This window comes from Cellulosimicrobium sp. Marseille-Q4280 (assembly GCF_943181405.1).
In the GTDB taxonomy this organism is placed as follows: Bacteria; Actinomycetota; Actinomycetes; order Actinomycetales; family Cellulomonadaceae; genus Cellulosimicrobium.
The window spans coordinates 1-56,676 of sequence record NZ_CALPBY010000010.1 but is presented as its reverse complement, the minus strand read 5'-3'; the positions used below and the strand labels follow the sequence as shown (position 1 = coordinate 56,676).

The 56,676-nt window shown below is 74.7% G+C and carries 43 protein-coding genes, 5 tRNA genes and 1 pseudogene; 28 read left to right on the top strand and 21 right to left on the bottom strand.

The annotated features are described in order from the left end of the window. Both NFS20_RS21950 and NFS20_RS21945 read left to right on the top strand, forming a co-directional pair. A partial coding sequence (locus tag NFS20_RS21950; protein WP_251153899.1) for a DUF2867 domain-containing protein occupies positions 1–574 on the top strand: 574 nt, incomplete at its 5' end. A gap of 103 nt (positions 575–677) precedes the next feature. Beyond that, complete coding sequence (locus tag NFS20_RS21945) at positions 678–3,266, top strand: glycoside hydrolase family 9 protein (protein ID WP_251153898.1); 2,589 nt, start codon at positions 678–680, stop codon at positions 3,264–3,266. Positions 3,267–3,313: 47 nt separating this feature from the next. On the opposite strand, the gene NFS20_RS21940 is transcribed toward NFS20_RS21945, so the two are convergent. The 7 genes from NFS20_RS21940 to NFS20_RS21910 all read right to left on the bottom strand — a co-directional run bounded on the left by NFS20_RS21940 (position 3,314) and on the right by NFS20_RS21910 (position 13,847). After that, positions 3,314–3,814 (bottom strand): acyl-CoA thioesterase, encoded by a 501-nt coding sequence (locus tag NFS20_RS21940; protein ID WP_251153897.1) that lies wholly within the window; start codon positions 3,812–3,814, stop codon positions 3,314–3,316. A 180-nt stretch (positions 3,815–3,994) separates the two neighbouring features. Next, positions 3,995–5,752, bottom strand: coding sequence for a GTPase (locus NFS20_RS21935; RefSeq protein WP_251153896.1), 1,758 nt, complete (start codon positions 5,750–5,752; stop codon positions 3,995–3,997). Further along, positions 5,749–7,902 carry a dynamin family protein gene (locus NFS20_RS21930; protein ID WP_251153895.1) on the bottom strand — a complete coding sequence of 718 codons (2,154 nt, stop codon included), beginning with the start codon at positions 7,900–7,902 and terminating at the stop codon, positions 5,749–5,751. The genes NFS20_RS21935 and NFS20_RS21930 overlap by 4 nt, the downstream gene beginning before the upstream one ends. 375 nt (positions 7,903–8,277) lie before the next feature. After that, a complete protein-coding gene (ettA, locus tag NFS20_RS21925; RefSeq protein ID WP_251153894.1) occupies positions 8,278–9,960 on the bottom strand; it encodes an energy-dependent translational throttle protein EttA in 1,683 nt (560 codons plus the stop codon). Between the two features lie 119 nt (positions 9,961–10,079). Next, positions 10,080–10,538: a single-stranded DNA-binding protein gene (locus NFS20_RS21920; RefSeq protein ID WP_251153893.1), complete on the bottom strand. Its 459-nt coding sequence runs from the start codon at positions 10,536–10,538 to the stop codon at positions 10,080–10,082. A gap of 46 nt (positions 10,539–10,584) precedes the next feature. Further along, positions 10,585–12,171 (bottom strand): P-loop NTPase family protein, encoded by a 1,587-nt coding sequence (locus tag NFS20_RS21915; RefSeq protein ID WP_251153892.1) that lies wholly within the window; start codon positions 12,169–12,171, stop codon positions 10,585–10,587. Further along, positions 12,168–13,847 (bottom strand): GTPase, encoded by a 1,680-nt coding sequence (locus NFS20_RS21910; RefSeq protein ID WP_251153891.1) that lies wholly within the window; start codon positions 13,845–13,847, stop codon positions 12,168–12,170. Before NFS20_RS21910 ends, NFS20_RS21915 begins: the two co-directional genes overlap by 4 nt. Positions 13,848–14,006: 159 nt before the next feature. Here NFS20_RS21910 and NFS20_RS21905 point away from each other — a divergent pair. Next, positions 14,007–14,082 (top strand) — tRNA-Arg (locus tag NFS20_RS21905). A gap of 56 nt (positions 14,083–14,138) precedes the next feature. Here NFS20_RS21905 and NFS20_RS21900 read toward each other — a convergent pair. Both NFS20_RS21900 and NFS20_RS21895 read right to left on the bottom strand, forming a co-directional pair. After that, the gene (locus tag NFS20_RS21900; protein ID WP_251153890.1) at positions 14,139–14,573 is read right to left on the bottom strand and encodes a PPOX class F420-dependent oxidoreductase; all 435 of its coding nucleotides are present in this window, start codon (positions 14,571–14,573) and stop codon (positions 14,139–14,141) included. Between the two features lie 71 nt (positions 14,574–14,644). Continuing rightward, positions 14,645–15,364 (bottom strand): annotated as a pseudogene (locus NFS20_RS21895) (SDR family NAD(P)-dependent oxidoreductase). A 339-nt stretch (positions 15,365–15,703) separates the two neighbouring features. On the opposite strand from NFS20_RS21895, the gene NFS20_RS21890 reads away from it, so the two are divergent. The 15 genes from NFS20_RS21890 to NFS20_RS21820 all read left to right on the top strand — a co-directional run bounded on the left by NFS20_RS21890 (position 15,704) and on the right by NFS20_RS21820 (position 33,967). Next, positions 15,704–16,921, top strand: a complete 1,218-nt coding sequence (locus tag NFS20_RS21890) for a toxic anion resistance protein (RefSeq protein WP_251153889.1) — start codon at positions 15,704–15,706, stop codon at positions 16,919–16,921. A gap of 103 nt (positions 16,922–17,024) precedes the next feature. Further along, a complete protein-coding gene (locus tag NFS20_RS21885) occupies positions 17,025–17,582 on the top strand; it encodes a hypothetical protein (RefSeq protein WP_251153888.1) in 558 nt (185 codons plus the stop codon). Then, positions 17,579–19,261: an AAA family ATPase gene (locus tag NFS20_RS21880; RefSeq protein WP_251153887.1), complete on the top strand. Its 1,683-nt coding sequence runs from the start codon at positions 17,579–17,581 to the stop codon at positions 19,259–19,261. The genes NFS20_RS21885 and NFS20_RS21880 overlap by 4 nt, the downstream gene beginning before the upstream one ends. Beyond that, on the top strand, positions 19,258–20,598 hold the full coding sequence (locus tag NFS20_RS21875; RefSeq protein WP_251153886.1) for a GlnX family signal transduction membrane protein: 1,341 nt from the start codon (positions 19,258–19,260) through the stop codon (positions 20,596–20,598). The genes NFS20_RS21880 and NFS20_RS21875 overlap by 4 nt, the downstream gene beginning before the upstream one ends. 68 nt (positions 20,599–20,666) lie before the next feature. Beyond that, positions 20,667–21,629, top strand: a complete 963-nt coding sequence (locus tag NFS20_RS21870) for a glutamate ABC transporter substrate-binding protein (RefSeq protein ID WP_502800847.1) — start codon at positions 20,667–20,669, stop codon at positions 21,627–21,629. Then, entirely contained in the window at positions 21,626–22,732 is a 1,107-nt protein-coding gene (locus NFS20_RS21865; protein WP_251153884.1) for a hypothetical protein, read from the top strand. The genes NFS20_RS21870 and NFS20_RS21865 overlap by 4 nt, the downstream gene beginning before the upstream one ends. Next, positions 22,729–25,101 (top strand): serine/threonine-protein kinase, encoded by a 2,373-nt coding sequence (locus NFS20_RS21860; protein WP_251153883.1) that lies wholly within the window; start codon positions 22,729–22,731, stop codon positions 25,099–25,101. Before NFS20_RS21865 ends, NFS20_RS21860 begins: the two co-directional genes overlap by 4 nt. Beyond that, entirely contained in the window at positions 25,098–26,495 is a 1,398-nt protein-coding gene (locus NFS20_RS21855) for a protein phosphatase 2C domain-containing protein (RefSeq protein WP_251153882.1), read from the top strand. The genes NFS20_RS21860 and NFS20_RS21855 overlap by 4 nt, the downstream gene beginning before the upstream one ends. A gap of 162 nt (positions 26,496–26,657) precedes the next feature. Next, positions 26,658–27,938: a vWA domain-containing protein gene (locus tag NFS20_RS21850; protein ID WP_251153881.1), complete on the top strand. Its 1,281-nt coding sequence runs from the start codon at positions 26,658–26,660 to the stop codon at positions 27,936–27,938. Next, on the top strand, positions 27,935–28,843 hold the full coding sequence (locus NFS20_RS21845; RefSeq protein ID WP_251153880.1) for a double zinc ribbon and FHA domain-containing protein: 909 nt from the start codon (positions 27,935–27,937) through the stop codon (positions 28,841–28,843). Before NFS20_RS21850 ends, NFS20_RS21845 begins: the two co-directional genes overlap by 4 nt. 232 nt (positions 28,844–29,075) lie before the next feature. Then, positions 29,076–29,762, top strand: coding sequence for a biotin transporter BioY (locus NFS20_RS21840; protein ID WP_353050498.1), 687 nt, complete (start codon positions 29,076–29,078; stop codon positions 29,760–29,762). 20 nt (positions 29,763–29,782) lie between these two features. Beyond that, positions 29,783–31,234 (top strand): class I adenylate-forming enzyme family protein, encoded by a 1,452-nt coding sequence (locus NFS20_RS21835; protein WP_251153879.1) that lies wholly within the window; start codon positions 29,783–29,785, stop codon positions 31,232–31,234. After that, complete coding sequence (locus NFS20_RS21830) at positions 31,231–32,463, top strand: thiolase family protein (protein ID WP_251153878.1); 1,233 nt, start codon at positions 31,231–31,233, stop codon at positions 32,461–32,463. Before NFS20_RS21835 ends, NFS20_RS21830 begins: the two co-directional genes overlap by 4 nt. 110 nt (positions 32,464–32,573) lie before the next feature. Then, positions 32,574–33,362, top strand: coding sequence for an energy-coupling factor ABC transporter ATP-binding protein (locus NFS20_RS21825; RefSeq protein ID WP_251153901.1), 789 nt, complete (start codon positions 32,574–32,576; stop codon positions 33,360–33,362). Next, complete coding sequence (locus NFS20_RS21820; protein WP_251153877.1) at positions 33,359–33,967, top strand: CbiQ family ECF transporter T component; 609 nt, start codon at positions 33,359–33,361, stop codon at positions 33,965–33,967. Before NFS20_RS21825 ends, NFS20_RS21820 begins: the two co-directional genes overlap by 4 nt. A 163-nt stretch (positions 33,968–34,130) precedes the next feature. On the opposite strand, the gene NFS20_RS21815 is transcribed toward NFS20_RS21820, so the two are convergent. The 3 genes from NFS20_RS21815 to NFS20_RS21805 are packed head-to-tail and all read right to left on the bottom strand — an operon-like array spanning position 34,131 to position 36,894. Beyond that, positions 34,131–35,435: an MFS transporter gene (locus tag NFS20_RS21815; protein WP_251153876.1), complete on the bottom strand. Its 1,305-nt coding sequence runs from the start codon at positions 35,433–35,435 to the stop codon at positions 34,131–34,133. Then, entirely contained in the window at positions 35,432–36,058 is a 627-nt protein-coding gene (locus NFS20_RS21810) for an ArsR/SmtB family transcription factor (RefSeq protein ID WP_251153875.1), read from the bottom strand. The genes NFS20_RS21815 and NFS20_RS21810 overlap by 4 nt, the downstream gene beginning before the upstream one ends. A 44-nt stretch (positions 36,059–36,102) precedes the next feature. Next, a complete protein-coding gene (locus tag NFS20_RS21805; protein WP_251153874.1) occupies positions 36,103–36,894 on the bottom strand; it encodes a phosphatase PAP2 family protein in 792 nt (263 codons plus the stop codon). 224 nt (positions 36,895–37,118) lie between these two features. On the opposite strand from NFS20_RS21805, the gene NFS20_RS21800 reads away from it, so the two are divergent. The 7 genes from NFS20_RS21800 to NFS20_RS21770 all read left to right on the top strand — a co-directional run bounded on the left by NFS20_RS21800 (position 37,119) and on the right by NFS20_RS21770 (position 41,805). Further along, entirely contained in the window at positions 37,119–37,268 is a 150-nt protein-coding gene (locus tag NFS20_RS21800) for a hypothetical protein (protein WP_251153873.1), read from the top strand. A 177-nt stretch (positions 37,269–37,445) separates the two neighbouring features. Continuing rightward, entirely contained in the window at positions 37,446–38,147 is a 702-nt protein-coding gene (gene orn / locus NFS20_RS21795; protein ID WP_251153872.1) for an oligoribonuclease, read from the top strand. An 85-nt stretch (positions 38,148–38,232) separates the two neighbouring features. Continuing rightward, a tRNA-His gene (locus tag NFS20_RS21790) sits at positions 38,233–38,308 on the top strand. A gap of 313 nt (positions 38,309–38,621) precedes the next feature. Next, positions 38,622–39,443: an ABC transporter ATP-binding protein gene (locus NFS20_RS21785; RefSeq protein WP_251153871.1), complete on the top strand. Its 822-nt coding sequence runs from the start codon at positions 38,622–38,624 to the stop codon at positions 39,441–39,443. After that, entirely contained in the window at positions 39,440–40,081 is a 642-nt protein-coding gene (locus NFS20_RS21780; protein WP_251153870.1) for an ABC transporter permease, read from the top strand. The genes NFS20_RS21785 and NFS20_RS21780 overlap by 4 nt, the downstream gene beginning before the upstream one ends. Then, positions 40,078–40,809 (top strand): ABC transporter permease, encoded by a 732-nt coding sequence (locus NFS20_RS21775; RefSeq protein ID WP_251153869.1) that lies wholly within the window; start codon positions 40,078–40,080, stop codon positions 40,807–40,809. Before NFS20_RS21780 ends, NFS20_RS21775 begins: the two co-directional genes overlap by 4 nt. 81 nt (positions 40,810–40,890) lie before the next feature. Then, positions 40,891–41,805 (top strand): ABC transporter substrate-binding protein, encoded by a 915-nt coding sequence (locus tag NFS20_RS21770; protein WP_251153868.1) that lies wholly within the window; start codon positions 40,891–40,893, stop codon positions 41,803–41,805. A gap of 329 nt (positions 41,806–42,134) precedes the next feature. Here the strand turns inward: NFS20_RS21770 and NFS20_RS21765 are convergent, their stop codons facing one another. The 9 genes from NFS20_RS21765 to NFS20_RS21725 form a co-directional block, all read right to left on the bottom strand. After that, positions 42,135–43,058 carry an ATP-grasp domain-containing protein gene (locus NFS20_RS21765; protein ID WP_251153867.1) on the bottom strand — a complete coding sequence of 308 codons (924 nt, stop codon included), beginning with the start codon at positions 43,056–43,058 and terminating at the stop codon, positions 42,135–42,137. 56 nt (positions 43,059–43,114) lie between these two features. Further along, positions 43,115–44,677 carry a dihydrolipoyl dehydrogenase family protein gene (locus NFS20_RS21760; RefSeq protein ID WP_251153866.1) on the bottom strand — a complete coding sequence of 521 codons (1,563 nt, stop codon included), beginning with the start codon at positions 44,675–44,677 and terminating at the stop codon, positions 43,115–43,117. A 132-nt stretch (positions 44,678–44,809) separates the two neighbouring features. Beyond that, positions 44,810–46,456: a monocarboxylic acid transporter gene (locus NFS20_RS21755; protein WP_251153865.1), complete on the bottom strand. Its 1,647-nt coding sequence runs from the start codon at positions 46,454–46,456 to the stop codon at positions 44,810–44,812. Beyond that, positions 46,453–46,803: a DUF485 domain-containing protein gene (locus NFS20_RS21750; RefSeq protein WP_251153864.1), complete on the bottom strand. Its 351-nt coding sequence runs from the start codon at positions 46,801–46,803 to the stop codon at positions 46,453–46,455. The genes NFS20_RS21755 and NFS20_RS21750 overlap by 4 nt, the downstream gene beginning before the upstream one ends. A 177-nt stretch (positions 46,804–46,980) precedes the next feature. Continuing rightward, positions 46,981–47,748 carry a tRNA (guanosine(46)-N7)-methyltransferase TrmB gene (gene trmB, locus NFS20_RS21745; RefSeq protein ID WP_251153863.1) on the bottom strand — a complete coding sequence of 256 codons (768 nt, stop codon included), beginning with the start codon at positions 47,746–47,748 and terminating at the stop codon, positions 46,981–46,983. An 85-nt stretch (positions 47,749–47,833) separates the two neighbouring features. Further along, the gene (locus NFS20_RS21740; RefSeq protein ID WP_251153862.1) at positions 47,834–51,646 is read right to left on the bottom strand and encodes a metallophosphoesterase family protein; all 3,813 of its coding nucleotides are present in this window, start codon (positions 51,644–51,646) and stop codon (positions 47,834–47,836) included. A gap of 319 nt (positions 51,647–51,965) precedes the next feature. Further along, positions 51,966–52,041, bottom strand: a tRNA-Lys gene (locus NFS20_RS21735). 58 nt (positions 52,042–52,099) lie between these two features. Beyond that, a tRNA-Lys gene (locus NFS20_RS21730) sits at positions 52,100–52,175 on the bottom strand. Positions 52,176–52,290: 115 nt separating this feature from the next. Further along, a complete protein-coding gene (locus NFS20_RS21725; protein ID WP_251153900.1) occupies positions 52,291–52,587 on the bottom strand; it encodes a GroES family chaperonin in 297 nt (98 codons plus the stop codon). 120 nt (positions 52,588–52,707) lie between these two features. On the opposite strand from NFS20_RS21725, the gene bcp reads away from it, so the two are divergent. The 3 genes from bcp (at position 52,708) to NFS20_RS21710 (ending at position 56,615) form a co-directional block, all read left to right on the top strand. Further along, positions 52,708–53,202: a thioredoxin-dependent thiol peroxidase gene (gene bcp, locus NFS20_RS21720; RefSeq protein WP_251153861.1), complete on the top strand. Its 495-nt coding sequence runs from the start codon at positions 52,708–52,710 to the stop codon at positions 53,200–53,202. 99 nt (positions 53,203–53,301) lie between these two features. Continuing rightward, a tRNA-Leu gene (locus NFS20_RS21715) sits at positions 53,302–53,383 on the top strand. Positions 53,384–53,555: 172 nt separating this feature from the next. Next, positions 53,556–56,615 carry a glycosyl hydrolase gene (locus tag NFS20_RS21710; protein WP_251153860.1) on the top strand — a complete coding sequence of 1,020 codons (3,060 nt, stop codon included), beginning with the start codon at positions 53,556–53,558 and terminating at the stop codon, positions 56,613–56,615. Positions 56,616–56,676: the final 61 nt, after the last annotated feature.

Genomic DNA, 56,676 nt, shown 5'->3' with positions numbered 1-56,676 from the left:
GTACGTGGACGAGCGGCGCACCGTGGTCGACGCGCCGCACGACGTGCTGTGGCGCGTCGTCGAGGAGATCGGCGGGCAGGGCGGCTGGGACTCGTGGTCCCTCGCGTGGCGCGTGCGCGGGCTGATGGACCGCGTCGTCGGCGGCCCGGGGCTGCGGCGCGGTCGACGCGACGAGCACCGCCTGCGCGTGGACGACGAGCTCGACTGGTGGCGCGTCGAGGCGATCGAGCCGGGGCGCCGGCTCCTGCTGCGCGCCGAGATGCGGCTGCCGGGTCTCGCGTGGCTCGAGCTGCGCGTCGACGACGCGGCGGCGGAGCTCGAGGACGCGACCGATCCCGACGCCCCCGGCCCGTCGCCGGAGGAGGCGAGCGGGCCGGGCCGCACCTACTTCGCCCAGCGCGCGCTGTTCCACCCGCACGGTCTCGCCGGCCAGCTCTACTGGTGGTCCGTCAAGCCGTTCCACGGCGTCGTGTTCGGCGGCATGCAGCGCAACATCGCGGAGGCGGCCGAGCGCGCGGCGCGCTCCGGGCACGACGACGCGGCGCCTGCCGCGGGCACGGGTCCGCGGGTCTAAACGTTTCGCGGTCGGACGTCTCCTTGACGTCCCGGCCGCGCGGTCCGGACAGTGGCGACGGCCCGCGCGTCGACGAGGACGCGCGGCGGACCGAGAGGCAGCCATGGACCGACGACCCTCCGCGCGCACCCGCGCCGCGGCCAGCGCCCGGACGACCCGGCCCACCGCCGTCGCGACGACGTGCGCCCTGCTCGCCGCCGGTCTCACGACCGTCGCCGCTCCGGCGTCGGCAGCCGTGGAGCCGAACTACGCCGAGGCGCTCCAGAAGTCGCTGTTCTTCTACGACGCGCAGCGCTCGGGCGACCTGCCCGACGACTTCCGCGTGAGCTGGCGCGGCGACTCCGCGCTCGACGACGGCGCCGACGTCGGGCTCGACCTCACCGGCGGCTGGTACGACGCGGGCGACCACGTGAAGTTCGGGCTGCCGATGGCGTTCACCACGACGATGCTCGCGTGGGGCGCGCTCGCGAGCCCGGACGGGTACGCGGCGTCGGGCCAGGAGGACGAGCTGCTCGACTCGCTGCGCTGGGTGAACGACTACTTCGTCAAGGCGCACCCGGAGCCGGACGTGCTCTACGCCCAGGTCGGCGACGGCGACGCCGACCACAAGTGGTGGGGCCCGGCCGAGGCGATGCAGATGGCACGCCCCGCCTACAAGGTCGACCCCTCGTGCCCCGGCAGCGACGTCGCAGGCGAGACCGCGGCGGCCATGGCGGCGTCGTCCATCGTCTTCGCCGAATCCGACCCGGCGTACGCGGCCGAGCTGCGCCGCCACGCCGTCGAGCTCTACGACTTCGCCGACACGTACCGCGGGAAGTACTCCGACTGCGTGCCCGTCGGGAGCTTCTACAACTCGTGGTCCGGCTACCAGGACGAGCTCGTGTGGGGCGCGTACTGGCTGTACGAGGCGACCGGCGACGCCGCCTACCTGGCGAAGGCCGAGCAGGAGTACGCCGGGCTGTCGACCGAACCGCAGACGAGCACGCGCTCGTACCGGTGGACGATCGCGTGGGACGACAAGACGTACGGCGCGTACGCGCTGCTCGCGCAGGCGACCGGCAAGCAGCAGTACGTCGACGACGCGAACCGCTGGCTCGACTTCTGGACCACCGGGTACCAGGGCCAGCGGGTGCGCTACTCCCCCGGTGGTCAGGCGTTCCTCGACTCCTGGGGCTCGCTGCGCTACGCCGCGAACACCGCGTTCGTCGCGCTCACGTACGGCGACTGGCTGCGCGAGCGCGGCGACACCGCACGCGCCGACAGGTACCAGGACTTCGGGGAGCGGCAGGTCGACTACGCGCTCGGGGACAACCCGCGCGGCTCGTCGTACGTCGTCGGGTACGGCGAGAACCCCCCGCAGAACCCCCATCACCGCACCGCGCACGGCTCGTGGCTCGACTCCCTCGCCCAGCCCGTCGAGACGCGGCACGTGCTGTACGGGGCGCTCGTCGGCGGCCCGGGGTCGCCGGACGACGCGTACGTGGACAGCCGCACGGACTACGTCGCCAACGAGGTCGCGACGGACTACAACGCGGGCTTCACGTCCGCGCTCGCGCACCTCGTCGGTGAGCACGGCGGCACGCCGCTCGCGGGCTTCCCGCAGCCGGAGACGCCCGACCAGGACGAGTTCGTCGTCGAGTCGCGGCTCAACCAGCCGGGGACGGCGTTCACCGAGATCAAGGCGATCCTGCGCAACCGGTCCGCGTTCCCTGCGCGTGTCCTCGACGACGTCCGCCTGCGCTACTGGTTCACGCTCGACGAGGGCGCGAACCCCTCGTCGGTCCGCGCCACGACGAACTACTCCGAGTGCCCCGGCGCCACGGCGAGCGTCGGGCACGCCGGTGGCGACCAGTACTACGTCGAGATCGACTGCTCCGGGTCGCTCGTCCACCCCGGTGGCCAGTCGCAGCACCGCCGCGAGATCCAGTTCCGCGTCACCGCGGACGTGTGGGACGCGGCGGACGACTGGTCCTACGGCGACGTCGCGACGGGCGAGACGCTCACGGACAACCGGCGGATCACCTTGTACGAGGGCGACGAGCTCCTGTGGGGCGACGAGCCGGGCTCGACGGAGCCGGACCCCGACGACGAGACCGCGCCGACGACGCCCGGATCGCCCGCCGTGCGCGACGTCACCGCGACCGGCGCGACCGTCTCCTGGGCCGCGTCCACCGACGCGGGCAGCGGGGTCGCCGGCTACGACGTGCTGCTCGACGGCGAGCCCGTCGCCACGGTCACCGGGACGAGCCACGCCCTCACCGGGCTGACGCCCGAGACCGCCTACCGCGTGAGCGTCGTCGCCACCGACCGCGCCGGCAACGCCTCCCCGGCGAGCGCTGCGACGTCGTTCACGACGAGCACGACGCCCGACGCCGCGGCGTGCGCCGTGCGGTGGACGTCGAGCGACTGGGCAAGCGGCGGGACCGTGACCCTGCGCCTGACGAACACGGGGCTCACGGCCCTCTCAGGCTGGACGCTCGGGTTCTCCTTCCCCGCCGGCCAGACGCTCACGAACGGGTGGAGCGCGGCGTGGTCGCAGACCGGCGCCGCCGTCACCGCCCGCTCTGCGAGCTGGAACGGGACGGTTCAGCCCGGCGGCTCCGTCGAGGTCGGGTTCAACGTGACGCACGGCGGCGCGAACACGCCGCCGGCGCAGATCACGCTCGACGGCGCGGCGTGCACCGTGTCGTGACGCCGAGCGGGCGGGCCGGAGCGGGCGGCCCGCCCGCGGACCGATGCTCAGCCCCGACGGCGGAACACCAGCGGCTCCTCGACGTAGGGCTCCCACGCCGCGCGCTCGGTGTCGGTGAGGCGGCGCGGCCTGCCGGTCGCGGCGTCGACCACGACGATCGTCGTCGTGGCCTTCGCGTAGGCCTCGCCGCCGGAGGTGGGGCCGGTCCGTCCGAAGCCGCCGGGGACGCCGTCGTGCACCTCGTAGCAGACCTCGAGGCTCGCACCGCCGAGGTGACCGACCCACAGCTCGACCCGGACCGGCGTCCGCGTGAACCCCAGCGGCCGCAGGTACTGGATCTCCTGGCGCGCGACGAGCGTGTGGCTCGTGGCGTGCGGGCCCGTCTCGAGCACCGCGGTGGGCCACGCGTCCTCTCCCGCCTCGGGATGCGTCCAGAACGCGGTGATGCGCGCGTCCTCGAGCAGGCGGAACATCTCGACGTTGTTCACGTGGGCGTAGGCGTCGAGGTCCGACCACCGCAACGGGACGGGGACGTGCAGGCGGGTCATGGAGGTCCTCTCGGTGCTGCGGGCGGTGCTCTGCGCCGACGGCGCGCTGGTGCGACGACCATTCTGCAGCCCTGCCGCTGGTGCCGAGCACGACCCTGCCCGCCGTCGAGCACGACCTGAAGGTCGTTCTGGACGTCTTGACGACCGTCAGGTCGTGTTCGGCACCCTGAGGGGCCCGCCTCAGGAGGCGGCGACGAGAGCTCCGGCGCGGCACCGGGCGAGCGCGGCGAGCTCCTCGCCCACGGGGAGGCGCACGACGGCGTCGGCGACCTGGGTGATCGCGGCGCGCAGGCGCCGTCGGGCACGGGCCGCACGGCGCCTGCCGCCGACCGCGGCCGCGACCCGCGCGGCGAGCGCGAGCACGACCCCGACGACGACGCCGCCGAGGACGAGCAGCGTCGGCCACGGGAGCTCGGGCGCGCCGGCACCGCCGAGCGTGAGCACGGGAGTCGGCGGTTCGGGCAGCCGCAGGTAGGCGAACAGCCAGAGCACGGCGAGCCACACCAGCCCCGCGACGAGCGCTGCGAGCACGAGCCACTGCAGAACACCGACGACGCGCCACCACGCGGGTCGGCGCGACGCCTCGAGCTCGGTCCCCGCGACCGCGCGGTCGAGCGCGTCCGGGAGGTCGGACGTGCCGTCCGCCGCCCGACGGCGCGCCACGAGCGCCCAGGCGTCCGGCACCCCGCGCGTCGCGGCGTCCACGTAGTCGCGCACCGCCGTCTGCGCCCCCGCACGCAGCGCCGCGGGGACGGCCGGCAGCGAGGTCCGCCCGAGGTCCTCGCGCGGCGGACCGGCGGTGCCGGGGCCGCCCAGCGCCTTCGCCGTGCGCGCCGCGCGCGAGCCCGGCGCCGGCCCGGAGCGCAGGCCGATGCGGCGCAGCGGGTCGGGTCGGAACCGCCCGAGCCAGCGCGTGACGGGCCACCCCGTCGCCGCGCGCGCGTCGCGCACCGCGGAGCCGCGGACCGCCGCGACGACCGTCGGCACGCCCGCCGCGGCCTCCAGGGCGTCGACCAGCCCGTCGCGCGCCCGCTGTGCCGCGCGTTCGGGCGGGGGGTCGCCGCACGCGTCGGCGATGCGCCGGGCGACGGCGCGCTCGTCGGCGGCGAGCCGGTCGTTCGCGGCCCGACGGCGTGCGGCCGCGTCGGCGAGCAGTCCACGCAGCGCGTCCATCCCCTGACCCGTGCGCGCCGAGACGCCGAGGACGCGCGCGTCGGCGAGCCCGTCATGCGAGGCGAGGCGGCGGAGGTCGGCGAGGCACGCGTCGGCGTCCGCGGGCGACAGACGGTCGACCTGGTTGAGCACGAGGACGACGACCGACGCGTGCCCGGCGAGCGGCCGCAGGTAGCGCTCGTGGAGCGCGGCGTCCGCGTACTTCTGCGGGTCGACGACCCACACGAGGAGGTCGGCCCGCTCGACGAGGCGCTCTGCGCGGACCCGGTGCTCGGTGACGACCGAGTCGTGGTCGGGCAGGTCCAGCAGCACGAGCCCGCTCGTCAGCTCGGCCGGTCGGCGGCCCGTGCCGCGCAGGATCCCGCGCAGGCCGCCCGGCCTCATGTCCTGCTCCGCGGTGTCGCCCGATGCGAGGGGCGTGCCCATCTCGTGCCGCCGGGACACCTCGAGCCAGTCGAGCAGCGCGCCGGCCGGACCCGCTCCGCCCTGTCCCCACACCGCCGCGAGCGCGTGCGACGTCGTCGGTCTCTGGACCCCGACCGTCGCGAGCTCGCCGCCGGCCAGCGCGTTGAAGACCGACGACTTCCCCGAGCCCGTCGCCCCGGCGAGCGCGACGACCGTGTGGTCGGCGGACAGCCCGGCGCGCTCGCGCGCACGTCCGGCGACGTCGCGCGCGTCGGCCACGAGGGTCGCGTCGAGCCGCCCGTCGCCCGCGAGGAGGGCCGACTCGAGCGCGGCGGTCCGGTCCGCGAGGTCGATGCTCACTGCTGACCCTCTCCCTCGGCCGGCGCCTCGTCCTGCGGCGAGTCCTGCGGCGAGTCCTGGCCGCCGGCCCCCGCGGTCGCGTCCCGTGCGGGCCGGCCGAAGAGCCGGCGCCAGAAGCCTGCCCGCGTGCCGTCGTCGACGACCTCGCCCGTCGTCGTCTCGTCGGCGGTCCCGCGTCCGGCACCGCGCAGGGGTCGCGCCGCGTGGCGGCCCGTCACCGGGCCGGCCGGTGCGGGTCGACCGGCTCGCTCGGCGCGTGCGGCGGTCTCGACCGCGTGCGCCGCGTCGCGCACCCCCTGGGCGGCGGTCACCGCGTCGGCGCTCCCCAGGGCGTCGAGCTGGGCGGTGAACCGCCGGGCCTCGGCGTCGAGCACCTCGTCCACGCGCTCGGCGAGCCGCTCGCGGGCCGTCTGCGTGAGGCGGCGCACGGCGTCGTCGCCGAACACCGCCTCGAGCAGCTTCTGGGCGACGATCGCCGTGCCGCCGGCGATCCCGACCTCCGCGCCGGTGATCCCCCCGGTCGACGCGAAGACCAGGACCATGAGGCTGACGCCGAGCCCGTTGATCCCGAACGACAGCGCGCGCGCCGCGCCCCGCTTCCCGGCACCCTGCTCGCGTACGAGGTCGAGCACGTCGCCCTGCCATGCCCGGATCTGCGCCGCGACCTCGGTGCGGGCGCCGGCCGAGGACCGCGAGAGGTCGAGCCCGTCGAGCAGCGCGAGGCCGGACGGGTCGGAGCGCCACGTGCCGTGGGCGCGATCCGCGGCGGTGTCGGCGGCGTCGAGGACGACCGCTTCCAGGCCGTGCGCGATGGCCTGCTCGACCTGCGGCGCCTGCGCGGGACGTCCGCGGAAGAACGACGCGATCGCGTCGCGGACCCGTCCCACCCCCTGCTCCACGGCGCGGAAGATCTCGCTCGTGCCGACGAAGTCCTGCCACCGCGCGAGCACCTCGCCGCGCAGGAGCGCGCCGTCGCTCGTCGCGGCGTCGACCTGGGCCGCCGCGTCCGCGTACGCGCGCTCGACCACGTCCCGCAGCCGCGCGTCCGACGTCCCCTGGGCGTCCGCGGCCCCGGCGACGAGCACGGCGCGGCGCACGAGGTCGTCGACGACGCCGTCACGCGTCGCGAGCGCGATCCGGTCCCTCGCGTCGGCGTCGACGCCCAGCTCCGTGAGCCAGGCCGACACCTCGGCGACGGACCGCTCGGGCAGGAACCCGTCCACGAGGTCGGACTCGCCGACGACGAAGAGCGGCGACGCGCCCAGCCCGTTCTCGGCCATCATGCGCCGCAGGTCGTCGGCCACGGCCTCGGCGCCGGGGTCCACGCGGTCGAGCACGATCGCGACCTGGGCCCGCCGCTCGGCGGCCCGGTGCAGCAGGTCCCACGGGACGGCGTCCGCGTACCGCGCGGCGGTGGTGACGAAGAGCCACAGGTCGGCCGCACCGAGCAGCTGGGCGGCGAGCTCCCGGTTCGCCGTCTCGACCGAGTCGACGTCGGGCGCGTCGACGAGCGCCAGCCCCTGCGGCAGCGCGTCGCTCGCCACCAACCGCAGCGAGCGGGACAGGTCCGTGCCGCCACCTGCCGCGCCCGCCCCGGTGCCGGTGCCGGTGCCGGTGCCGGTGCCGGTGCCGGTGCCGGTGCCGGTGCCGGTGCCGGTGCCGGTGCCGGTGCCGGTGCCACGGTCGGCAGCGCGGTGCGTGCTGACCCGCGCGAGCCCGGGCAGCACGCGGTCGGTCGAGAACCACCGCTCGTCCAGCGGATGGTGGACGAGCACCGGCGCGCGCGTCGTGGGCCGCAGCACGCCGGGCGCGGACACGTGCTCGCCCAGCAGGGAGTTGACGAGCGTCGACTTGCCCGCTCCCGTCGACCCCCCGACGACGACGAGCAGCGGCGCGGCGTGCGACCTCAGCCGCGGCAGCAGGTAGTCGTCGAGCTGGTCCACGGCGAGCGCGAGGTCGTGCCGCGCCGTCGCGACGCCCGGCACCTCGAGCGGCAGACGCAGCGCCGCGAGCCGCCCCCGCAGGATCTCCAGCGCCTCGACCAGCCCCGCGGTCCCCGCCCCCGCGCTCGTCAGCGCCGCCACGTCGCCGCCGTGCTCCTCGACATCGCCGGCAGCGGCGTCGGCACGAGGCGCTCCGGGGTCGGTCATCCCGCCAGTCTGCCGCAACGCCCCAGGCCAGGCGCGCGCACGGCCCACCGCCGCGAGGACGGATTATCCCATCCGCGACAGGGACGGGCCGTGGACGAGAGGAGGGACGAACCCCGTGACGTCGACGACATGGGGAGCAAGAGGCAGGACGAAACCCATGTGGACGACGAGAAGGCGAGACGGCACGCGAGCCCGGCGGGAACGACGGCGCGCGCGGGTCGTGGCGGGTCTGGCGGGAGGCCGCGAGGCACGAGCGGCCGGATGGTAGACCCGCGCGCGCCGTCGTGGACGCCGGGCGGAGGTAGCCGCACCGAACGCCGCACGCAGCACGACGACGCCGGGCGGGAAGCACCCGCCCGGCGTCGTCGGGACCGATCAGTCGCGCGTGAGCTTGCGGTACGTCACACGGTGCGGACGCGCCGCGTCGGCGCCGAGGCGCTCGACCTTGTTCTCCTCGTACGACGCGAAGTTCCCCTCGAACCAGTACCAGCTCGCCGGGTTCTCCTCGGTGCCCTCGTACGCGAGGATGTGCGTCGCGACGCGGTCGAGGAACCACCGGTCGTGGGACACGACGACGGCGCAGCCGGGGAACTCGAGCAGCGCGTTCTCGAGCGAGCCGAGGGTCTCGACGTCGAGGTCGTTGGTGGGCTCGTCGAGCAGCAGGAGGTTGCCGCCCTGCTTGAGCGTGAGCGCCAGGTTGAGGCGGTTGCGCTCACCGCCGGACAGCACGCCCGCGGGCTTCTGCTGGTCCGGGCCCTTGAACCCGAACGACGCGACGTACGCGCGCGACGGGATCTCGACGTTGCCGACCTTGATGAAGTCGAGGCCGTCGGACACGACCTCCCAGAGCGTCTTCTTGGGGTCGATGCCGCCGCGCGACTGGTCGACGTACGAGATCGAGACGGTCTCGCCGACCTTGAGGTCGCCACCGTCGAGGGGCTCGAGACCGACGATCGACTTGAACAGCGTCGTCTTGCCGACGCCGTTGGGGCCGATGACGCCGACGATGCCGTTGCGCGGCAGCGTGAAGCTCAGGCCGTCGATGAGCTGGCGACCGTCGAAGCCCTTCTGGAGGTTCGTCGCCTCGAGGACCAGGTTGCCCAGGCGCGGGCCCGGCGGGATCTGGATCTCCTCGAAGTCGAGCTTCCTGGTGCGCTCGGCCTCGGCAGCCATCTCCTCGTAGCGCGCGAGTCGCGCCTTCGACTTGGTCTGGCGGCCCTTGGCGTTGGACCGGACCCACTCGAGCTCCTCCCTGAGGCGCTTGGCAAGCTTGGCGTCCTTCTTGCCCTGGACCTGCAGGCGCTCGCCCTTCTTCTCGAGGTAGGTCGAGTAGTTGCCCTCGTAGGGGTAGAGGCGTCCGCGGTCGACCTCGCAGATCCACTCGGCGACGTGGTCGAGGAAGTACCGGTCGTGGGTGACCGCGAGGATCGCGCCGGGGTACGACGCGAGGTGCTGCTCGAGCCACAGCACGGACTCGGCGTCGAGGTGGTTGGTGGGCTCGTCGAGGAGCAGCAGGTCGGGCTTCTCGAGGAGGAGCTTGCACAGCGCGACGCGGCGGCGCTCACCACCGGAGAGCACAGACACGTCCGCGTCCGGCGGGGGGCAGCGCAGCGCGTCCATCGCCTGCTCGAGCTGCGAGTCGAGGTCCCACGCGTCGGCGGCGTCGATCGCCTCCTGGAGCGTGCCCATCTCGGCGAGCAGCGCGTCGAAGTCCGCGTCGGGCTCGGCCATGAGGGCGGAGATCTCGTCGAAGCGGTGCTTCTTGGCGAGGATGTCCGCGACGGCCTCCTGGACGTTGCCGAGGACCGTCTTCTCCTCGTTGAGCGGCGGCTCCTGCAGGAGGATCCCGACGCTGTAGCCCGGGGAGAGGCGCGCCTCGCCGTTCGAGGGCGTGTCGAGGCCCGCCATGATCTTGAGGATCGTGGACTTCCCGGCACCGTTCGGGCCCACGACGCCGATCTTCGCGCCGGGCAGGAAGTTCAGGGAGACGTCGTCGAGGATGACCTTGTCGCCGTGCGCCTTGCGCGCCTTGTACATGGAGTAGATGAACTCAGCCACAGCCTGTGTTTCCACCGTTCGGTCGGTCTGGAGTGGAGTCGGGATTCTCGACCACTCAGCGTACGCGGTCGGGCCGCCGCACGGGTCCTGACGGACGGTGCACCGTGCGGCGGGACCGCTCAGACCGTCGCGAGGTGCTCCTCGTCCGCCGGCGCCTCCTCCTCCACGACGCCCTCGGTCGCGTCGAGGGCGGCCGTCGCGCTGTCCTCGCGCCGGTGCACCGTGCGCGCGAACCGGGACTCGCCGAGCGTCAGGTCGTGGCCGAGCGAGGTCGCCTCGACGACGAGGCTCGTCCGCGGCCCGTCGGGACCGACCCACTCGTCGACCGACAGCCGACCCGTCACGACGACGGGGTCGCCCTTGTGCAGCGACGTCGCGACGTTCCGCGCGACGTGCTTGAACGCCTTGACCGTGAACCAGAGCGTGCGCCCGTCGACCCACTCGCCGCGCTCGCGGTCGAGGTAGCGGCGCGTCTGCGCGATGCGGAAGCTCGTGAAGTCCGTGCCGGACTCGGACGTGAAGAGCGTGGGCGTCGTCGCGACGAAGCCCGAGAACGTGACGGTGACGTCACCGTGCATGGGTGCCTCCTGAGGCCGGTGCGCCGGGCCCGTCCCGGCGACCGCCTCAGGGTGCGCTGCGCGCGGTGCCGCCGTCCGACGTCGTGCGCTCGCCTGTGGACGACGCCTCCAGATCCGGGCCTGTGGGTAGCCGTAGCGGCCCGGTCAGCGGCGCGGCGGGCGCCCGGTCCCGCGCGGACTGCGCGAGCTCGCGGACCTGCCGGTGCGTGTCGAGCAGGTCCTGGGTGGGCCGGCCCATCGCCTCCTGCACCACCCGCTCGATCGCGCCGCGGCCCGACGCGAGGACCTGCTGCTCGCGCCGTCGGGCGAGCGTGCGGCGCACCTGGACCACCGCGAGGAAGCACACGACCGCACCGAGCACCGCGACGGCCGCCACGACCGCGCACACCGTGACGAGCGCGCGCGACAGGTCGAGCACACCGAGGGAGCCCAGGACGGCGAGCACACCCGCGACCACCCCGACCGCGAGCGCCACCCACGCGGCGCGGCGCGTGGGCCGCGCGGACGCCGGGCCGCGCGTGTCCAGCGGGATCTTCGACAGCGCCGCGACGGTCGCCTCCGTGATGCCCCTCGCCTGCGCGACGGTGCCGTCGAGCGCCTGCCGCCAGCCCGGGCGCAGCGCACGGCCCGCCCGTTCGATCCAGCGCGACCGCGACAGGGCGACCGCGTCGGGCTGCGGCGGGGAGAACTCGGGACGCCCGTAGCCGTTGCGGACCGCGGCGCCGACCTGACCGGCGACGGCCGCGAGCCCGGTGGCCTCGGCGAGCCTGTCGACCTCCTCCTCGACCGCCGTGCTCATCGTCCACGGCACGTCCCCCGGGATCTCCGCGAGCAGCAGCGCGCCCGCGCGGTCGAGCTCGCCCGCGACCCGGCTCGCCGCGACGCTGCGTCGTGCGACGGCCTGCTCGAGCAGGTCGCGCAGCTCGTCCAGACCCTCGCCCGTGCGGGCGGACACCGTCGTGACGTAGACGCCGGTGAGCCCGTCCTCGGCCAGGAGCCGGTCCATGTCGTCGACCAGGGACGCGCGCCGGCTCTCCGGCACGGTGTCGATCTGGTTGAGCACCACGACCATCGACCCCTCGAGCCCCGCGGACTTCTGGAGGTATCCGGAGTGAAGAGCGTCGTCGGCGTACTTCTGCGGGTCGACGACCCACACGAGCAGGTCGACCAGCGGCAGCACGCGGTCCACGACGGCCCGGTGCGCGGGCTCGATCGAGTCGTGGTCGGGCAGGTCGAGCAGCACGAGGCCGCCGAGCGCCGATTCGTCGTCGGCGTCGAGCATGCCGTCGCGCGTGATGCGGCGCTCCGCGTCGACCTCGAGCCAGTCGAGCAGCGCCGTCGCCGCGTCGCTCCACGCGCACGCGGTGATGCGCGCCGTGGTCGGGCGCTTGACGCCGACGTCCGCGAAGTCGAGCCGCGAGACGCGGTTGAACAGGCTGGACTTGCCCGACCCGGTGCCGCCCGCGAGCGCGACGACCGTGTGGTCGACGCCGAGCGCGAGCCGCTCGCGCACACCGCCGATCGCGTCGCGCACCTGCGCCGCGACGGCCGGGTCGAGCCGGTCGCCCGCGAGGTCCACCGCGCGCTCGAGGTCCTCGGTGCGGGCGCGCAGCTGGGCGTCGTGGGACGTCACATGAGCCTCCTCAGCTCGGCGAGTCGTAGGCGCAGGCCGACGGCGGCGTCCGGGGCGAGCGCGGGCACGTCGAGCGCCGCGAGGACCGGCTCGGCCTCCCGGTCGACCATCGCCTCGGCGCGGTCCGCCAGGTCCGACGTCAGGGCGGAGAGGGCGTCGTCCGCGGTGTCGGCGAGCGTCGTGCGGACGAGGGCCGCGGCGTCGTCGCTCCCGGCGGCCGCGGCGAGCAGGAGGGCGGCGAGACCGCGCTCCCCGAACGCCTTGACCGCCGCGCGCGCCGCGTCCGTCGCGTTCGGTGCACCGAGCTGCTCGACCACCTGGTCGGCCCGCGCGGTCCACTCGTCCACGTGACGAGCGGCGGCGGCCTCGCGCGGAGCGGTCGCCGCCTCGCCGTCGGGTGCGACGGCGGCCCCGCCCGGGAGCGGTCGTGAGCCGACGAGCGCCGCGCGCAGCGCGTCGTGCGCCTGCGCCCCGTGCGCGGCGAGGGTGCGGCCGACCACGGCACGGACCTCGGCGTGGAGCGGCCCGAGCGCGACGTCGCGTGCCCTGCCCCGACGACGCGTCGAGCGCACGACGCCGCCCCGCACCTTCACCCGGTCGACCTTGTCCGCGCCGGCGATCTGGGACCAGCGCGCCGCGAGGGACCCGCGCGACGAGTCTCCGCGCAGGACCGACTCCCGGGCCTGCGCGCGCACCGGTGGCAGCGCGGCGGTCACCGCGTCACGGAGCACCTGCGCCGCCTCGATCTGCTGCTCGACCGCGTCGGAGACGCCCGTCACCCACGACGGCAGCGCGGCGAGCGAGCCCTTGAGCGTGCGCACGATCACCGCGCGCGAGCGGTCCGGCCCGGCGAGCATCGTCAGCCAGCGCGCGACGGGCGCCACGACCGATCGGTCCAGCAGACCCTCGTGCGGGCCGACGTCGGGCACGACGAACAGCGGCACGCCGTCCATGCCGTGCTCGCGCAGACGTTGCAGCAGGTCGCCGCGGATCGTCGTGAGCGTCTCGCGCGGCACGCGGTTGAGGACCATCGCGACGCTCGCGCCACGCTCCATCGCGCGGCTCAGGGCCTTCCAGGGGAGCGCGTCGCCGTAGCGCGACGCCGTCGTGACGAACAGCCACAGGTCCGCCGCCTCGAGCAGCAGGCCCGCCGTCTCGCGGTTCTCCGACAGGAGCGAGTCGAGGTCGGGGGCGTCGAGCAGCGCGGTGCCGCGCGGCACGCCGTCGTGGTCGATGACGCGCGACACGCGCGTCGCCGGGCCCTCGACGATCACGTCGGCGTCCAGGGGGTTGAACGCGAGGACGGGCTCGCGCGTCGTCGGGCGCAGCACGCCGGCCTGCGACACCTCCTCGCCGAGCAGCGAGTTGTACAGCGTCGACTTGCCCGCGCCGGTGGACCCGGCCACCACGACCACGGCCGGCGACGACAGCTCCTTGAGGCGCGGCAGCAGGTGCTCGTCGAGCTGGGTCAGCAGGCGGTCCCGTGACGCGGCCGCCTCGTCGGCGCCCTCGATCGCGAGCGGGAGCTCGACGGCGGCCACGTCCCGCCGCAGGTCACGGGCCACGTCGAAGACGGTGACGCCCAGCTCCTCGCCCTGCTCGGCACGGCCGCGGCCCGCCACGCCGCCCGGGCCTGCGGCACTCTGGGCGCCGGTCGCGACGTCTCGGGTTCTCACGGGTTCATCCTGACGCCTGGACCCGACCCCGCAAAACGTACGCGCCGTCCGTCCAGGTCGGCTGCGGGTCGGCTGCAGGTCGGCCTGCAGGTCGGCCTGCAGGCCGGGTGGCGGTCGTGACCTGCCGGGCACGCGACCCGCACACTACGATGGCTGCGCGCCTCGATAGCTCAATGGATAGAGCAACGGCCTTCTAATCCGTAGGTTGCAGGTTCGAGTCCTGCTCGGGGCACCACACCTGGGGCCCGGCAGCCGCGCTGCGGGCAGGATCAAGCGCCCCGCGGCGGTCGGTCAGCCGAACGACTGCGCGTCGGCGTGCTCGATCTCCACGAGGAACGCGTGCCGCTCCTCGCCCCGCGGGTAGGGCCCGCCCGTGTAGAGGACCGAGATGCGGTCGACGACCGCCCAGCCGGGCTCGCCGTCGAGCACCTCGACGACGCGGCCCCGCAGTGTCGCCATGACGAACGGGTTCGCGGTCTCGGTCACCGAGACCGCGACGCGCGGGTCGCGCGCGAGGTTGCGGGCCTTGCGCGAGCCCGGACCGGTGAGGAACGCCAGCCGGTCGCCCTCCCAGGCGACCCAGAGGGGCACGACGTGCGGGGCGCCGTCGGGCAGGACCGTCGCGAGGTGCGCGACGTGCGGTCCCGCGACGAGCGCACGAGCGCCCTCGGGGACGTGGGCGGGGCCGGGTGAGGCCTGGGCGATGGACGAGCCGTGGTCGGTCATGGTGTCCCGACCGTGTCCGAGAGGCCGACTCATCGGTGCGCCGGTCCAGCGGACCAGCCGGATCGTCCGGATCAGCCGACGATCGCGCCGCACGACAGGTCGAGGACGACGCCCGTCGTCGCGCCCGCGGCGTCGGACGCGAGGTAGACCGCGCTGCCCGCGACCTCGGCGAGCCGCGGCAGCCGGCCGAGCAGCGTGTCGTCCACGAGGTCGGGCAGGTCCTCGTCCTTCGCCCCGGCGGTCTCCGGCGTGAAGTTGGGCCGCAGCCCGACGACGCGCACCCCGTCGCGCCCGACCTCGCCCGCGAGCCCGCGCACGAGCGCCTCGAGTGCGGCGCACGCGACGTTGAACCCGCCCATCTCGTGCCGCGACTCCTGCGCCGCCGTCGACGAGAGCACCACGACGACGCCCGAGCCCTAGGCGACCATGTGCCGCGCCGCGGTGCCCGCGGTGTGCGTGTGGCGCCGCACGGCCTGCGTCACGGGGACCAGGACGTCGTCGGGATCCATGTCGACGAACGGCACGTTCTGCACCGCGTCCATCCCCACCGCGTTGAACGACACGTCGAGGCTCCCCGCGGTCGCCACGACGTGTGCCGCGTGGTCGTGCACCGCGCCGAGGTCGTCGACGTCGAGCACCGCGGCCTCGGCCGCTCCCCCGGCGGCCCGGATCTCGTCCACGAGCGCGTCGAGCGTCGCGGCCGTCCGCCCCGCGAGGAACACGCGGGCGCCCGCGCCGGCGAAGGCCCGGCTCACCGCCGACCCCATCGACCCGGCGGCCCCGTAGACCACGGCGTTCTTCCCGGCGAGCTGCACGGTCGTCCCCGTTCCTCGATGTCCGCGGCACGTCCGCGGCCGTGCCCGTGCACGTGCCCGCGCCGCGCGGTCGACAGGGACGACGGCGCCCGTGCGTGGAACTCATCGGCCGCGCGCACGTTGTGCTCGGCATGGGCAGTTCTCACCCTCCTGGGGTGGGAAAGGGTAAAGATCGGGCCAGCCGTCGTAGATATACTCGCCGGACCGGCCCTGGGCCGGTTCCGCCCGGTTCGCCCGGGTACCCGGGGGCGTGCGACAGCCCTCCCCCAGCCGCCACCGACGGCGACCGACGGCACGCACGAGCGAAGGATCGAGATGACCGAGGCAGCACCGCTCCAGCCCCCCGCCCCGACGGAGACGCTCACGCTCACCGCGCCGGAACCCGTCAAGCCCGTCGCCGCCACGCAGGCCCCCTCGTTGGCGCCGCGCGTCGACGAGGCCGCGATCCCGGGTCTCGAGGCCAAGGTCGGCTCGTACCTCGACCAGCTCCTGTCCGCGGACACCCGCTCCCCCGAGTTCGCCGCCAAGGCCGACGACGTCCGCAAGATGGGCGACGCCGACATCCGCGCCGCGGCCGACGTGTCGAACCGCATGCTCGACATGCCCGTCAAGGAGTTCCGCGAGGGCGGGGTCTCCGACAGCTCCAAGATCAGCAAGTCCCTCCTCGAGCTGCGCCGCACCGTCGAGGACCTCGACCCGAGCGAGGCACCGATCGGCAAGAAGCTGCTCGGCATCATCCCGTTCGGCGGCAAGATCCAGGACTACTTCCGTCGCTACGAGAGCTCGCAGTCCCAGCTCAACGCGATCGTCCAGTCGCTCTACAACGGGCAGGACGAGCTCCGCAAGGACAACGCCGCGCTCAACCTGGAGAAGCAGAACCTCTGGGACACGATGGGGCGCCTCAACCAGTACATCTTCATCGCCGAGCGCCTCGACACCGAGCTCTCCACGAAGATCTCCCAGCTCGAGACGACCGACCCCGAGCGGGCCCAGGCCCTGCGCGAGGACGTGCAGTTCTACGTGCGTCAGAAGCACCAGGACCTGCTGACGCAGCTCGCGGTGTCCATCCAGGGCTACCTCGCGATGGACATCATCATGAAGAACAACCTCGAGCTCATCAAGGGCGTCGACCGCGCGACGACGACCACCATCTCGGCGCTGCGCACGGCCGTCATCGTCGCGCAGGCGCTCGCCCACCAGAAGCTCGTGCTGGACCAGATCACGGCGCTCAACACGACGACGTCGAACATGATCGCGTCGACGTCGAAGATGCTCGCGGACCAGTCGGCGACCATCCAGTCGCAGGCGGCGAGCGCGACCGTGGGGCTCCCGCAGCTCCAGCAGGCGTTCGCGAACATCTACGCGACGCTCGACTCGATCTCGACGTTCAAGACGCAGGCGCTCGACTCGATGGCGCAGACGATCGGCGTCCTCGAGACCGAGACCACGAAGGCCAACGAGTACCTCGACCGGGCGCGCCGCTCCGACGTGTCGCAGGCCGGCAACGGCTCGCTCGACATCGGCCGGCTCTGAGCCGCCCCGCATGACGACGCCGACACCTGCAGCAGCACCCGCACCATCCGCAGAGTTTCCCCTGTCATCTCCCGCACGCACCCCGAGCTGGACGGTCGCCTAGATGGGCTGGATCTCCGACGTGGTCGCCCGCCTGGGCGGTCGCTCCCGCACGACCGAACCCGCCCTCGAGCTGCCCCCGCCTCCGACGAGCGCGGACATCCTCGAGTCCGTCGAGCGCATCGAGCAGCAGATCGAGGGCCGCGTACCCCCGGCGGTGACGGCGCGCGTGCACCGCATCACCGGCACGGTCGAGGAGATGGTGCCGCGCCTCGACCGCCTCGGCGGTGGCTCGCAGCAGGCGCACACGGTCGTCGCGACCGCGACGAGCTACCTGCCCGAGGCCGTGGGCGCGTACCTGCGCCTGCCGCGCGACTTCGCCGACCGCCGAGTCGTCGCGCACGGCAAGACGTCCCTCATGCTCCTGTGCGACCAGCTCGACCTGCTCGGCGTGACGCTCGACAAGATCTCCGACGCGGTCTCGCGGGCCGACGCCGCGGCGCTCGTCGCGCACGGGCAGTTCCTCGCGGACAAGTTCCGCGACTCCTCGATCTCGCTGTCACCGGGTGCCGGTGCCGGGACGCCGCCGCCCGACCTGACCGGACGCCTGGAGGCCCCGTGACGACGCCCGACCTCGCCACCGCGCTCGACGCGCTGGCCGCCGCCGCGCGCGACGCGGGGGTCGACGAGGACGCCGCCCGCGACGAGGGCGCACGCCTCGCAGCAGCGGTCGCCGAGTCCTCGACCGGAGCTCCCGCGGCCTGGCTCGCCGCGCTCGGCCACGACCCCGCTGCGACGGGCGCGTTCTTCACCGCCGCCTCGAGCGCGCGCCGCTGGCGGTCGTCGCCCACCGACGTGCTCGCCGGCCTCGTCGCCGCGCGCTCGACGCGCGCCGCCGCCTACGGCGCCGCCCTGGCCGACGTCGCATCGGCCGCTGCCGCCCTCGGCACGCCCGGTCCGCACGTCGCCGGGAGCGCCGCCGGGACCGCGGCGGTGCAGCGGGCGGCGTCGGCCAGGACACGCCCGCCCGTCGCGACCTCGCCCGGTCCCGCGGCACCTGGTCTCGCGACGCCGGGCCCGACGGCGCCGGCTGCCGGCGGGCCGCTCGGCGACCGTCCGGCGTCGGCGAACCCGTTCGACCTCGGCGAGCTCGCGCACCTCGGCACCCGCCTCCAGGGCGCGCGCCCGACCCCGCCCGACGTCCCGTCCGTGGAGTCGATCCTCGACGCGCTCGGGGCGCGCGGGCACGGGACGCCGACGCCCCCGGGGGGCCCCGCGTCGTCGGGCACCGCTCGGAACGGGACCGACGCGGGCGGGACGGTGGGAGCAGCGCCGGCGGCGGCCGCGCAGACGACCTCCGCGCAGGCCGCCGAGACCGAGGAGGAGCCCGCCCGCCCGCTCGAGGAGCTGCTCGCCGAGCTCGACGCGCTCACGGGGCTCGGTCGCGTGAAGGACGAGATCCACCGCCAGACCGAGCTGCTGCGCGTCGAGAAGCTGCGGACCGACGCCGGGCTCACGCGACCGACGCTCACGCGCCACCTCGTGTTCCTCGGGAACCCGGGCACGGGCAAGACGACCGTCGCGCGGCTCGTCGCGGGCATCTACCGCGCTCTCGGGCTGCTCGCGAAGGGCCACCTGGTCGAGGTCGACCGCTCCGAGCTCGTCGCGGGCTACCTCGGCCAGACCGCCGTGAAGACGTCGGAGGTCGTGGCCACGGCGCTCGGCGGCGTGCTGTTCGTCGACGAGGCGTACGGGCTCGCGGAGGACCAGTACGGCGCCGAGGCGATCACCACGCTCGTCAAGGACATGGAGGACCACCGCGACGAGCTCGTCGTCGTCGTCGCCGGGTACCCCGGCCCGATGGCGGACTTCCTCGCGACGAACCCCGGTCTCGAGTCGCGCTTCTCGACGACCATCACGTTCGAGGACTACACGGACGACGAGCTGCGCGACATCTTCGCGGGCATGGCCGACCGGTCCGACTTCGAGCCGACGCCCGAGGCGCTCGAGACGTTCGGCCGCCTGGCCGCCGCCCAGGCGCGCACCGAGGGCTTCGGCAACGCGCGCTGGGCGCGCAACGTGCTCGACGCCGCGATCGCCCGCCACGCATGGCGGCTGCGCGACGTGCCCGCCCCGACGGTCGACGAGCTGCGCCTCCTGCTTCCCGCCGACCTCGTCGACGGCGAGGGCGCGCCCGCTCTGCTCGCGTCGCTCGACCCGCCCGAGACACCCGAGGTGCCCGACGCGTCCGGCACCACGACCTCACCTCCCGTCCACCCCACCGTCGAGGAGAACGCATGACGACCACCCCGGTCCGCCAGGCCGCGCCCCCGCCGTCGGGCACCGTCCTCGTGGCGCCCTCGGCCCCGGCCGGCCAGGCGGTGCAGCCCGTCGGCAGCGCGACCGTCGCCCGGGCGCGCGGCGCGCTGCGGCGCACGCCCGGCCGCCTGCGCCTCGTCCTCGCGCTGTCCGTCCTCGCCTCCGTGGCGCTGGGCCTGCTCGGCTTCCAGGCGGGCAGCGTCCAGTCCCGCGCGCTCGACGCCGCGGCCGAGGACTCGGCGCAGCTCGTCGGCGTGCAGGACGTGCGCAACGCGCTCGTGGCGGCCGACGCGACGGCGACCGGCGCGTTCCTCGTCGGCGGCCTCGAGCCGGCCGAGCAGCGCGCGCGCTACGACGAGCTCGTCGACCAGGCGGCGGCCGACCTCGCGACGCTGTCCGGCAGCAACGAGGCGGACGCCGAGATCCTCGGCCAGGTGGCCGCCGACCTCACCGTGTACACCGGGCTCGTCGAGCAGGCGCGCGCGAACAACCGGCAGGGCTTCCCGGTCGGGGCCGCGTACCTCGACCAGGCGTCCACGATCCTGCGCGACGAGATGCTGCCCGCGCTCGACGAGGTCGTCCTCGACGACGCCGACCGCGTCGCCGCGGACTTCTCGGGCGTGCGGAACGCGCTGTGGGTCCTCGCCGGGTGCCTCGTCGCGCTCGCCGTGCTCGTCCTGGGCCAGGTGTGGCTCGCTCGCCGGACGCACCGCGTGCTCAACGTCGGCCTCGCGTCGGCCACGGTGGTCGTGCTCGTCGTCGGGCTCGTGGGGACGATCCTGTTGTCGCAGGCCTCGACCCGTGCCCAGGACGTGCGGACCGGCCCGTACGCCGCGACGCTCGCCGCGTCGCAGGCGTACGCGCTCGCGAACGAGGCGAAGTCCATGGAGGCCTTCACCCTCATCAAGCGCGGGTCCGGCCAGGCCTACGAGGAGGAGTTCCAGGCCGCGACCGCCGACGCGAGCGAGCGGCTCGACGCCGCGGCTGCCGACGGCGTCCTCGACGGGTCGACGGCCCAGGCGCTCGACGAGTGGGTGGCGCACCACGCGGAGATCCGCGCGCTCGACGACGGCGGCGACTGGGACGGGGCCGTCGCGCTCGCGACGAGCACCGAGCCCGACAGCGCGAACGCGGCGTTCGACGCGTTCTCCGCCGCGGCGCGCGACGACATCGAGACGAACGCAGCAGCGACCCGGGACGACCTCGGCTCGGCGAGCACGAGCGCGGCGGTCGCCGGGTGGCTGCTCCTGGTCGCGGGGCTCGTCGCGGCCCTGCTCGCGTGGCGCGGCATGACGGCACGACTGGAGGAGTACCGGTGACGACGACGAACGCCGACCCCGCGGCCACCACGGGCCGGTCCCGCCGCCCCGCTCCGCGCGGGACCCGCCTGAAGCGCGGTCTCGCGGCAGCGCTCGCCGCGACGACGCTGGTGCTCGCCGCCTGCACCGGACCGAGCGGCGCCGACGACCTGCGCCTCGCCGCGGAGGAGCCGCCTGCCGAGGAGAGCGCCCCGCCCGCTGCCGCCGCACCCGCCGAGTGCTCCGACCCGCTCGCGTCCTACGCGCCCGAGGGCGCCCTCCCCGGGCCGGACGCGCTCCCCGCGGGCAGCACGATGGCCGAGATCCGGGAGCGCGGCGTGCTGCGCGTCGGGGTGTCGGCGGACACGCTCCTCATGGGGTCGCGCAACCCGCTGTCAGGCGACATCGAGGGATTCGACATCGACGTGCTGCGCGAGGTCTCGCGCGCGATCTTCGGTGAGCCCGACCGGCTCCAGTTCCGCGTCATCACGTCCGGCCAGCGCATCGAGGTCCTCGAGAACGACGACGTCGACCTCGTCGCCCGTGCGTTCACCATCAACTGCGACCGCTGGGAGCAGATCGCGTTCTCCGCGGAGTACTACCACGCGGGGCAGAAGGTCCTCGTCACGCGCGACTCGGAGGCCGGCGGCATCGCCGACCTCGAGGGCCAGCGCGTGTGCGCGCCCGAGGGCACCACGACGCTCACGCGCCTCGAGGAGTACCCCGGCATCGAGGCGGTCCCCGCGACGACGCACACGCAGTGCCTCGTGCTGTTCCAGCAGGGCCGCGTCGACGCCATCACCGGCGACGACACGATCCTCGCCGGGTTCGCCGCTCAGGACCCGTACGCGAAGGTCGTCGGCGAGGCGATCAGCGACGAGCCCTACGGCGTCGGCGTCCCTGCCGCCGACGTCGACATGGTGCGCTTCGTCAACGGCGTCCTGGAGGGCATGAAGAGCGACGGGACGTGGGCCGCGAGCTACGACCGCTGGCTCGGCGTGCTCGGCGACGCTCCGACGCCCCCGGCGCCGGTCTACGGCCGCACGCCGTGAGCCGTCCCGTCGCACCCGAGGCGCCGGGACGGCTCGGCGAGGCGATCCCCGCCGCCGACCTCATGGCGTACCTCGGCGCGCTCGAGACGTGGCTCGACGCGCGGCGGACCGAGCTCGACCGGCTCGACGCCGCCGCCCAGGCCGCCGCGACGCCCGACGCGTACACGGCCGACCTCGTGCTCGCGCTGTCCCTGTGGCAGGCGATCCGTGGACGCGCCGACGAGCTGCGGGTGACGTGGGACTCGGGCCGCGTCGACGCCGTCGCGCGCGAGAAGATGTCGGTCCTGGTCTGGGGCCGGCTCGACTCCGGCTCGGGCGCGGCGCTCGTCTCGCTCGTCGAGGCCGTGAAGCTGTGCGACGCCCTCGTCGTCCAGCTCCGCACACGCCTGTCGTTCGACCCGCACACGGCCGACCAGGTCGCGCGGCTGCGCGGCGTGCGCGCCGAGCTGGTGCGCTGCGAGGACCTCGCCGGGTCCGACGGTGACGCGCGCGGGCGGATCGAGGCGCTGCGCGGCCGGCTCGACCGGCTCGTCGCGCAGGCCGCCCGCGGAGCCGACGTCTCGGGTCCGCTCGCGGAGCTCGAGACCGAGGTGGCCCGCGCCGAGCGGGACCTCATCGTGGCCTCCGCGCAGCGGCGCGAGCTCGGGCGGGACCGTTCGCGGACGACCGAGCGGCGCGACGCCCTCGAGGGACGCGAGCCGGCGCTGCGCGAGCTCGTGACGCGCTGCCGCCGCGAGATCGCGCACCCGCCGCGGCTCGCCGTCCCCGACGTGTCCCGGCTCGGCCCCGTGCCGGACTCCCGGTTCGAGCTCGACGCCTACTCGGCCCGCCTCGACGCCGTCGCGCGCGCGGTCCAGACCGTCGAGGACGCCTACGCCCGCCCCCTGCGCGAGCGCGCCGAGCTGCGGTACAGCCTCGAGAAGCTCTCCGCCAAGGCCGACGCGAACGGCCGTTCCGCGTCCCCCACCGTCCGCGCCGGCCTCACCGAGGCTCGCGACGCCGTCGAGGCGACACCGTGCGACGTCGTGCTCGCGCGCTTCCTCGTCGAGCAGTACCACTTCCTCACCCGCGACCTGCCCACCTCGGAAGGAGCGTCGTCGTGACGACCACCACGACCGTCCCGTGCTCGGAGCCCGGCTGCCCGGGCACCATCGAGGACGGCTACTGCAACGTCTGCGGGGCGCCGGCCGGCGGCACCCCGGGCGGCACGTCCGCGACCGCGGGCGCCTCGACCGGCACGTCGACCGGGCAGGCCCAGGGCGCGGGTTCCGCGACCGCCGCGTCGCCGTCGGCGATGCTCGGCACGGGCTTCGTCCAGGGGCGCACCGGCGCGGTCTCCCCCGGCGGGTCCGACCCCGACGCCGAGCGCTCCACGCGCACGGGACGCACGAGCTCGAGCCGCCTCGCGACGGCAGCGCTCGGTTCCGCCCGCACCGCCGCCACGGGGTCCAAGGCGACCCGTCGCGTCGGCACGTCCTCGACGCGCCTGCGCGGCCACCGTCTCGGCGCCGGCCTCACCACGGTGCCCTCGGCACCCGTGACGGATCCGCTGCAGGCCGTCATGGCCGTGCCCGAGGTCGCCGAGCGCAAGCGCTTCTGCCCCACGTGCGGCGAGAAGGTCGGCCGCGGTCGCGACGGTCAGCCCGGACGCACCTCCGGGTTCTGCCCGCACTGCGGCAACCGGTTCGACTTCTCGCCGCAGCTGTCCCCCGGTGACGTCGTGGGCGGTCAGTACGAGGTCGTCGGCTGCCTCGCGCACGGCGGCCTCGGCTGGATCTACCTCGCGCGCGACCAGAACGTGTCCGGCCGGTGGGTCGTGCTCAAGGGCCTGCTCAACTCGGGCGACCCGGACGCCTACGCCGCGGCGATCTCCGAGCGCCAGTTCCTCGCCGAGGTCGAGCACCCGCTCATCGTCGAGATCTACAACTTCGCCATGCACGACGGCGCGGGCTACACCGTCATGGAGTACGTCGGCGGCAAGTCCCTCAAGGACATCCTCCAGGACCGGCGCGACGCGAACGGCGGTGCGATCGACCCGCTGCCCGTCGACCAGGCGCTCGCCTACGTCCTCGAGGTCCTCCCCGCGTTCGCCTACCTGCACGACCACGACCTGATCTTCTGCGACTTCAAGCCCGAGAACGTCATCCAGCAGGGCGACGGGGTCAAGCTCATCGACCTCGGCGGCGTGCGGCGTCTCGACGACCTCCAGTCCGCGATCTTCGGCACCGTCGGCTACCAGGCGCCCGAGGTCGCGGAGGTCGGCCCGTCCGTCGCGTCGGACATCTACACGATCGGCCGCTCGCTCGCGACGCTCGTGCTCGACTTCCGGGGGAACACCACGACGTACGTCGCGTCCCTCCCGCCGGTCGCCGAGACGCCGGTCTTCCAGGCGTACGACTCGTTCTACCGCCTGCTCGCCAAGGCGTGCGCGCTCGACCCGTCCGACCGCTTCGCCACCGTCGACGAGATGAGGGCCCAGCTCGTCGGCGTCCTGCGCGAGGTCGTCGCGACCGACCGGGGTCCCGGCACCGCGGCCCTCCACTCGGCCGCGTCCGTCCTGTTCGAGGCACCCGTCTCCGACGTCGCGGAGCGCCCGCTCGACTGGGACGAGCTGCCCGTGCTGCGTGCCGACGAGCACGACCCCATGGCGAGCTGGCTCGCCGGGGTCAACATCGCGGACCCCGACGCACGGCTCGCGGCGCTCGCCGACGCCCCGGAGGACACCGTCGAGGTGCGTCTCGCCCGGACCCGTGCCGCGATCGAGGCAGGACGGCGCGACGTCGTGCAGGCGACGATCGCCGAGATCCTCGCGGAGGACCCGTGGGAGTGGCGCGCCGCGTGGCTCGGCGGCCTCGACGAGCTCGCGCGCGGCGACTCCGTCGCGGCGCGGGCGTCGTTCAACGCCGTCTACGGCCAGGTGCCGGGCGAGCTCGCGCCCAAGCTCGCGCTCGCGACGGCCTGCGAGCTGAGCGGAGAGCCCGACATCGCCGAGTCGCTCTACGTGATCTGCGCCCGGTCGGACGCGAACTACACGGCGCCGGCCGCCTTCGGCCTCACCCGGATCCGCCGCGAGCGGGGCGACCTCGACGGCGCCCTGCACGCGCTCGACCTCGTCACGCCCACGCGCAGCTCGTACGTCGAGTCACGCGTGCTGCGCGCCCATCTCCTCGCCGACTCCGGCCGAGGGCTGGCGGCGCTCGCCGACGCGCTCGCGAGCGTCGGCGCGGTGACCATCGCGCCGCGCGAGCGCGCCGAGCTCTCGGTGGGGGTCCTGCGCTCGGCGCTCGACACCGTGACCGAGTCCGGCCCGTCCCCCACGACGCGGATCGCCGGTGTCCCGGCGGACGAGCCCGCGCTGCGCGACGCCCTCGAGGGCGCGTACCGCGACCTCGCGTCGCTCACGGACTCGCGCGACGAGCGCATCACGCTCGTCGACCGGGCGAACGAGGTCCGCCGCTGGACCGTGCGATGAGCGCCCCGACCGGCGCGACCGATCCCGTGTCGCCGGGTCCCGACGCGACCGCCCCGGACGAGAGCACCGGTGCGACGTCTCCGAGCGCGACCGCCACGGAGGCGACGGACCCGGCGGAGGTGGACGGCGAGGCCACGAGCGCGCTCCTCGCCTGCCCGGCGTGCGGCGAGCCCTCGCACCCCGGCGCGAGGTTCTGCGAGGCCTGCGGCACCCCGCTCGCGTCGTTCCCGCCCGAGCCGGCGACCACCGGCGCTCACGGCGCTGACGGCACTGACGGCACTGACGGCGCGGACGAGGCGGACCAGGACGCTGCGGCCTCGGCCGCCCACCCCGGCACGGCGACGGAGGCCGACGACCCGGACGGTGGTGGCCGCGCCGACGGCGCACGGCCGTGCGTGCGCTGCGGCGGCACGATCGCGGACGACGGCTACTGCGCCCAGTGCGGCGAGCCCGCGGCGACCGAGCGCGACCACTGGGCCGAGCGACCGGCCGCCTGGGTCGCGGGCGTCTGCGACCGCGGCGTGCGGCACGTCCGCAACGAGGACGCCATGGCGCTCGCCGCGAGCGGGCCGGCGCCCGTCGGCGGGCCCGGTACCGCACGCGTGCCGGGTACCGCGAGCGCACCGGAAGGCACGGCGGGAGAGGGCACGGCCGGACATGGCCTGACCGACCGGCCCTTCGCCGCGCTCGTCGTGTGCGACGGCGTGTCCAGCGCACCCGACTCCGACGTCGCGAGCCTCGCCGCCGCGCGCGCCGCGCGTGACACCCTCGCCGCGGGCGGCCCCGCCGGCGACGCTCCCGTGCAGGGCGAGACGACGGCGCGGCTCAGCGCCTGGTCCGTCCTGCTGGGCGACGCGGCGCGCGCCGCGAACGAGGCGGTCCTCGCCGCGGTACCGGGCACGGCGGACCGGGAGAACCCGCCGTCGTGCACGTTCGTCGCCGCGGTCGTCGACGGTCCGCTGGTCGTCACGGGCTGGGTCGGCGACTCGCGCGCGTACTGGCTGCCGGACGCCGGCGAGGCGCACCAGCTCAGCGTCGACGACTCGTGGGCGCAGGAGATGATCGCCCAGGGCATCCCGCGGGCCCAGGCGGAGACGTCGCCGCAGGCGCACGCGATCACGCGCTGGCTTGGCCACGACGCGCCCGACCCCACCGCCCGGACGGCGGCCACGATCCCCGACCGCCCGGGCTGGGTCCTCGTGTGCTCGGACGGGCTGTGGAACTACTGCTCCGCCGCGGGCGACCTCGCGGGCCTCGTCCACGCCACCGAGGGCTCGGACGGCTCCGACCCCGAGGCGCTCGCCGCGGCCCTCGTCCGCTGGGCGAACGCGCAGGGCGGCCGGGACAACATCACGGTCACGCTCGCCCGGTTCGGCGCAGGAGCAGCCGCCTGACCCGGCCGTCGACCAGCGGCCACCGACCGCCGACGGACGCCGAACCCGCCGTCCGACCGGCCGAGGCGAAGCCGCCCCACCCGCCCCCTCGAGCGTTCCGCTCGAACCCGCCCGGACCGACCCGATAGCCTGCCCGAACACCGCATCACCGAAGGAGCCCCCATGGCCGAGTTCTCCGCCGAGGTCTACCAGAACGAGTTCCTGTCCGACGGCGCGACCGACGTCCACGCGATCGTCACCGTGACGTGCTCGGGAGCGGGCACGGCCGGGGGCGGCACCGCCGGCGGGGTGGCCGAGATCATCATGGTCGACACGTCCGGGTCGATGTCCGGGCGCAACATCGAGGCGGCCAAGCACGCGGCCCAGGTCGCGGTCGACCAGGTCCTCGACGGCACGTGGTTCGCGATCGTCGGCGGCAGCCACGTCGCCCACCGCGCGTTCCCCTACCCGAACGCGCGCGTCGCGATGGTCCAGATGGAACCCGGCGCGCGCGCCGAGGCGAAGCGCGCGATCTCGATGATGGCGCCGGGCGGCGGCACCGCGATGAGCACGTGGCTGCGCCTCGCCGACCAGCTCTTCGAGACCGTGCCGCAGGCGACGCAGCGGCACGCGATCCTCCTCACGGACGGCAAGAACGAGTCGGAGCCGCGCGCGAACCTCTCCGCGGCCGTGCGCGACGTGACCGGGCACTTCCAGTGCGACGCCCGTGGCGTCGGCTCGCGCTGGCAGGTCGACGAGCTGCGCGAGATCGCGACCGCGCTGCTCGGCACGGTCGACCTCATCGCGGATCCCAGCGAGATCGCGGCCGACTTCGAGGCACTCATGCGGGCGTCGATGGCTCGCGGCGTCGCGTCCGCGGACCTGCGGGTGTGGGCGCCGCAGGGAGCCCAGGTGCTGTTCGTGCGCCAGGTCGCGCCGACGGTCGAGGACCTGACGACCCGGCGCAGCGACGTCAACCCGCTCACCGGCGCGTACCCCACGGGGTCCTGGGGCGACGAGTCGCGCGACTACCACGTGGCCGTGCGCGTCGCGTCGAAGCCGGTGGGCTCCGAGCAGCTCGCCGCGCGCGTCCAGCTCGCGGTGAACGGCGAGGTCGTCTCGTCCGGGCTGGTCAAGGCGAAGTGGTCCGACGACGACTCGCTCACCACGCGCATCAACCCCGAGGTCGCGCACTACACGGGCCAGACCGAGCTCGCCGCGGCGATCCAGGAGGGCCTCGCCGCGAAGGCGTCGGGCGACGAGGCGACGGCCACCGTCAAGCTCGGCCGCGCGGTCCAGCTCGCGCAGCAGACGGGCAACGCGGAGGCCACGACGCGCCTGCGCAAGGTCGTCGACATCGACAGCGAGGAGCAGGGCACCGTCCGGCTCAAGCGCAACACCTCCACGCTCGACGAGATGGCGCTCGACACCGCCTCGACGAAGACGACGCGGGTGCGCCGGTGAGCGCGGTCGTGTGCCCGAACGGGCACCCGTCGGAGTCGACGGACTACTGCGACGTGTGCGGGGAGCCGATCGCGGCGTCGGCCGCGGCCCCGGCCGCCCCGTCGGCGAGCGCCGACCCGACACCCGCCGCCTCGGCGTCCACCCCCGCGACGACGTGCCCGAACTGCGACTTCCCCGCCGCCGCGGGCGCGCTCTTCTGCGAGAACTGCGGGTACGACTTCACCACGGGGGCGCTCCCGGACCCGGTGGAGCCGCCGTCGGCGCTCTCGCTCGACCCGCCGGCACCGGGCACGCCCGCACGGCCGGCGTCGGGCTCGCCCGTCCCGAGCGCGCCACCGACGGCGGACCCGGCGCACTCGGCCGCCGTGCCCGCCCCCGAGACGCCCGCGGGCTCGCCCCTGCCCGTCGCCGGGGAGACCGGGGCGCCCGAGGCCGCAGCCGGTGCACCGACGTCGCCCGGGTCGTCGAGCAGCCACCTGCCGACCCCGTCCGTGCCGGGACCCGACCAGTGGGTCGTCGAGATCTGGATCGACCCCGACTGGTACACGGCTCAGAAGCCTGAGGACCCCATGCCGTCGGCCGGGCTGCCCGGCCTCGTCGTGCTGCGCGAGCGCAGCGTCCTCGTGGGCCGTCCGTCGGTCTCGCGGGGCATCCACCCGCAGGTCGACTGCGGTACCGACACGGGGGTCTCCCGGCGGCACTGCCAGCTCAGCACCGACGGTCAGCGCTGGTGGGTCGAGGACCTGCAGTCGTCGAACGGGACGTACGTGAGCCCCGCGGGCGAGGCGCTGCCCACGGACCCGATCCCGGCCGGACAGCGTCGCGAGCTCGGCGACGGCGACCGGGTCTACCTCGGCGCGTGGACCCGGCTCGTCGTCCGCAAGGCGCTCCCGGGCGAGGCCTGACCGGGCGTCCGGTCGGGCGCCCGGCGCACCCGGGGTGGAGCCCACCCCGCGCACCCGTTGGAGGATTCCTCCCGGACCGCCGCCCCTCGTGGGCACGGTTCTGGAGGGATCCTCCAACGCGTTGTGGGTTCCGTGCACGACGGCGTCCCGGCGTCGTCCGTCGCCCCGTCGGCCTCGAGCCGGCTCGCCCGCGAGAGTTGTGGTGACCTGCCCGACCACGACAGGAGCACCCGTGACCGACGCGACACCTGAGCCGACGACGGCCCGCGCCGCACACCCGACCCTCGCCACCACCCCGTCCGCCGCCCCCGGTCACGTCGCCGACGCGCCGACCGGCGACGTCGCCGCGCGACGGGGGCACCTCCTCACCCTCACCGCGGGCGACGCGGCTCGCGTCGCGACGTTCGCCGCGCTGATCGCCGCGCTCGGTGTGCCCGGGTCGGTCGCGCTGCTCGGCAACGCCGTCCCCGTCACGCTCCAGACGCTCGGCGTCATGCTCGCGGGCGCGGTGCTCGGCGCCCGGCTCGGCACGCTCTCCGTCGCGACGTTCCTCGCGCTCGTCGCGGCCGGCCTCCCGCTGCTGGCGGGCGGTCGCGGCGGGATCGCCGTCTTCGTCGGTCCCTCCGCGGGCTACCTCGTGGGCTTCCTCGCAGGGGCCCTGACCGTCGGCCTCCTCGTGGACAGGCTCCGACGGCCGACCTTCTGGCCCGTCCTGGGCGCGTGCCTCGTGGGCGGTGTCGCGGTCGTCTACGGGTTCGGGATCCCGGTCCAGGCGCTGCTCACCGGCGTGCCCCTCGCCACGACGGTGCAGCTCTCCCTCGTGTTCCTGCCGGGGGACGTGCTCAAGGCGGGCGCAGCCGCCGCCGTGACCGTCGGCGTGCTGCGCGCCTACCCGGCGGCCCGGACCGCGCGGCGCTGACGACCTGCGAGAGTGTGCCCGTGCCCGTCGCCCCCCAGGTCCTGCGCCACGCCGTCGACCCCGCCGTCCGCGACCGCCCCGCGCTGCGCACCGCCGACCGCTCGCGCACGTACGCCGCGCTCGGCGCCGACGTGCGGGCCGGCGCGACGTTCCTGCGCGCCGCCGGGACGGCGCCGGGCGACCTCGTGGCGGTGTCGCTGCCGGACCCGGTCGACCTGCTGACCGCCGTCCTCGCGGTCGACCTGGCGGGCGCGACACCGCTCGTGTGCGACCCGGCCTGGCCGCGCGCGCACCGCGCCGAGGTCCTGCGCGCGGTCCGACCCCGCACGTTCGTCGAGGTCCCGCTCCCGCGCGGGACCGTGCGGGACGAGGAGACGACGGGGGCTCGCGGGCGTGCCGCACCGCAGGGGGGTGCGGCGGCCGCGAGCGCCCCGGGACCGGGCCCCGACGACCTCGCGTGGGCAGGGTTCTCCTCGGGGAGCACGGGTCGGCCTCGCGCCGTCGTGCGGACGCGCGCGTCGTGGGTCGACTCGTTCGACGACGTGACGCGCCTGACCGGCGCCCGCCCGACGGACACGGTCCTCGTCCCCGGGCCGCTCGCGTCGTCGCTGTACTGCTTCGCGGCGGTCCACACGCTCGCCCTCGGCGCGTGCGCCTACCTCGCGCGCACACCCGCGGCCATGACCGCCGCGCTCGCCCGCTGCGACGTCGTGCACCTCGTGCCGTCCGTGCTGGAGGAGATCCTCGACGCGCTCGACGCGGGCGCGCCCGCACGCCTGCGGCAGGTCGTCGTCGGGGGCGCGTCCCTCCCGCCGGGCGTGCGCGGGCGGGCCGCCCGCCACGGTCTCGACCTCATGGCGTACTACGGCGCGGTCGAGCTCTCGTTCGTCGCCCACGACCCCGACGGGACCGGGCTGCGCGCCTTCCCGGGCGTCGAGCTCGACGTGCGCCCGCTCCCCGGAGCGAGCGTCGGCGAGGTGTGGGTCCGTTCGCCGTGGGTCGCCCGGGGCTACCTCGCGCACGCGACCGGGCCGCTGCGCCGCGAGGACGGCTGGTCGACGGTCGGGGACCTCGCCGACCCGCTCGCCGAGCCTCTGCCGGACGACCGCCTCGTCCTGCGCGGCCGCGGGGACGGCGCGATCCTCACCGGTGGGGCGACCGTCGTCCCCGAGGACGTCGAGGTCGTGCTGCGGGCCGTGCCGGGAGTGCGCGACGTCGTCGTGCTCGGGACACCGCACCGCCGGCTCGGGGCGGTCGTCACCGCCGTCGTGGAGTGCGACGCACGGCCGGGCCTGCGCGCGCACCTCGAGCGCGTCGCCCGGTCGGCGCTCGCGCCGAGCCAGCGCCCACGGCGCTGGTACGGGACGCCTGCACTGCCCCGCACGCCGTCGGGCAAGCCCGCGCGCGGCGCGCTGAGCGAGGCGCTGGGCGCGCTGGAGCACCCCGCAGCCGACCTGGTCGCGCTGCCGTGACGGCCCGGACCGCGCTCGGAGCGAGCTCCGGGGTCGCGGAGGACGCTCCCGTGGTCGTCGCCGCCCGGCGCACGTGGATCGGCACGGCCGGCTACGGCCACCGCGCGCGCACCGAGGTCGACCTCGCCGCCGCGGTGCTGCGGGCCGTCACCGACGACACGCGCGCGGCCGGCGTCGAGGGCGCCGTCGCCGACGTCGTGCTCGGGTGCTGCACGGGACCGGGCGGCAACGTCGCGCGGGTCGCGGCGCTCGCCGCGGGGCTGGGCGTCCGCGTCCCGGGACTCACCGTGGACCGGCAGTGCGCCTCCGGGCTCGCTGCGGTCCTGCTCGCCGCCCAGCAGGTGCGTGCGGGCGACGCCCGGCTCGTCCTCGCGGGCGGGACGGAGAGCGCGTCGACGGCGCCGGCCCGGACGTTCCGCGGCGCGCCCGCCGGGTATGCGCGCGCGGCCTTCACGCCCGTGCCGTGGGCCGACCCGCAGATGGGCGCGGCGGCCGACGCCCTCGCCCGACGGCGCACGGTGACGAGGGAGCGACAGGACGCCTACGCCGTCCGCAGCCACGCCAGAGCCCTCGCCGCGCACGCGGCGGGTCGGTTCGACGCGGAGGTCGTCGGCGTCGGTGCGCCGCAGGCCGGGCCGTCCCGCGTGCCGACGGCGGGCCGCGGGCGGCTCGACCGCGACGAGCGGGCGCGCCGTCTCGACGGGTCGCGCCTCGCACGGCTGCCGGCGGCGTTCACGCCCGACGGGACGGTGACGGCCGGCACCTCGAGCCCCGTGAGCGACGGCGCGGCGGCGGTCGCCGTCGTCCCCGAGGCGGTCCGCCGTGTGCTCGGGGTCCCGGGGCTGCGCCTGGTCGCCTCGGCGACGGTCGGGTGCGACCCCGCCGAGCCGGGCTGGGGCCCGGTGCCCGCGACGCGGGCCGCGCTCGACCGGGCGGGCTGGTCGGTCGACGACCTGGCGGCCGTCGAGATGGTCGAGGCGTTCGCGGCGCAGGTGCTCGCCGTCACCGACGCTCTCGGCCTCGACCCGCTCGGCGGTGACGAGCGCGTGTGCGCCGACGGCGGGGCGCTCGCTCTCGGCCACCCGTGGGGTGCCAGCGGGGCCGTGTCGGTCGTCCGGCTGTTCTCCCGCCTCGTGCGCGCGGGCGCCCCGGCGGGGACGCGCGGGCTCGCGACCGCTGCGGTCGGCGGAGGCCTCGGCGTCGCGGCGCTCGTGGAGGTGGTCCGATGAGGTGGCCGTCCGCACGCGCCCGAGACCGTCGCTCGAGCGACCTGCCGGGCGACGGCGCGAGCAACCTGCCGGGTGACGGCACGAGCGGCCGGTCCGAGGACGAGCGTCCTATGCGCGGGGTGCCCGGCTGCGTCGTGACCCTCGAGGACGTGCACGTCCGCCTCGGCGAGCGCGACGTGCTGCGCGGCGTCGACCTGGTGCTGCGCGAACGGCGCATCGGCGTCGTCGGGGCGAACGGCTCGGGCAAGAGCACGCTCGCCCGGCTGCTCAACGGGCTCGTCGTGCCGACGACCGGCCGCGTGCTCGTCGACGGCCTCGACACCCGGCGGCACGGCGCGCAGGTACGACGCCGCGTCGGTTTCGTGTTCACGGACCCGGACGCGCAGATCGTCATGCCGACGGTCGCCGAGGACGTCGCCTACTCGTTGCGGAAGGTCCCGGCCGGTGCCGCGCGCGACGCCCGGGTGCGCGACGCCCTGGAGGCTCGCGGGCTCGCGGACCACGCCGACCATCCGGCGCACCTGCTCTCCGGCGGGCAGAAGCAGCTCCTCGCGCTGACGTCCGTGCTCGTCACCGAGCCCGACCTCGTGGTCGCCGACGAGCCGACGACCCTGCTCGACCGGCGCAACACCCGCCGCGTCGCGGCCGAGCTGGCGTCGCTGCCCCAGCAGGTCGTCCTCGTCTCGCACGACCTTGAGATCGTGTCCGCCATGGACCGCGTCCTCGTCGTCGACGACGGCCGGGTCGTGGCCGACGACGAGCCCGGCCCGGCGCTCGCCCACTACCGCCGCCTCGTCGACGACGACCTCCCGTCGTCGTCCGTGCCGGCCACGGCTCTGCGGCCGCCCGCCGCGACGCAGGTCCGGGAGTCGCGGGGTGCGCAGGACGGAACCCGATGAGCGGCCCTTCCGTGGCGGCGTACCGCCCGGGTACCTCACCCCTCCACCGCGCGCCGGCGGGTGCGAAGCTCGTGGGGCTCGCGGTCGCGGGCACCGGCGTCCTCCTGCTCGGCGACCCGTTCGCGGTCGGCGTCGCCGCGCTCGCCGTCGTGGCGCTCTACGCGCTCGCGGGAGCCGGCCCGCGCGTGCTGTGGAGCCAGGTCCGGGCGCTGCGCGTCGTCGTCCCGCTGCTGCTCGCCGTGCAGTGGTTCACGCTGGGCCCCGTGCCCGCCGTCGTGCTCACCGCTCGCCTCGTCGTCCTCGTCGCGCTGGCCGGTCTCGTGCTCGTCACGACACGCTCGTCCGACGTGCTCGCGGCGATCGAGCGCGGCCTGAGGCCGCTCGGTCGGGCGGGCCTCGACGTCGCGCGCGTCGCCCTCGTCCTCTCGCTGGCCGTGCGCGCCGTCCCCGTGGTCGCCGCGCTCGCGGGGCGCGTGCGGGACGCGTGCCGCGCGCGGGGACGCGATCACGACGTCCGCGCGTACGCCGTCCCGCTCGTCGTCGCCTCACTGCGCCACGCCGACGCGACGGGGGACGCGCTGCGCGCCCGGGGCCTCGACGACTGAGACGAGCGAGGTAGTACCGCAGTACGCCGAGGTAGTACCGCTGTCGTCGACCGGGGTACTACCTCGCGCTACCGGGGTACTACCTCGCGCTACCGGGGTACTACCTCGCGCTACCGGGGTACTTCCTCGCGCTACCGGGGTACTTCCTCGCGCTACCGGGGTACTACCTCGCGGAGGCGGGGTCCTTCCTCGGCGAGGTGGCGCGGCCGCGGAGCGCGAGGACGGCGGCGGCGAGGATGGTGACGACCGTGACGACGAGCATCGCGCGGTAGTCGACCACCCCGACGAGCGCCGCACCGAGCACCGTCATCGCGAGCTGCGGGACGTTGAGGAGCATGTTCGTCGCCGCGGACACGCGCCCTTGCAGCCCGGCGGGCGTGCGCAGCTGCCGCTCCGTGACGAAGCCGACGATCGCCCACGTCACGCCCAGCCCGACAGCGCCGAGGCCGACCATGATCGCGACGAGGTGCGACCCGAGCGCCGGGACGACGCCGAGGCCCAGCACGACGAGCGCGACCGCCACGAGCCGCTGCGCACCCCAGCGGGCGACGAGCCGTGCCGCGGTGAGCCCGGCGACGATCGCGGTCACGGCCTGCACCGACGAGATCGGTCCCAGGAGCTCGGGCGGGAGACCGAGCCCGTCCTCGATGATCGCGAAGCTCACCGCGTTGAGCAGCCCGACGGCCGCGAAGGCGACGACCAGGGCGACGGTCAGTGCGCCCAGCGGAGGCGTGCGCACGAGGTGCCGGAAGCCCGCGGTGGCCTCCGCGAGCAACGGCTCGCGGTCCGCCGCCGCGGTCGGCGGCGTCTCGACGAGCGTGATCCGCCCGACGACGAGCACGGCCACCCCGAACGCCCCCGACGCGGCGAGGACGAGCGGGACCGGACCTGCGAGCGCGTAGGCCCCGGCGCCGACGACCGGCATGAGGAGCCGGAACACCTGGTCGATCGTCGTGAGCCGGCCGTTGGCGGGCGCGAGCGCGTCGTCGGGCAGCATGTCGCGGATCAGCCCCGACTGCGCCGCGGCCGTGGCGAAGCCCACGCCCGAGTACACGACGGTGACGGCGAAGACGAGCCACACCTGGCCCGGCCCGCGCACCGCGAGGAGCAGCAGGAGCGTCAGCGCGCCCACGAGGTACGACACGACGAGCATCCGCCGCCGCGACACGCGGTCCGCGACCTGGCCGAGGACGGGCGAGACGAGGGCGGGCAGCCCGAGGGCGGCGAACACGAGCCCGGCGGCACCGTTCGACCCGGTGAGGTCCTTGACCCAGACGGCGAGGATGATCGCGAGGACCGAGTCGGCGAAGTTCGTGAACGCCCAGCCGACGGTGAGGAGCCGGAACGGGCGCGACCGCAGGGCGGTCCGCGCGTCGACGGCGCCGGCCCGGGCGGACGTGCCAGGAGTGCGCGCGGGACCGGCGTCGGCGGTGGGTGCCGACGGCGCCCCTGCGCCCTCGCCGCTCATCGGGCGTCTCCCGCGACGGGGGGCGTGCCGTCGCGGCGCGCCGGGACGTCCGCGTTGACGACGCCGAGCAGGCGCGCCGGCCGCGACCCGGCAGGCCGCAGCGACGGGTCGTCCCACCGCCCGGCGAACCGGTCGGTCAGCGCCTCGACCTCGCGTGCGAGGTCGGCGAGCTCGTCGCGCGTGGCCCAGAACGACGCCGTGGTGAGCGTCGAGGCGAGGAGCCACTCCGGCGCCTCGGAACCGGCGCGCGCCAGCCAGTCGCGCACACGGCCGGCCTCCTGGTCGAGGAGCAGCGCGGCCACGGCTCCGGCCGCCGGCAGGGACCCCGGGACGTCCGGGTCGAAGCGGGTCCGGCGGCCCTGACCGACGGCGCGCCACGGCTTCTCCTTGCCGCGCCGCTCGGCTGCCTCCACGAAGCCGTACTTGGCGAGCATCCGCAGGTGGAACGAGCAGCTGGCGACCGACTCCCCCGTCGCCTCGGCACACCGCGTGGCGGTGACATCGCCCTCGTCGTCGAGGAGGGACAGGATGCGCAGCCGGAGGGGGTGCGCAAGGGCACGCATGCGCTCCGGGTCGGACGTGACGAGGGGTTCACGGCCGGGCTGCGGCGCGGATGGGCTCATGCGAGGGACGCTACAACGCTAAAGAACCCTTGCGCAAGACTTCTTTAGCGTTCTCCGGTCGTCGTCCCCGGAGCACTTCCGCTCGCGGCGGAGGCGTCGTGCAGCCGGCTCACGACCACGACGACTCCGAGCACGGCCACGGCGAGCGAGATCCCGGCCAGCACGTCGGTGAGGAAGTGGTACCCGAGGTAGAGCCGGCTCCCCGCGACCGCCCCCACCACGACGACCGACGCCAGGGCCCACCCGGCGAGCAGCCGCCCCCTGTGGTGCCGGTGCCACACGAGGTAGCCGCCCACGAGGACGAGCGTCGCCGCACCGATCGTGTGGCCCGAGGGGAAGGAGAAGGACCGCTCGACCCCCGCGACGACCATCGACTCGCCCGGAGGGCGCGGACGCGCGATCAACGCCTTGAGCACCGTCGACGTGAGCGTGGCCAGCACCATCGCGCCCGCGAGCAGTCCGGGCTCCCACCAGGTCCCGGAGCGTCGCGCCCACACCACGCAGCCGACGGCGACCAGGAGAGGCAGCACGAACGGCCCGAAGAGGTTCGTCACGACCGTGAGCACCGACGTCACCGCCGGGGTCCGGTGCGCGACCAGCCACTCGAGGAGGGGATCGTCGAGCTGCCACAGGTCGTCGCGGTCGCGCACCGCGTCCAGCAGCACGACGAACCCGAGCACACCGAGCACGACGAGCGCGACCCCGGGCCACACGAGGGCCAGCACCTGGGACGCCGGCCGTCGCTCCTCGCCCTGCGGAGCACGCTCGCGGCCCGCACCCTCCGACGGCGCCCCGCTCCCGTCGACCACCTCGCCCCGCTCCTCCACGCCGCTCATCCCCGGACGCTACGCAGTGCCGCACGTCCTCGCAGGTCGGACCGGTGCGCGTGCCGACGGTCGCCCGGCCGCCGCGGCGTCGACGCCCTGCGCGTAAATCAGGTGCGCCCTCCGTGCCGCGCGTGGTTCTGTGGTCACACACCGCGGTGACGTCCGTCCGGTCCGTACCGGGCGGTGGAGGGTCCGGCCAGGCCCAGCATTCCGACGTCACGAGAGCACACACCATGCATCCCCTCATCACGTTCGACGTGGCGGCCCTCAGCCGCCGCGAGCAGCTGCAGGAGCAGACCCTGCGCCGTGAGCAGCTGCGCCGCACGACCACCCGCGTCCCGGCACGCACCCGGCAGGCCCGCCTGCCGCGGCGCACCGCATGACACGTACCGACCGCGCACCGCACGGGGACCCTCCTCGACGGATCGCGGCTCACCCCGAAGGCCCCGGCCACCCGGACCCGTCACGGTCCGCGCAGCCGGGGCCTTCGTCGTCCCCGGGCGCGGTGCGGACCGCGCACCGGGAATCCCTCCGGGTCTCCCGCGACTAGGCTGTCGGGCGTGAGTCCCGTGAACGCCAACGAACGCATCGTCTGGATCGACTGCGAGATGACCGGACTCGACCTGGGCGCGGACGCCCTCGTCGAGGTCGCCGCCGTGGTCACCGACTCCGAGCTCACCGTGCTCGGCGAGGGCGTGGACGTCCTCGTCCGACCGCCCGCAGAGGCGATCGAGCAGATGGGCGACTTCGTGCGTCAGATGCACACGACGTCGGGCCTGCTCGACGAGCTCGAGTCCGGGCTCACGCTCGCGGAGGCGGAGCAGCGCGTCCTCGACTACGTCCGCACCTGGGTCCCCGAGCCGGGCAAGGCACCGCTCGCCGGCAACTCCGTGGGCACCGACAAGGGGTTCCTCGACCGCGACATGCCCGCTCTCATGAGCCACCTGCACTACCGGATCATCGACGTGTCCTCCGTCAAGGAGCTCTCCCGCCGTTGGTACCCGCGGGCCTACTTCGCGTCGCCGGAGAAGAACGGCGGCCACCGGGCGCTCGCCGACATCCTCGAGAGCATCGACGAGCTCCGTTACTACCGCGAGGCCGTCTTCGTCCCCCAGCCGGGACCGGACTCGGCGACCGCCCGGCAGATCGCCGCGCGGGTCAAGGCGTCCTCCGTCGCCCGACCCGTCGCTCCGATCCCCGAGGAGCCCGCCGTGGCCACCGTCACAGACCCCGGGACGACCGACGACGCCACGCGGTCCTGAACCCCCTCGCGGACCTAGTACACTTTTCGACGGCCGGTGCTCACGCCCCGGTCGGTGGTCCGCCGCTCCGGGTGGGTCGCACATGGTGGGTATAGCTCAGCTGGTAGAGCACCTGGTTGTGGTCCAGGGGGTCGCGGGTTCAAGTCCCGTTACTCACCCCAGCGCGCAGGGCCCCTCGTTCGCGAGGGGCCCTGCTGCCGTCTCCGGACCGTCACGGCTCCATGCCTCGGCACCCGGGCCCACGACGCACCAGGCCCGCGCACTCTCCCCCCAGGACACGCCAGGCCGACGACGCCGGGCCGGCCTCACCGGCTCGACGACGCCATCGGGACGGACCGGTGCGAACGCGACGAACCGCCGAAAGACATACGGTCGGGTAACGATCCGCGCCGCGCCCCGCGACCGGCTCGCGCGCGCCCGCCGACTGTGATCGGCTGGGACGCCGGAACCACCGAGGCTCGGAGGAAGTGCCCCGTGATCGAATTCCGCTCGGTCAGCAAGACCTACCCGGACGGCACCGCCGCGGTCGACGACTTCAGCCTCGTCGTGCCACCGCACCGCACGACGGTGCTCGTCGGGTCGTCGGGCAGCGGCAAGACCACGCTGCTGCGCATGATCAACCGGATGGTCGACCCGACGGCCGGCGTCATCGAGATCGACGGCGAGCCCATCGCGGACAAGGACCCGGTCCGGCTGCGCCGCGGCATCGGCTACGTCCTGCAGAACGGGGGGCTGCTGCCGCACCACACGGTCATGGACAACGTGACGACCGTCCTGCGGCTCGAGAAGACCCCGAAGCGGGTCGCGCGCGACCGCGCGCTCGAGCTCCTCGACACCGTGGGGCTCGACAGGACGCTCGCCGAGCGGTACCCGAGCCAGCTCTCGGGCGGGCAGCAGCAACGCGTCGGCGTCGCACGCGCCCTGGCCGCCGACCCCAACATCCTCCTCATGGACGAGCCCTTCGGCGCCGTCGACCCGATCGTCCGCGCCGAGCTGCAGACCGAGACCCTGCGGCTGCAGCAGGAGCTGCAGAAGACGATCGTGTTCGTCACGCACGACGTCGACGAGGCGTTCCTGCTCGGCGACCAGGTCGTCATCCTCGAGAAGAGCGCGAAGATCGCCCAGGTCGGCTCGCCGAGCGAGATCCTGGAGAACCCCGCGACCGAGTTCGTCGCGAGCTTCATCGGCGTCGAGCGCGGGGCCCGTGCCCTGCACACGAAGCGCACCGCGCGCGGCACGGTCCTCGTGGACACGAACGGCCGCACCCAGGGGGTCCTCGTCGAGGACGGCGCATGACCTGGGTCGCCGACAACCTCGACCTCATCGGACGCCTCACGGTCGAGCACCTGCGCCAGAGCGCCGTCCCCATCCTGCTCGGGTTCCTCGTGTCGATCCCCGCCGGCTGGTTCGCCTACCGGTTCCGGCTCACGCGCGGCCTCGTGCTCACGCTCGTCGGGCTCCTCTACACGATCCCCTCGCTCGCGCTCTTCGCGCTCCTGCCGCCGATCCTCGGCATCAGCTTCCTGTCCGAGGTCAACCTGATCGTCGCGCTGACGATCTACGCGGTGGCCATCATGACGCGCTTCGTCGCGGACGCCCTCGACTCGGTGGACCCGGTCGTGCGGCAGGCCGCCGTGGCCGTCGGGTACGGGCCCTGGCGCCGGTTCTGGCAGGTCGACCTCCCCCTCGCGGGACCCGTCGTGCTCGCCGGGCTGCGCGTCACCGCGGTCTCGACCATCTCCCTCGCCACGGTCGGCATCCTCATCGGGATCGACAACCTCGGCTACCTGTTCACGAACGGCTACCAGCGGCAGATCGTCGCCGAGATCCTCGCCGGCGTGGTCGCGGTGGTCGTCATCGCCCTGCTCGTGGACTGGCTGCTCGTGCTGCTCGGCCGGCTGGTGCTCCCCTGGACCCGGGCGGTGCGCGCATGAACCTCTTCGCCGAGGCCGTCGCCTGGATCTTCTCGCCCGCCCGGGCGGAGGGCGCGCTGCCGCTCTCCGAGGCGATCTGGACCCACCTCGCCTTCACGTTCGTCTCCGTCCTGATCGCCGCCGTCGTCGCCATCCCCGCGGGCTGGCTCATCGGCCACACCGGTCGGGGGCGCGAGATCGCCGTCGCCCTCTCGGGAGCGGCGCGCGCCGTGCCGTCGTTCGGGCTCGTGCTGCTGCTGGTGCTCGTCCTCGGCGTCACGCACAAGATCGGCGCCTCGATCACGGCGTTCGTGCTCCTCGCCGTCCCGCCGATCCTCGCGGGCGCGTACGCCGGCGTCGAGGCGGTCGAGCGCCGCGTGGTCGACGGCGCGCGCTCCGTGGGCATGACGCCCTGGCAGGTGCTGCACAAGGTGGAAACGCCCCTCGGCCTCCCCCTGCTCATCGGCGGGCTGCGCTCCGCGACGCTCCAGGTCGTCGCGACCGTGACCCTCGCCGGGTACGTCGGCAACTGGGGCCTCGGGTTCTACATCATCCAGGGCATCCAGATCCGCGACTTCGCGCAGATCCTCGGCGCCGCGCTGCTCGTCGTCGTCCTCGCGCTCGTGCTCGACGCCGTCTTCGCGCTCCTGCAGCGCTTCGTCGTCCCGCGCGGCGTGGCCGCCGGTCGCGCGACCGAGAGCCCGGGCCGCCGTCGACGGCGCACCGCCACCGCCCCGAACCCCGGCTGACCCCACCGGACACCCAGCCCCCTCCATCGCACCGCAACCCAGACCGCCACCGGGACCCCACCTCAGAAAGGGACTCCACCCATGCGCACCTCACGCCGCACCCTCGCCCTCCTCGCCGGCGCCGCGACCGCAGCCCTCGCGCTCGGCGCCTGCAGCAGCTCCGACCCGCTCGACGAGGACACCGGCGACGGAGGCGGCTCCGCCCCCTCCGACACGATCGTCATCGGCTCCCAGGCCTACTACTCGAACGAGATCATCGCCGAGATCTACGCCCAGGCGCTCGAGGCCGAGGGCTTCGAGGTCGAGCGCAACTTCAGCATCGGCCAGCGCGACGCGTACATGCCGGCTCTGGAGGACGGCGAGGTCACGCTGTTCCCCGAGTACACGGGCAACCTCCTGCAGTTCTTCGACCCGGAGACGACGGCGACCTCGCCCGAGGACGTCTACGCCGAGCTCCAGGAGGCGCTGCCCGAGGGCCTGACGGTCCTCGACCAGTCCGAGGCCAGCGACCAGGACTCGTACAACGTCACGGAGGACTTCGCGTCGCAGTACGACGTGAGCAGCCTCGCCGACCTGGCTGACCTCGACGTCGACCTCACCCTCGGTGGCCCCGCCGAGCTCGAGCAGCGCCCGTACGGACCCACGGGCCTGCAGGACGTCTACGGCGTCGACGTCTCGTTCGTCGCGACGGGTGACACGACGGTCCAGGACCTCGTCGCCGGCACGGTCAACGTCGCCAACGTCTTCAGCGCCGACCCGCGCATCCAGACCGAGGGCCTCGTCACGCTCGACGACCCCGAGGGCCTGTTCCTCGCGTCGAACGTCGTTCCGCTCGTGAGCACGGACGTCGCCGACGAGATCGCGGACGTCATCAACCCCGTGAGCGCCGCCCTCACGCCGGAGGGTCTCGTCGACCTCAACGTCCAGTCGACCGTCGACCAGCGCTCGACCGAGGACATCGCCGCCGACTGGCTCGCGGAGAACGACCTGGCCTGAGCCCGTCCCCGGTCGCCCCGACCTTCGTGAGGTCGCCTCGCGCCGAGCAGCCGACGCGCGCGACGCCGACCGAGGTGTCAGCGAACGGCCCGACCGCCCGTAGCCCGACGAGACCCGGCCGCCGAGGTCGATGAGTGGCGACGGTCGTGACGTCGTGCGCGTGCGGTGAGACGACGGACGAGGTGGGGGCGGGGGCCGACGACGAGCGGGTCGTGGCGGGTCTGGGGGGAGCGGCCCGGGGGACGAGGGCGGCGGATGGTAGACCCGTCGTCGTCGGCCCCCGACCCCACCGGACCCACCCGAACCGGCCCGCAAACGTGTCGGTCGGCTCAGCGGCGGACGCGGGCCGCGATCGCGTCGGCGAAGCGGTCGAGGGCGCCGGGGGCGAGCGCCATGAAGAGCGACGGCTCCGTGAGCTCGAGCTCGATGACGACCGGCCCGCCGTCGTTGCCGTTCACGAGGTCGACGCGCGCGTAGAGGAAGGACGACGCGTCGCCGTCGGCGACCGCGTCCGCGGCGACCGCGAGGGCGTTCTGCGCGACGGCGACCTGCTCGTCGGTCGCGGTGAACGGGCTCATCTCCTCCTGCTGGTACAGCCCGCGCGTCGGGCGGTGCGGCCCGGTGAGGAGCGCGTTCTTGCGCACGGCGTGCGACAGCTCGCCGTCGACGAAGACCAGGCCGGTCTCCCCCGCGGTGTCGACGCTCGTCACGTAGGGCTGCACCATGACCTCGCGCCCGGAGACGAGGAGGTTCTTCGCGTGCTGGATGGCGAGGCCGCGCGAGTGCGCCTCGCCCGACTGGTAGCGCCCGGTGTCCTTGGCGCCCGCGCTGACCACGGGCTTGATGACGAAGTCGCCCTGCGCGGGCAGCCGCGTGTGGATCGCGCGCGACGAGAGGTTGCGCGCCGGGTCGAGCCAGAGAGTCGGGATGACGGGGACCCCCGCCTCCTCGAGCCCGCGCAGGTAGCCCTTGTCGGTGTTCCAGCGCAGCACGCGCTCGGTGTTGAGGATGCGCGGGACGCGCGCGGCCCAGGCGACGAACTCGTCGCGGCGGGCGGAGTAGTCCCAGGTGGAGCGCACGACGACCGCGTCGAAGGCGTCCCAGTCGACGTCCGGGTCGTCCCAGACCGCGGGTGCCGCGTCGACGCCTCGGGTGCCGAGCGCTCGGACGAGCGGGGCGTCGTCGCCGTCGAGGTCGGGCAGGACGGAGCACGTCGCGAGGGCGACGCGGGGGGCGGAGGTCTCGGTCGTCACGGGTCGAGACTAGGTGACGCGGCGCGGGCGCGGGGAGCGGGGCGCCGAGGGGCGCGTCACAACCCGTACTCCTCGAGGAACCGGAGCCAGACCTCGCTCACCGTCGGGTAGGACGGCACGGCGTGCCACAGGCGGCCCAGGGGCACCTCGCCGACGACCGCGATCGTGGCGGCGTGCAGCATCTCGGCGGCGTCGGGACCGACGAAGGTCGCCCCGACGATCACGTCCCGGGACGTGTCGACGACGATCTGGGCGGTGCCGGCGTAGTCCGTCGCCCGGACCGAGGCACCGGCGACGTTCGCGAGGTCGTACCGGACGACGCGCACGTCGAGGCCGGCGTCGCGCGCGGAGCTCTCGGTGTGCCCGACGGCGGCCACCTCGGGCCGCGTGAACACGACCTGCGGCGACGCGACGTGGTCCGCAGTCGCCGCGTAGCGCGACCAGGGGGCCGGTGCGTCGCCGGCGACCGGCGGCGCGTCCCCGGAGGTCGGGGCGTCCGCCGTGCCGGCGTCGCCGAAGCGCGCGGCGATCACGTCGCCCGCGACCCGCCCCTGGTACTTGCCCTGGTGCGTTGTCGCGACCCGACCGGTCACGTCGCCCGCGGCGTACAGCCAGCCGCCCTCGACGCCCTGGACGAGCATCGAGTCGTCGACCTCGAGCGCCCGCCCCGGCCGCAGGCCGAGCACGTCGACGCCGAGGTCCTGCGTGCGCGGCGCGCGCCCGGTCGCCACGAGCACGCGGGCTGCTTCCACGGGGGTCAGGTCCGGGCCTTCGCCCCCGTCGGGGCCGGTGGCCTCCAGCACGAGGTGCGCCCCGCCGTCGGGCAGGGGTTCGACGGCGCTCGCTCCCACCCCGAGCCGCACGTCGACGCCGGCGGCGCGCAGCGACGCGGCGACGGCCTCCCCCGCGAACGGCTCGGTCCGCCCGAGCAGCCCGCCACGCGAGAGCACGGTGACGCGCGCACCGAGGTCCGTGAGCGCGAAGGCCATCTCGCACGCGACCACGCCGCCGCCGACGATCGCGACGGAGTCGGGCACGTCCTCGACCGCAGTCACCTCGCGGCTGGTCCAGGGGCTCACCTCGGCGAGCCCGGGCACGTCCGGCAGGACGGGCACGCTGCCCGTCGCCGCGACGACCGCGTACCGGGCGGTGAGGAGGCGGGACGGAGGAAGGTCGTCGACGTCGGCGTCCCGGTCCTCCGCGACGACCTCGACCTGCCGCTCCCCCACGACGCGTCCGAGCCCGCGCACGAGCGAGATGCCCGCACCCTCGACCCAGCCGACCTGGCCCTCGTCGTCCCAGTCCGACACCATCGAGTCGCGCCAGGCGAGCACCGCAGCGACGTCGAGGTCCCCCGGCGCGGCGACGCCCGGGACGCCCGCCGCCTCGGCGCGCACCGCGCCCGGCCGCAGCAGCGTCTTCGACGGGATGCATGCCCAGTAGGAGCACTCGCCGCCGACGAGCTCCGCCTCGACGAGCGCGACGGAGAGTCCCGTGCGGCCGGCGCGGTCGGCGACGTTCTCGCCGACGGGCCCGCCCCCGATCACGATGACGTCGTAGGTGTCGGTCGGAGCGGTCCCGGTGGTCGGCGTCGCGGTCGTGGGGATGTCGGTCGTCATGCGTCCATCCTCACGTCAGCGCCGCCGATCCGCTCCCCGGCACCGCCGTGGCACGCCGAACCCCGGGCTGCGCGCCGCTCACGACCTGGAACGGCGCACGACCCGGGGTTCGGCAGGCGGGGTGCCCCACGGTCAGTGGACCGTCGCCTTCTCGGCGCCGGCGCCCGTGAGGGAGCGGACCTCCATCTCGGCGAACTTCTCCGGGTGCGGCTTCTCCTTGCTCAGGTACGTCCCGACGATCCCGAGGAGGAACGCGAGCGGGATCGACACGATGCCCGGGTTGCTCAGCGGGAAGATCGCGAAGTCGACGTCGGTGTTCTTGATCATCGACAGGCTCGCGCCCGTCACCGGGTCGACCTTGCCCGACACGACGGGCGAGAGCGCGATGAGGACGATGCACGAGATGAGCCCGCCGTACATGCTCCACAGCGCGCCCGACGTGTTGAACCGCTTCCAGAACAGCGAGTACAGGATCGTCGGGAGGTTCGCGCTCGCCGCGACGGCGAACGCCAGCGCGACGAGGAATGCCACGTTCTGGCCCTGCGCGAAGATGCCACCGAGGATCGCGAGGATCCCGATGACGACGACCGTGATGCGCGCGACCCGCACCTCACCGTCGGGCTTGACCTCGCCCCGCTTGATGACGTTGGCGTAGATGTCGTGCGCGAAGCTCGCCGCGGCCGTGATCGTCAGGCCCGCGACGACCGCGAGGATCGTCGCGAACGCGACGGCCGAGATGAACCCGAGCAGGATCTCGCCACCGAGCGCGAACGCGAGCAGCGGTGCCGCGGAGTTCACACCACCTGGTGCGGCGGCGATGGTCTCCGGCCCGACGAGCGCGGCGGCGCCGTACCCGAGGACGAGCGTGAACAGGTAGAAGATGCCGATGAGCCAGATCGCCCACACGACCGAACGGCGCGCCTCCTTGGCGGACGGCACCGTGTAGAACCGCATGAGGACGTGCGGCAGGCCGGCGGTCCCGAGCACGAGAGCGAGGGCGAGCGAGAGGAAGTCGAGCTTCGTGGTGCCGCTCGCGCCGTACTGCTTGCCCGGCTCGATGAGCGCCTCGCCCCCGGGGCCGGCCATGTCGATCGCGCCCTGGAACAGGTCCGAGAGGTTGAACCCGAACTTGGCGAGCACCCAGAACGTCATGACCGCGGCGCCCGCGATGAGGAGCACCGCCTTGATGATCTGCACCCACGTGGTGCCCTTCATCCCGCCGACGAGCACGTAGAGGATCATCAGCGCACCGACGACCGCGACGACGACGCTCTGGCCCACGGTCGAGTCGACGCCGAGCAGGAGCGCGACGAGCCCGCCCGCCCCGGCCATCTGGGCGAGCAGGTAGAAGAACACGACGGCGAGCGTCGCGATCGCGGCCGCCATGCGGACCGGTCGCTGCTTGAGGCGGAACGACAGCACGTCGGCCATCGTGAACTTGCCGGTGTTGCGCAGGAGCTCGGCGACGAGCAGCAGCGCGACGAGCCACGCGACGAGGAAGCCGATCGAGTAGAGGAACCCGTCGTAGCCGTTGATCGCGATGGCGCCGCAGATGCCGAGGAAGCTCGCGGCGGACAGGTAGTCGCCGGCGATCGCGGTGCCGTTCTGCGGTCCGGTGAAGTTGCGCCCGCCGGCGTAGTAGTCGGCCGCGGACTTGTTCTGGCGGGACGCGCGCAGCACGATCACGAGCGTCACGGCGACGAAGACGGCGAAGATGGCGACGTTGACGACGGGGTTGCCGACGTCGGTGGCCTCGGCGGCCAGGAGGTGGTGGTTCACAGCTCGTCCTCCTCGATCTCGCGGCGCAGCTCGTCAGCCGCGGCGTCGAAGCGTCGGTTCGCCCAGCGGGCGTAGATCATCGTGATCGCGAAGGTGGACACGAACTGCCCCAGCCCGAAGAGCAGGCCGACCGTGATGTTCCCGGCGACGCGGATGCTCATGAAGTCGTGCGCGTAGCTCGCGAGCAGCACGTAGACGAAGTACCAGACGAGGAACAGAGCGGTCATCGGGAACACGAAGTTCCGGAAGCGTCTGCGCAGGTCCTGGAACTCCGGCGAGCGTTGCACGCGCTGGTAGTCGGTCTCCTCGGCGGGCACCTGTCCGGGTGCGGCCGGTACGTCGGTCATGACGCCTCCGTTGGCTCATGGAGAGCACGACGTGCCGCCGGGTGCTCGACGCCCACGCGACACCGCGTGCTCGGGGCGACGTTCTCGCCCCCGGCACAATGTGCCGTAGATCACTTTGGTCCGCAAGGACCTCTTGCGGCCGGTCCGGTCACCGGGTGCCGCACCCGCCCCGCACGGTCAGCGACGCACGTACTCGAGGTCGGTGATGACCCGCCCGACGGCGGTGCCCTTGCGCTCGAACCCCGTGAGCACCCGACCCTCGAAGCGCGGGGCGACGCCGCCCGGGCCGTGGGCGTTGGCGAGGCCGGGTGCGGCGTCGAGCACCTCGACCATCTGGTCCGCGTACCCGTCCCAGTCCGTCGCGAGGCGCAGGACCCCGCCCGGCGCGCCGTCGTCCGGCGCGCGCAGCACGCGCTCGACGAGCGTCGCGAACGACGGCGTGACGAGCCGGCGCTTGTGGTGGCGCGACTTGTGCCAGGGGTCGGGGAAGAAGACCCACAGCTCGTCGACGCTGCCCGCGGGCAGCGTCGTGGCGAGGACCTCGACGGCGTTCACCTGGAGGAGCCGCAGGTTCGTCAGGTCGCGCTGCGCCGCGCGCAGGACCGTCTGTGCGAGCCCGGGCGTGTAGACCTCGACCGCGAGGAAGTCCGTCGACGGGTCGGCCGCGGCAGCCGCCACGACGGCCTCGCCCTGGCCCGATCCGATCTCCACGACGAGGCGGGCCGAGCGCCCGAAGAGCACCGCGGGGTCGAGCACGAACGACGGATCGACCGACGTGCGCGCGACGTCACGCGGTGCCTCGACGAGGTAGCGGTCGCGGTGCTCGTCCCAGGCTCGCTGCTGGCGGGTGCCGAGGCGTCCGCTGCGTCGCACGAACGACACCGGCTGGGTGCGGTAGCGAGGGCTCTCCGTCGCGGGGGTCGTCGTGGGGGTCGGTTCGGGCACCGCACCAGGGTACGCGCGCACCTCGGCCCCTGGACCGGTCCAGTCCGGTCCGGTCCAGGGGCCGAGGCTCACGTCTCGCGGGGCGTCAGCCGCAGGTCACCGCGTCGTGCTCCACGTCCGCGGCGAACGAGCGACCGTCGCCGATCGCCGTCACCTGGACGGTGCCCGCCTCGACCGAGCCGGAGCGGACGGCGAACGACTGGTACGCCGAGCGCCCGGGCTGGACGTCGGTCACGGTGCGCGAGCCGAACGGCGTCGCGAGCGTGACGTCCACCGGCACGGTGTCGTCGTTCGTCGCCCGGACGGCGACGTACGCCGTCCCGGCGAGGCACTGGGCGCGCGCCGTCGTGCTGACGACGAGTCCCTCGGGCGCGGGCGCCGTCGTGAACGACCGCACCGGCGAGACCGTGGTGCCGCCGCCGGCGCTCGTGGCCGTGACGGACCACGCGTACCGGGTGCCTGCCTCGAGCCCGTCCCACGTCACGGTCGCGACCTCGCCCGACGGCACGGTCGCGGAGCCGATCTCCTCGGCCTCGCCGAACAGCGACACGGCGTCCGTCGACAGGGTCGTCGTGCGGCTCGTGAGGTCGACGGGGACCGTGAAGTCGTCCTCACGGCCGTCGTACCGCTGCTCGTCGTCGTACTCGGTGGCGCCGAAGTCCGACAGCCACGGCGAGTACGTGTCGACGATCATCTCCGAGCGGTCGACGTCGAACTGCAGCAGGCGCAGGAAGCTCGCGCCGAGCCGCAGGCCCTGGTCCGGCGTGTAACCACCCACCTCCGTCAGGCCCGCCTCCTCGGCCGTGACCTCGTAGAACTGGTAGTCGGCGAGGAGCTCGACGACGCCGCTGCCCGTGCCGGTGTCCTGGCGCACGTTGATGCCGACGCCGTGCCGGTGACCGGCGAGCACGAGGAACACGTTCTCGTTCGGCTCGACGACCTTGGCGTGCACGAGGCGGCCGTCCGGCGTCGAGATCTCCGAGCCGCGGCCGTCGGGGTTCGGGCTCGGCACGAGGTAGTCGTGCGTGAGGACGATCGCGTTGCGGTCGGCGAACTGCTCGAGCACGCCGTCGGCCCACGCCGCCTCCTCGTCGGTCACGCCGTACGACAGGTACACGGCGACGAAGTCGAGGCCGCCCGCCGTGAAGAGGTCGTAGTGGTTCTGGTTGTCGCCCTCGCGCCACGGCCCGCCGTAGGACGCGTCCTCCCAGCCCTCGGACAGCGCCGCGTAGCGCTCGGGCCCGTAGAACTCGTTGAACAGCGCGCCCGGGCCGTTGTCCTGGCCCGTGAGGTTGTCGTGGTTGCCCGCGAGCACGCCGTTGGGGATGTTCGCGTCGTCGAGGAGCCGCTGCGCGGACGACGAGAACTCGAACTCGCCGCGGACCTGCGCCGCCATGGCCTCGTCGGCCGGCACCCGCGTGTAGTTCTCGTTGACGTCACCGGTGTGGCCCACGTAGGCGATGTCCCGCTCCTCGGCGTTGTCCACGACCCACTGCACGAGGTCCGTGTAGGTCTTCGCCCACACGGCGCGCTCCTCCGGCGTCTCCTGCTCGACGGCGCCCTCCGACAGGTACTGCGTGTCGGTGAAGTGGACCATCGAGAAGTCGTAGGAGTCGCGCGGGGCGAAGTCCGTCTCGTCGCGCGAGCCGCCCGCGGCGATGTCGTCGGCGAACGGGTCGGTGCCGGTGACGAGCACGTGCACGGTCCCGTCGTGGGCGTGTCGCGCGCCGAGGACCGCGGTCAGCTCCGTCGTGCCCTCGACCGCACCGCGCGCGGACCCGAGCGGGGCCCACGCGGTGCCGTCCCACACGTGGAGCGTCGCGAGGCGCTGCGGATCGACCACGCCCTCCCAGCGCACGACCTGACCCGTCGCGTCCCCCTCGGCAGGGATCTCGAACCGCTGGTAGGCGACGTCACGGCTCTTCGCGGAGTCGAGCGTCGCGTCGTCGCCGGGGACGAGCGCGTCGACCGGTGCGAACTGCTCGCCCTCGACGTGCAGCGTCGTGGGGAGCGACGTCGTCTCGCCCTGGGCCGCCAGCACCGGGGCGCTGGTCTCGGCGCGCGAGAAGGTGGCCGTGACGTCGCCGCCGCCGGGGACGGCGACGCGCGCGCCCAGCTCGACCGAGCCCTCGACGCCGGTCGTCCCGTGCGCGGGCGTCAGGTCGGCGGGGACGTCCGGGATGCCGAGGCTGGTAAACGCGATCTCGTGCGTGCTCTCGTTGCCGAGCACGTCCGTCGCCGTGACGACGAGCACGTGCTCGCCCGGAGCGAGCCCCGGACCGACGAGGGCGCCCGACTCGACGGCCTCGCCGTCGAGCGTGACGTGCGGGCCGTCGAGCACTCCCGACGCGTCGGTCAGCTCGACCGCGAGCGTCGACGCCGTCGAGAGCTCCGCGCCCGTCGCCGGGGTGCTCGACGCGACCGCCGGGCCGGTGTTGTCGGTCGTGACCGTACGGGACGCCGTGGCGCCCGCGGCCGTCGCCGACGTGATGACGTGCTCGCCGTCCGCGAGCGTCGCGGTGTCGAGGTCGGCACGCAGGCCGGGGGCCGGGGCGTCCTCGTCGCGGACGACGTCGAAGACGAGGTCGACCTCGCGCGGCTTCGTCGTGCTCGTGCCGCAGTCGCCGTCGCCCAGCGAGTACGACGGGGCGATGCCGACCGGCGTCGCGGTGCCGTGGCGCGGCTCGAGCGCGATGCCCGAGATCGCGAAGTCGTCGCGGTTGTCGCCGCACGCCGTCGGGAACGTGCCCGTGACGAACCGGACCGTGTTGCGGCCGGGCACGAGGTACGCGTTCGGCACGTCGAGACGCACCGTCTCGCTCACGTAGTCGCGGTCGACGAGGTCGATGCGCTGGCCGTTGACGAGCAGGTGGTTCGTGTAGCGCGCCTCGATCGAGTTCGACCCGACCGTGAACGCGAAGACGGAGGACCCGGCGCCGAGCGTCTCGGTCGTCGCGAGCGCCGTGCCGTCGACGGCGATGCCGGTAGGCGCGTCACCGCCCTCGGGAGGCGACGCGAGGACGGTCTGCAGGCCGTCGAGCAGCGCGCCGTCGGCGGGCGTGATCGCCGGCGCGCCGGGGGCGGAGTTGTTCACGGTGACTGCGCTCGTCGCGGTGAGGCCCGCGGCGGTCGTCGCCGTGAGCGTGTGGGCGCCGTTCTCGAGCGTCGTGGTGTCGAGCTCGGCGACGAGTCCCGTGGTGGCCGCCGGGTCCTGCGCGAGGTCGAAGGTCAGGTCGGCGCTCTGGACGCGGGCGGTGTTCGTGCCGCACGACCCGTCGCCGAACGCGTAGGAGAAGCTGTTGGCCGAGCCGTCGGCGGCCTCGCCGAGGAGCTCGAGCGACACCTCGGTGACGTCGTAGTCGTCGTAGTTCGTGCCGCACGACGTCTCGACCGTCCCGACGACGAACTGGACGTCGTTGACGCCCTGGACCAGGAGGTCGGTCGGGACGTCGAGCGCCACGCGCTCCGAGACCATGTCGCGGTCGAGGTCGATGCGCGCGCCGTTGACGAGCACGTGGTTGCCGTAGCGCCGTTCGATCGAGTTGCTGCCGACGTCGAACAGCAGGCGGGCGGTCGCGGGGGTCGGCGTCGCGGCGAGGGGCGTGCCGTCGACCGCGAGCTCGGCGACGGCGTCGCCGGCCATCACCGGCTGGGCCTCGACGGGCACCGTGCCGTCGAGGTAGGTCCCCGTCGTGGGGTGCAGGACCGGCGTCCCGCTGGGCTCCTCCGGGCCGGCGGCGGCCGCGCGGGCGGCGCCGGCGGACGAGGTGGTGGCCGAGCCCGGCGCCGCGGTGGCGGCCGCGGGGACGAGCACCCCCGCGGCCAGGGTCGCTCCCAGCGCGGCGGCGAGCGCGCGTCGTCTTCTCCGGGTCCGGGGCGTGTGCACGAGAGCGTGCATCGGGTGTCCTTTCGTCGTCGACAGGCGAAGGGCACGGCCCGACCGGTGTCCGGAGCGTCCGTCCCCGCACCGGACCCTTCCGGGCAGGGGTGAACTCTCGGACGCGGGCGGACGAACGGGGGGAGAACGACCGGCGAACGGTCCCGCGCCGAAGGGCTGCAGCACGGCGGGCGGCGGGCGGCGGGCGGCGGGCGGCGCTCGGGACCGTGGGCCCCGTCGCGCGGGCCGGCCTCCGTCCGCCGGGAACGACGCAGGCCGCCGGGAACGACGCAGGCCGCCCACCCGGGGGTGGACGGCCTGCGAGCGGCGGCTGCCGCGGTGGTGCGCCATCAGGGACTCGAACCCCGAACCCGCTGATTAAGAGTCAGCTGCTCTGCCAATTGAGCTAATGGCGCATGCGGGAAGGACACGAGCAGCAGCCCGGGATCCCGGGCGTCGGCCAGTGTCGAAGAGTGGTGCGCCATCAGGGACTCGAACCCCGAACCCGCTGATTAAGAGTCAGCTGCTCTGCCAATTGAGCTAATGGCGCGCGAGAGAAAACACTAGCAGCAGCCGGACCAGGGGTGGAAATCGACCCGGGTGCCCGACCTGTGACGTCGGTGACACGGGCCGACCCGGGCCCGTCCCCCCGGGAGGTCGCCCCGCTAGAGGTACAGACCGGTCGAGCCGCCCTCCTCGACCTCCTGCGACACCGCGTGGACGTCGCGTTCGCGCAGGAGCACGAGGTCCTTGCCGCCCAGCTCGACCTCGGCGCGCTCGTCCGGGTCGAACAGCACGCGGTCCCCCACCGCGACCTGGCGCACGTGCTCGCCCACGGCCACGACGACGGCCCACCCGAGCCGCTTCGGCCCGACCGCCGTCGCCGGGATGACGAGGCCGGCCGAGCTCTGCCGCTCGCTCGCGTCGACCTCGGGGTCCACGAGGAGGCGGTCGTGCAGCATGCGGACGGGGAGGTCGGCGGGGCGCGAGGTGGGGGCGGACGTCGTCTTGCTCACAGCCACAACGCTACCCGGGTCACCTACCCTCGGAAGGACACCCGAGTCCCGGACCGAAGGAGATCCATGTCCACCACGTCTGCCCAGTCCCAGCGCCTCGCCGTCGGCGACACCGCCCCCGACTTCAGCCTCCCCGCCGCCGACGGGTCCACCGTCACGCTCTCGGACCTGCGCGGGAAGCACGTCGTCGTGTACTTCTACCCCGCCGCCGGCACGCCCGGCTGCACGACCGAGGCGTGCGACTTCCGCGACAACCTCGCGTCCCTTCAGGGCGCGGGGTACTCCGTCGTCGGCGTCTCCCCCGACCCGGTCGACAAGATCGCGGCGTTCGTCGAGGCCGAGCACCTGACGTTCCCGCTCGTGTCCGACGTGGACAAGACCGTCCTCGAGGCGTACGGCGCGTGGGGCGAGAAGTCGCTCTACGGCAAGACCGTGGTCGGCGTGATCCGCTCGACCGTCGTCGTGGACCCGGAGGGCACCGTCGAGCTCGCGCAGTACAACGTCAAGGCGACGGGCCACGTCGCCAAGCTGCGCCGCGACCTGGGCATCGACCCGAGGTAGTGGGGCACGCGCCGAGCGGTGCACCCGCGGCCGGGCGATGCACGAGGTCGTGCACACGGCGGCCGTCGGTGCATCGCTCGGCCGTAGACTGACCACCGCGCGCGAGTGGCGTAACTGGCAGCCGCGCCAGGTTTAGGTCCTGGTGTCCTCGGACGTGCGGGTTCGAGTCCCGCCTCGCGCACCCTGCTCCCCCGGACGACCGGTCGGGAACCATCCCCCGCTTGCGGACGTGGCGCACCCTCGTACCGTGGACGTGGGAGCGCTCCCAGGCGGGCGTCCCGGCCCGGCGACGACGCCGGGCGACGAGCGCGGGACGACGAGGTGCCGCGCGTGACCCTCCGAGGTGAGACGTCGTGACCCACGACAGTGCACGAACGACCCCGACCGAACCCCCCCGCCCCGATCCGACCGGACCCGACCCCGCCGGAAGGTCGCGTCCGACGACCCGCCACGGCCGGTCCGGACGACGGCTGACCGCGGCGCTGCTCGCCTCCCTGCTCGCTGCGGGCGGGCTCACGGTGACGCAGGCGACGACGGCCGCCGCCGACACCGTCCCGGTCGGCTCGGGCAGCTACACGACGGACCCCGTCGGGCCGACGCCCGAGGGCTGCGCGGCGGTCGAGGCCGACCCCCGCGCGTTCGTCACCGACGACGCCCCGAGCACTCCCCTGCCGACCAACGACTGGTGGACCTCGCTCGCGTACAAGCGGCTCGACTGCGCGTGGAGCGCCCCGCTGCACGCCCACCCGGCGTCGTACCAGCCCGGTCCGCAGGGCCTCGGCATCTCCTACACGACGACGCCCGCGATCTCGGGCTCGGGTGCCGGTGTCTCGGAGTACCACTACCCGTACGTCGAGGACCTGCGCGCCGGGGTCTCGGGCCTCGCGGCGCCGCACGTCGCGGTGGACGACTGGACCGACTGGACCGTCTCCCCGCTCTGGGACGACGGCGCCCGCACCCTGCGCGCGACGATCGGCCACGGGCTGCCCTTCGCCTGGTTCGAGGCCACGGGCGGTGACGCCGTCCTCACCGCGAGCGCCGCGCCGGAGGTGTGGCTGTCCGACGGCGCGCGCCTCGGCCTGAGCGTGAACGGCCACGACTACGTGGCCTTCGCACCGCCCGGGGCGTCGTGGACCCGTTCGGGGACGACGTTCACGGCACCGCTCGGCGGAGACGGCTTCTTCTCGGTCGCCGTGCTGCCCGACGGCGACCCCTCCGCGCGCGCCGACCTCGCCGACACCTACGCGGCCGCCGCGTACGCGCCGGTGACCGGTACGACGGCGGACTACGCGTACGACGAGGCGACGGCGCGCGTCACGACGACGTACGCGCTCGAGACGACGCCGTGGCCCGGCACCCCCGAGGCGTCCGGCACGGTCGCGGCGCTCTACCCGCACCAGGCGGCGCACCTGGCCGGGACGTCGCCGTCGACGGAGCCGCTCGACGCGACGTACACGTCGGCGCGCGGCGACCTGACCGTCCTCGCGGGCGTCGACGCGTTCACGACGCAGGACGCATTCCGTGGCGTGCTGCCCGAGGTCCCCGCGGTCGCGACGTCGTCCGGCGCGGACCGCGCGCAGCTCGAGGCGTACCTCGACCAGGTCGCGGGCGACCCGCTCGGGCAGCTCGGCGGAGACACGTACTGGACGGGCAAGGCGCTCGGGCGCGCGACGCGCGTGGTCGAGATCGCCGACCAGCTCGGCCGGACGGCACAGCGCGACGCCGCGCTCGACGCGGTGCGTGACGTCCTCACGGACTGGTTCACCGCGACGCCCGGCAAGACCGAGCGCGTCTTCGCGTACGACGACGCGTGGGGCACGCTCATCGGCTACCCGGCGTCGTACGGGTCGGACAAGGAGCTCAACGACCACCACTTCCACTACGGCTACTACGTCGCCGCGGCCGCGACGCTCGCACGCTTCGACCCGCAGTGGGCGCAGGAGTACGGCGGCATGGTGGACCTCCTGGTGCGCGACGCGAACGGCTACGACCGGGACGAGACGCTCTTCCCGTACCTGCGCGACTTCGACGTCTACGCGGGCCACGACTGGGCGTCGGGCCACGGCGCGTTCGCGGCGGGCAACAACCAGGAGTCGTCGTCGGAGGGCATGAACTTCGCCGGGGCCCTGATCCAGTGGGGCGAGGCGACGGGCGACCGCGAGGTCCGCGACGCCGGCGTCTACCTCTACACGACGCAGGCCGCCGCGATCCAGCAGTACTGGCTCGACGCCGACGGCACCACCTTCCCGGAGGGCTTCGACCACGAGACGGTCGGCATGGTCTGGGGCGACGGCGGCGCGTACGCGACGTGGTTCAGCGCCGAGGCCGAGATGATCCAGGGCATCAACACGCTCCCGATCACCGGATCGCACCTGTACCTGGGCTACGCGCCCGAGCGCGTGCGCGAGCTGTACGCCCACCTCGAGACGGTGAACGGTGGCCCGCCGACGGTCTGGCAGGACATCCTGTGGAACTTCCTCGCGCTCGGGGACGCGGACGCCGCGCTGGCGAAGGTCCGCGCCGGCTACCCGACGCCCGAGGAGGGCGAGTCGCGAGCGCACACGTTCCACTGGGTCGCGAACCTCGCTCGTCTCGGCACCGTGGACACGGCCGTCACGGCGGACCACCCGCTCGCCGCGACCTTCGTGCGCGACGGCGCACGCACGTACGTCGCGTCGAACGTCTCCGCCCAGGACCTCACGGTGACGTTCTCGGACGGCACGACGCTCGACGTCGCGGCCGGCACCACGGGGACGACCGGCGCGAGCACGTGGAGCGGCGGGGGCGCCGTCGGCGGGCCGGTCGTCCGCGGCGCCGGCCCCACGCGCCGCCCCCGACTCGCGTACGGCGTCGAGGGACGCGGCGAGCGGGGCCCGGCGCGCATGAGGGCCGCCGTCGGGCGCGCGCCGAGCCACGCCGCGACCTCCCCGCCCCGGGCCGCCTGCGCGCGCCGCGCGGCCGTCCCCCTCGCCCCGCCCGGCGCCGCGGGGTCCGCGTTCCCCCCCGCCGGCGCGCTCTCGCGCGACCCCCGGCCCCCGCCCCTCTCTCTTATACCCATCCCACCCTTCCCACCACGGCGACCCTGTGGCTCGGCGCGCTCCGCCCTCGCGCTCATCCTCGACCCGGACAGTCGCCCCCCCGCCCCGCACCTCGGGATGTCCCGCGCGGCCCGTCCCGACGAGCCCGCCGCGCCCCCCCTCGTCCTCCCCGCTCCCGCCGTGGTCCACGCTCCGCCGCGCGCCGACCCCTTCCCCCCCGACCCGCCACCCGCCGCACCCCCCGGCGTCGCCGGCGACGACGAGCGCGTGGCCGTGGACCGGGGACGTGTCGCCCGTGACGGACAGGCCACCAGCGGGCAGCTCGACGGCGGGCCCGGCGTCGGCAGCGGCCGGCCCCGCGAGGAGCGCCGCTGAGAGGCCGACGGCGAGCGCGGACGCGGCGGCGAGCAGTGCGCGGAGCCCGCGCCCCCGCGGC

Coding starts and splice junctions, on each gene's coding strand:
- NFS20_RS21740 (WP_251153862.1), bottom strand. CDS start 51,646: ATGCACGCTCTCGTGCACACGCCCCGGACCCGGAGAAGACGACGCGCG.
- NFS20_RS21750 (WP_251153864.1), bottom strand. CDS start 46,803: ATGACCGACGTACCGGCCGCACCCGGACAGGTGCCCGCCGAGGAGACC.
- NFS20_RS21875 (WP_251153886.1), top strand. CDS start 19,258: ATGACGACCACCCCGGTCCGCCAGGCCGCGCCCCCGCCGTCGGGCACC.
- NFS20_RS21775 (WP_251153869.1), top strand. CDS start 40,078: ATGAACCTCTTCGCCGAGGCCGTCGCCTGGATCTTCTCGCCCGCCCGG.
- NFS20_RS21780 (WP_251153870.1), top strand. CDS start 39,440: ATGACCTGGGTCGCCGACAACCTCGACCTCATCGGACGCCTCACGGTC.
- NFS20_RS21820 (WP_251153877.1), top strand. CDS start 33,359: ATGAGCGGCCCTTCCGTGGCGGCGTACCGCCCGGGTACCTCACCCCTC.
- NFS20_RS21945 (WP_251153898.1), top strand. CDS start 678: ATGGACCGACGACCCTCCGCGCGCACCCGCGCCGCGGCCAGCGCCCGG.
- NFS20_RS21900 (WP_251153890.1), bottom strand. CDS start 14,573: ATGACCGACCACGGCTCGTCCATCGCCCAGGCCTCACCCGGCCCCGCC.
- NFS20_RS21890 (WP_251153889.1), top strand. CDS start 15,704: ATGACCGAGGCAGCACCGCTCCAGCCCCCCGCCCCGACGGAGACGCTC.
- bcp (WP_251153861.1), top strand. CDS start 52,708: ATGTCCACCACGTCTGCCCAGTCCCAGCGCCTCGCCGTCGGCGACACC.
- NFS20_RS21800 (WP_251153873.1), top strand. CDS start 37,119: ATGCATCCCCTCATCACGTTCGACGTGGCGGCCCTCAGCCGCCGCGAG.
- NFS20_RS21770 (WP_251153868.1), top strand. CDS start 40,891: ATGCGCACCTCACGCCGCACCCTCGCCCTCCTCGCCGGCGCCGCGACC.
- NFS20_RS21920 (WP_251153893.1), bottom strand. CDS start 10,538: ATGCACGGTGACGTCACCGTCACGTTCTCGGGCTTCGTCGCGACGACG.
- NFS20_RS21760 (WP_251153866.1), bottom strand. CDS start 44,677: ATGACGACCGACATCCCCACGACCGCGACGCCGACCACCGGGACCGCT.
- NFS20_RS21805 (WP_251153874.1), bottom strand. CDS start 36,894: ATGAGCGGCGTGGAGGAGCGGGGCGAGGTGGTCGACGGGAGCGGGGCG.
- NFS20_RS21885 (WP_251153888.1), top strand. CDS start 17,025: ATGGGCTGGATCTCCGACGTGGTCGCCCGCCTGGGCGGTCGCTCCCGC.
- NFS20_RS21850 (WP_251153881.1), top strand. CDS start 26,658: ATGGCCGAGTTCTCCGCCGAGGTCTACCAGAACGAGTTCCTGTCCGAC.
- NFS20_RS21930 (WP_251153895.1), bottom strand. CDS start 7,902: ATGACCGACCCCGGAGCGCCTCGTGCCGACGCCGCTGCCGGCGATGTC.
- NFS20_RS21855 (WP_251153882.1), top strand. CDS start 25,098: ATGAGCGCCCCGACCGGCGCGACCGATCCCGTGTCGCCGGGTCCCGAC.
- NFS20_RS21825 (WP_251153901.1), top strand. CDS start 32,574: ATGCGCGGGGTGCCCGGCTGCGTCGTGACCCTCGAGGACGTGCACGTC.
- NFS20_RS21725 (WP_251153900.1), bottom strand. CDS start 52,587: ATGCTGCACGACCGCCTCCTCGTGGACCCCGAGGTCGACGCGAGCGAG.
- NFS20_RS21940 (WP_251153897.1), bottom strand. CDS start 3,814: ATGACCCGCCTGCACGTCCCCGTCCCGTTGCGGTGGTCGGACCTCGAC.
- NFS20_RS21810 (WP_251153875.1), bottom strand. CDS start 36,058: ATGAGCCCATCCGCGCCGCAGCCCGGCCGTGAACCCCTCGTCACGTCC.
- NFS20_RS21815 (WP_251153876.1), bottom strand. CDS start 35,435: ATGAGCGGCGAGGGCGCAGGGGCGCCGTCGGCACCCACCGCCGACGCC.